The organism is Ruegeria sp. AE4 (genome assembly GCF_056542185.1).
The window spans coordinates 1-56,405 of the sequence record NZ_JBQFZK010000018.1 but is presented as its reverse complement, the minus strand read 5'-3'; the positions used below and the strand labels follow the sequence as shown (position 1 = coordinate 56,405).

Sequence of the window (56,405 nt, the reverse complement as noted above, 5' to 3'; positions counted from 1 at the left end):
CGGTTCATGACACGCTTTACCTGCCGATCGAATTCGAGATGGACCTCGAAGAACGCACGGCCAGCGTTACCGTTGGTGATGTTCTGAAATCCACCGGACAGCCGATTCAGGCCCCGCATGGCGGCGGCGCGCATCGGGTGCGCATCGATATCCCCGGCGGGATCGAGTTTTCCATTGCCGAGATTGGCAGCGCCTCGACCCGCTCTGATGCCGCGATAAAGCTGGACCTGAAGGACAGCTATGGCCAGTGGCACTTTCTGAAACATGGGCCCGGCGGGGTTGCCCACTGATCGGCCCCCCTGTCAGGCGGCGCGCGCAGGTGCGTTCAGGACGGGCGTCCAGCAGGGCAACGTCAGATCCGCCCTCAGCACCCGAACCTCGAAGGGTTTCAGCACCGGCAACGCGGTTGATCCATAGCCATCGGCACCGCAGGCCAGATCCGGGAACAGGGTGAACAGCTCGCGCCGTGTGGCAGGTGCCATCGCGCCCAGTGTCGTGTCACCGGGATAGAAGGATTCGGACCAGATGCCTTCGACGTTTACCAGTTCATGCCGGTCAAAGAGGATATGGACATACTCGACCCCTTGCGCGGGCAGCTCCTGAACGATTGTCCGCCCGTTGATCAACCCCTTGGCCGGGGCCAGCATCGCGGTCTCGCAATGCATCAGTTCCATCATCGCCGAGGTGACGGCGATCCTGTGCTGTGGCGAGACGACCAGATCACGGCTTGGGCTGTTCGGCCCGAAACTCCCCGCCATGATCCGGACAGGGCAAAGATGAGTGTCCTGTTGCAACTCCTGCGCTGACAAGCGACGCCTGCCGATCCAGCGCACCGGGCGGATATCGCCCTTGGCTGTAAGAACCGGGTCGCCGGGGTTCAGGGTTTCGACCCGGCGCAGCCCGGTGGGCGTCCGGATCAGGGACCCGGTGGTAAAACACACGAAAGACGGCAAAGTCTGATAGGTGCTTGGCGCTGCCGTCCCGCCAAAGCTGGTCCCCGTGATCGTATCGTTCAGCTGCGCCTGACCCGAGGTAACGATGATGTAGCGCGGGTTCGAGAACTGTACCAGAATGAAGGTGACAGGCGCCCCGTTCACCGTCCCCGAATAGCTTTCAAAGGTGCTGAAATTTTGGCTTGTCCCGGAAAAACCGGGCAGGGCCGACAGATCAAGCTGCGCGCTGTCAGGGTCAGGATCCTGCAACAGGGCGTCATTGTCGGTGATATCAACGGAATAAGCGGCAGTAATATCGACGCTTCTATTGCTATAGGGGTCTGCGCTGATTTCGAAAACGGTTATCGAGGCCACGGTCGAAAAGCATCCCTGAATGCAACAAGATCATCCTTATGGTTGAGTAAATACACGCATGAAGTGTTAACAATTGATTTACCAAGCCACGGGACACCCGGTGTTCTTGACCGCACGGACAAAAAAAGCCCCGGTCGAAACCGGGGCTTTTCGCATTCAATCAGAGGGTGGGCAGATTACTCTGCGCTTTCCTCTTTCTTTTCTTTCTTCTCGGGAACGATCTCTTCGCCGGTTTCCTGATCGACCACTTTCATCGACAGGCGAACCTTGCCGCGATCGTCAAAGCCCAGCAGCTTGACCTTCACTTCCTGACCTTCCTTCAGAACATCCGACGGATGGTTCAGGCGGCGGTTTTCGATCTGGGACACGTGGACCAGACCGTCGCGCTTGCCAAAGAAGTTCACAAAGGCACCGAAATCGACGATCTTGACCACCTTGCCGGTATAGACCTGACCTTCTTCCGGCTCGGCCACGATCGACCAGATCATGTCATAGGCCTTCTTGATCGATTCCCCATCGGGCGATGCGATCTTGATGACGCCATCGTCGTTGATGTCGACCTTGGCACCCGAAACCTCGACGATCTCGCGGATGACTTTGCCGCCCGAACCGATCACTTCACGGATCTTGTCGGTCGGGATGTTCATGGTCTCGATGCGCGGCGCGTGGACCGAGAACTCGTTGGTCTCGGACAGGGCTTTGCCCATCTCGCCCAGGATGTGCATCCGGCCGTCCTTGGCCTGTGCCAGGGCGGTTTCCATGATCTGAGGCGTGATGCCCGCGACCTTGATGTCCATCTGAAGCGAGGTGATGCCGTTTGCAGTACCCGCAACCTTGAAGTCCATATCGCCCAGGTGGTCTTCGTCACCCAGAATGTCGGTCAGAACTGCGTAAGACCCGTCATCTTCCAGGATCAGACCCATGGCCACACCGGCAACCGGAGCTTTCAGCGGAACACCCGCATCCATCATCGACAGCGAACCGCCGCAGACAGACGCCATCGAGCTGGAGCCGTTGGATTCAGTGATCTCGGACACCACGCGGATGGTATAGGGGAAGTCGGTCGGCGCAGGCAGAACCGCCTGCAGCGCGCGCCATGCCAGCTTACCGTGACCGATTTCGCGACGGCCGGGCGAACCCACACGGCCCACTTCACCAACCGAATAGGGGGGGAAGTTGTAATGCAGCAGGAAGTTCGATTTGAAGTTGCCGTGCAGCGCGTCGATGAACTGCTCATCGTCGCCGGTGCCCAGCGTGGTCACGGCCAGCGCCTGAGTTTCACCGCGGGTGAACAGGGCAGAGCCGTGTGTGCGCGGCAGCAGCGAGGTTTCGGCTTCGATGGCACGCACATCGGTGGTCGAACGACCGTCGATGCGCTTGCCGCCCTTGACGACGTCACCGCGCAGAATACCGGCTTCCAGCTTTTTCATCGCCGAGCCAAGATTGGCGTCTTCCAGCTGTTCCTCGCTCAGCGCTTCCTTGATCGCTTCACGGGCAGCGGCAACAGCGGCGGTGCGCTCCTGCTTGTCGGTGATCGCGAACGCGGCGCGCATCTGCTCTTCACCGGCAGCCGAAACGGCGGCATAAAGCTCCGAGTAATCGGGTGCGACGAATTCGAACGGCTCTTTCGCGGCGTCTTCGGCCAGCGAAATGATCAGGTCGATGACCGGCTGGATCTGCTCATGCGCAAAGGTCACGGCACCCAGCATTTCGGCCTCGGACAGCTCATAGGCTTCCGATTCCACCATCATCACGGCGTCTTTGGTACCGGCAACAACCAGATCCAGACGCTGTTCAGGGTTCAGGCGCAGGTCCTGCATGTCATCCACGGTCGGGTTCAGGACGTATTCGCCATCCACGAATCCAACGCGGGCACCGGCGATCGGGCCCATGAACGGCGCGCCGGAAATGGTCAGCGCAGCCGACGCGGCGATCATTGCAACGATGTCGGGATCATTGACCAGATCGTGGCTCAGCACGGTGCACATCACCAGAACTTCGTTTTTGAAACCGTCAACGAACAGCGGGCGGATCGGACGGTCGATCAGACGCGCGGTCAGCGTCTCTTTCTCGGTCGGGCGCGCCTCGCGCTTGAAGAAGCCACCCGGAACCTTACCGGCGGCATAATATTTCTCTTGGTAATGTACGGTCAGCGGGAAAAAGTCCTGACCGGGTTTTTGGCTCTTGGCAAAGGTCACGTTGGCCATGACGCTGGTTTCGCCCAGCGTGGCAATCACGGTGCCGTCGGCCTGACGGGCAACCTTGCCGGTTTCCAGTGTCAGCGTCTCCTCGCCCCACTGCATCGATTTCTTCGTTACATCAAACATATGCGTATCCTAGAACGGAGCACTCCCGCCCCTGCGGGTCTCCGGTTTTGCATGGCGGCCCCATTGCCGCCGACCCCATTTATCTTCCGTTCGAGTGCCGGGGTCAGGGCACAACGTCTCAGATACCGCGCGCATACATGAGAATGCGTTGGAAGGAAAGCGAAACCGAAAAAGCTGGCCGGATCAGGCTGAGGCAGGTCCTGACCTCTCGCAGCGCGTCGCAAGGCACAGGGGCCGCATGATGGCGCGCTGCGTGCCATTGCCCCCGTCCGGGAAATGGCCTGACAGAACCGGATCACTGCGCTAACCTCACTTTCATCGGGGGTGCGAATGAAAAGACGGCTTACGACAGTGCTGGCGGCTGACGTTGTCGGGTACTCAGCGCTTATGGATCAGGACCGGCAGGGTACACTTGCAGCGCTGAAATCGTTCCGTGACGACACGCTCACTGCCCTGCTGGAATCCCACAACGGCACATTGATCAAAAGCATGGGGGATGGCTGGATCGCTGAATTCCAGTCAACGTCCGACGCGTCGGATTTTGCGATTGCCCTGCAATCCTGCGACAAGCCCGAAGGGCTGCGGCTGCGCATCGGTATTCACACGGGTGAGGTCATCACGGAAGGCGAAGACATTTTCGGTGATGGCATCAATGTCGCTGCCCGGCTCGAAGCATTGGCCAAACCCGACCAGATCCTGATTTCGGACACGGCGCATCACAGTCTCGACCGGGGCGATGCAGCCCTGTTCGACGGCGGCGGGCAGGCCGAGCTGAAGAACATCACGCGCCGCGTTGGTGTCTGGTGCTGGCCAAAGGGCTCAACCTCCAATCTTGCAACACCCGCCGACACCCGCCCGGGGATCGCCGTCCTGCCCTTCGACAACATGTCCGGCGACCCCGAGCAAGAGTTCTTTGCCGACGGTATAACCGAAGACATCATCACGGAACTGTCGCGCTTTCGCTGGCTGATGGTCGTGGCCCGCAACTCGTCCTTCATCTTCAAGGGAAAAACGACAGATATCCGCCAGGTCGGCCTGACGCTCGGGGTTCGGTATGTGCTGGAAGGGTCCGTCCGCCGCGCGGGACAGCGTGTCCGGATCACCGGTCAGTTGATCGATGCGGAAAATGGCAGCCACCTGTGGGCCGATCGCTTTGACGGGGTGCTGGACGATATCTTCGAGCTTCAGGACAAGGTCACGCAAGAGGTCGTCTCCGCGATCGAGCCTTCGCTGCGCCACGCTGAAACGAACCGGTCCCGCGCCAAGCCGACCGAAAACCTCGAAGCCTATGAACTCTATCTTCAGGCGCAGTCGCATTTTCATCTGCTGACAGATGACGCCAATCGCGAAGCCATCCGGCTGACGACGCTGGCGCTGGACCGCGACCCGGATTACGCCGCAGCCGCAGGGCTGCTGGCCTGGCTGCATATTCAGCGCCTTGTGCAGGGGCTCGACCCCATCGGCGAAGGGCCCAGGGCCGCCATCAGCGCGGCAGAACGCGTTCTCATGAGCGACCGCGCCGACGGCATTGCCATGGCTTATGCAGCGCATTCAATCTCGATGCTGGCCCGCGACCTGCCGCGCGCGCGGGCGGCGTTCAAACAGGCTCTGGCCGAAAACCCCAATGCTGCAAGTGTTCACATGCTCGCCTCCATCAACCTGTGCATGTTGAACCGGTCGGACGAGGCATTGGAACACGCAACACATGCCATTGAACTCAGCCCGAAAGACCCGATGCGCCATGCGGCGCATATCGCCCGGGCAAGTGCGCTTTTTCACCTGCGCCGGTATGACGAGGCCGCCGCCGCCGCGCGTGACGCTCTGGCCGTTCGGTCCGGATTTGTCATGAGCCACCTGATGCTTATTGCCGCCTTGGGCCAGATGTCCGATGCCGCAGCGGCGCAGGCGGCGATAAGCGACCTACAAGCGCTGCGCCCTGATATCACCGCGTCCTCGGATCAGACCAGACTGCCGGTCTTTACCGTTCCGGCCTGTGCGGAATGCTGGCGCGAAGGGTGGAAAAAGGCCGGTCTTCCCGAATAACGGCTGATCTACAGATACGCGTTCAGCTGCTGTCACGAAACTCCGCGCGCGCGCCGGCTGGCGGCCTCCGGATGTTCAAGTGTGATGTTCACCACAGAGAGAATTCAAAACTCGTCTATTGTGCAGGCTTATTGTGTCAAAGTTAATGAAAGTAGGTTTACCCATGAAGCTCCATTCCGCCTCTGGCATTTCATTTAACCCTGATGTGTTCGACGAGTCATTCATCGAAATGCTCGACAAGCTCCCCGAGGACGCGGTCGAGGACATCGACCTTGATGCAGGCCCGAAGATGCCGCTGATGACAACCCCCGCCGCCGAACCAAGTGCGGCGGACGTGGCCGCGATCATGGAAAGCGCATGGGAAGAGCTTTATGCCTCAGACGAAGGGGCCGATATCCGGGCGCTACCGGCCGACCAGCAGGCGCAGATCAAGGCACGGTTCCTGTCCCCCGACCCGATACCCGAGGCCGAAGCCGCCACGGTTCCCGTCGATGCCGCGCCATTTTCGGTGCAGGAAACCGCGGACAGCCTGATCCTGATGCAGGGGGACACGCCGCTTTTGGGGGCACCGCTGGGCACCAGCAGGAAAAAGCGCAAGAAGGCCGCGCTGAACACCTTTATCGGGGCCGCCGCCAAGGCCTTTGCCGATATCATCACGATGGCCATGGCGGCACTGGGGGTTTATCAGGCGCTCGGAACCAAGACGGTCACGCGGGCCGGGGCCGGGATTGCCGTCAAATGCAGCGGACCGATCAGCCGCCACGCCGGTGCAATCGCCAAGGCCGGAACGGCGGGCAGCGATCTGGCCATGATGAAGGCCATGCTGGGCGTCGCCAAGGCGTCTGTCGGGTTCACCAAACTTGCGGGCATCGTTCTGACCGACATGAGCGGCCTGGAAAAAGCCGCCGCGATTGCCACCTGCGTCGGCGGCATGACTCTGGCCGTCGCCTCGGCAAGCGGGTCGTTCTGGGTGTCGATGCTGGCGATGGTAACCGCAGTTGCGATGTTCGTGATCGACACCGCCTTGGCGGTCGATACCTACAAAAAGTGGCAGGCGATCTGACCCGAAATCAAAGACGCCCGCCATTTGGGCGGGCGTACAAATCTTACAGACCGGGGTTCAGAACCGGTACAAAACGTAACAAATACGTTTAGCGGCGGATGCCCAGCTTTTTGATCAGGTCCTGGTAACGCGCCTCTTCCTTGCCCTTCAGGTAGTCCAGCAGCTTACGGCGCTGAGCAACCATTTTCAGCAGACCACGACGACCGTGGTTGTCTTTCTTGTGGGTCTTGAAGTGCTCGGTCAGGGTGTTGATGCGCGAGGTCAGGATAGCAACCTGTACTTCAGGCGAACCGGTGTCGCCTTCTTTGGTTGCGAATTCTTGCATGACGCGTGCTTTTTCAGCGGCAGTGATCGACATCGGGGTCTCCTTTAAAAGGTTAGAGTTGATGGCGCAGGCCGGGATGTCGTCCAGCACAGGCCCATGGAGAAAACCGCACCGATTCCGATGCGGATGGGCGCGTATAAGCGCAATTGACCCAAATGGCAAAGGGTTTCTGCGGGCTCAGACCATCTGCCCGTATTGCGCCAACTGGGCTTCGGTGATCAGCTGAATGTCGGCCGCTGTCATCCCTTCGGCACCATATACCTGCGCAACTTCTTGGCCATCTATGAAAACCCTTGTCAGGTTGGCGTTTTCGGCGTCGACCTCAACCTCGATTGCCGGGTCGGTCTCATCCTCCCACGTCACCAGCAGCTTGTCTTCGCCGGGTTGAAACCCCATCACGGTCACCTGATCGTCGCCTGGGTTCAACACGATATCATCGGCCCCGTCTCCGCCCGTTACCACGTCTTTGCCGCCTGCCAGAATGGTATCGTCACCCGCACCGCCGTTCAGGAAATCCCTTTCGGCGGCCCCCTCTTCGATCCCGAAAACAAAGTCGTCTCCATCCCCGCCAAAGACGGTATCCTCACCTTCGCCCCCGTTCAGAACATCATCCCCGAACCCGCCCTGCAACGCATCATCCCCTGCGCCGCCGTCCAGCCTGTCGTCGCCCTGACCGCCAAACAGTTCGTCCTCACCCGCACCGCCATCCAGTGTGTCGTCACCAAAGTGACCGTAAAGGGCGTCATCCCCGTCATCTCCGAACAAGAGGTCGTCATCCGCCTCACCGTGCAGGATGTCATTTCCCTGCCCGCCCGATATCTCATCCGCGCCGTCGCCCCCATGCAGAACGTCGTTGCCCTTGGCACCGTTTATCGTGTCGTCCCCGCCATAGCCGTTGATCTGATCGACACCGTCCTGCCCGGTAATCACGTCCGAACCATCGCCGCCAGCAATCACGAGGTCGCCTTCAAATTCCGAGATCACAGTTCCGGTGAAGGGCGCCTCGCTACTGTCCGGCGAGGGTTCGGTGTTAGCGTTTTCCGGGTCTTCGACACCCTCGCCGATGACCAGAAATTCACCGGTACCAACCTCGGCCGAAGGTTCACCTTCCGGGTTTTCATCCGGCGTGTCGTCCTCTTCGATCAGAAAATCGCTCATCGCGTAAGCAGCGCCGCCAATGGCGGCCAGTCCAAGCAATCCGGCCAGAAACATGGAACCCCTCCGAAAGCATGATGTTCCGAGGGTGGAATATCCCATGTCGGCCGTCACCGGGTCAAAGGTAAACCTTTGAAATGGTTAATCCTTTGTCACCAGAGTTCTGGCTGCTGAGTATAGGCGATATAAAGCGGATGTTTGGGGTGACCGTCCTTGGTCAGGCCCAGATGGAACAGCGATTGGCCGGTGCCGCGCAACAGGGTTTCCACCGCAGGGCCGCGCTCCAGATGCGCGCCATGCGTGCCCCAGGCCGCGATGACCTGATCGGCCCATTGCACGCCGTCCAGAATGGCCGCGTCATTCTCGGGCCCGACCGGATCGGCGGCAGCCCGCATCTTGCGCGGGTCGGTGTCGCGCCACGCAAAGATGTTCGTGACCTGAAACGCCCCGAACCCAAGCGCGCGTGCGCGCCGTTCACAGCGTTCCACTGTCGGATCGTTCTGCACCTCGGTCGCGGTTGAGGGGTTCAGCATCACAAACAGCGCCTTGCGCCCTGCCGGGTCCCAGATGCGGGTCAGGCTATAGCGGTATTTCTCGCAATCGGAATATATGGCGGTCGAGGGCGCGTCGCCCTTGGTATGGGAACGGGTGATCATGCTAGGTATATCCAAGTCTCATTGTGAGTCCGCAATATGTAGATTTTGTTCTTGTTTTGTGCCATCTTTGATTTTGTGATTCCATAGGAGATCGACATGCCAGCGAAAAAGCAATCGGGCAACAAAACTTCAACTTTGGCTTCCAAAGTGCTTTCGGGCAAAAAGAAGCCAACGCAAAAAGAGATAAAGTCTTTGGCAGCTTCTGTGCTTGCTCAAGACGAAACTAAAGGTAAGCGCAAATAGATTAGTCGACGAACACCCGGCTGGGGTGCAATTCACCGGATTTATAGATGCCCACGGCCACGGCCTTGCCGTCGAACGATGCCCAGGCCTCGTCGCCATATTCCACGTCCGAAGCCAGTACCATGCCCGGATTGCCATTGCGCAGACGGGTTGCCCCCTCGGCGGTGCATTTCAGCTCGGGCAGGTCGGACAGGCCGGTTTCCAGTGGGTGCAGATATTCGTCCAGCGCGGTTGTTTTCGCCATCTCGTCGATCTGCTCGATGCTTAACCCGTCCTCGGCCTCGAACGGGCCGGACCAGATGCGGCGCAGTTCCTTGACGTGGCCGTGGCACCCCAGCGCCTCGCCCAGATCGCGGGCGATAGACCGCACATAGCCGCCTTTGCCGCAGGTCATCTCCAGCACCACGTGATCTTCGTCGGGGCGGTCGACAAGGATCAGTTCCTCGACCCAGAGGGGGCGAGCGTTCAGCTCCACATCCTCCCCATCACGGGCCAGTTTATAGGCGCGTTGGCCGTCGATCTTCACCGCCGAGAATTTGGGCGGCACCTGCATGATATCGCCCAGAAACGGGGTCAGCGCCTGTTTGATATCGTCATCCGAGGGGCGCGCATCGCTTTGCGCGATCACTTCGCCCTCGGCATCGTCCGTGTTGGTGGCCTGCCCCAGTCGCACGGTAAAGGTATAGGCTTTTAAGGCATCGGTGATATAGGGAACGGTCTTGGTCGCCTCGCCCAAGGCAATTGCCAGAACGCCGGTCGCCTCGGGATCCAGCGTGCCCGCATGGCCCGCCTTTTTGGCATCCATCGCCCAACGCACCTTGTTGACCACGGCGGTCGAGGTCATGCCCGCAGGCTTGTCCACCACCAGCCAACCGGAAATGTCGCGGCCCTTGCGTTTGCGTCCCATCATGCACCTTGAATCTTGCTGAGGCGCGCGAGTTAGCGGATCACTCTGCCGCTGTCAATTTGCGGGCGTTTCTTCGACCACACCGACAATCGGCCCCAGCGAGAATCCCAAATCCGAGCGGTTGCTGGCACGCTCATACATCCGCGAGATATTGCCGTCGAAAAACAGCGCGTTTGGCGTGCCAAGCACATCGCGGAACAAACGTCCGAACTCGTGGAAGGTGACATAATCTTCCGAGATCGCAAACACCGCCCGTGTACCATCGGAACTGGTGCCGACCCCATTTCGAACATAAAGCGAGGTCGAATCAGGCAGGAAGCGCGGGTGCAGTTCTCCGTCGATCACCAGCATGGGACCGGATTGGGTGGCAAAGCGGCAGGTGGGCGCCTGATCCACGTATTCAAGCGTTTCAAACACATCTGCCCGGCCTTCGCGGATGCAGAACACGCCATTGGGCAGCAAACCGAAGTTGCCGGGGCCGGGGTTGGTGATCACACGCATCTGCTCCTGGCCGTCCTCGACATAATGGCCAACGGGTGAACGGTCGTCGTGGTACATGCCCGCGTTCATCGCAAAGGTCAGCCGTTCGCCTTCCGGGGCCAGCACTTCGTTGACCGCCGAAAAATGCCCCAATACCTGACCGTCTTCACCGTTCAGAAACAGCCGCAGATCTTCATTGGCGGCATCGACGTTGCAAACCGTATAACGTTTGTCCTCATGGGTCAGCTTTTCACAAGTGACCGCGCCTGCCTGCGCGGCCCAAAGAAGCGTCGCCAATGTGACAAACGTGCGGATCACTCGTCCAGATCGCGGCGCACCGCGTCCTGTTCGAACATGCGGCGGGTGTCGTCCAGACGGTCGAACGTGTCATCCAGCCGAAAGCGCAGATCGGGCGCGAATTTCAGGCCGACTTTCTTGCCGACCATGCGCCGCAGCTCACCCTTGTTGCGGGCCAGAAGTTCGATCACGTCCTCCTGCCCTCTGCCGCCAAGGGGCAGCACATAGGCGGTGGCGATCTTCAGATCGGGCGAGGTACGCACCTCACCCACGGTGATCGACATGCGATTCAGGTCGGGGTCGTGGACATCTCCGCGCGCCAGAACTTCGGACAGGGTGCGGCGGATCAGTTCGCCGACACGCAGCTGCCGTTGGGACGGGCCGGGGCCATCATGGAATTTGTTCTTTGCCATAATCCCCGATCTAAGCGCAAAGCGGGGCTTTGCCAAGCGGGCGCGAACCGGGTAGGAGGCTTTGAGCCGACTTAACGAAAAGGACCAGCGCAATGACCCATATTCCGGGGATCGTCATCACAGGGGCTTCGGGCCGTATGGGGCAGATGCTGATCAAGACCGTGACGGACAGCGATCAGGCGCGTCTGGTCGGCGTGGTCGAGCGCAAGGACCATGACTGGATCGGTCAGGATGTGGGCACGGTCATGGGCGGGCAGGCACTGGGCGTCACCGTCACCGACGATCCGCTGGAAGCCTTTGCGCAGGCGCAGGCAGTGATCGACTTCACCGCGCCCGAGGCGACACTGGACTTCGCCGCGCTGGCCGCGCAGGCGCGCTGTGTGCATGTGATCGGCACCACCGGCATGTCCGACGAACAGATCGCAGCACTGGAACCCGCGTCGCGCCATGCGGTGATCGTACGAGCCGGAAACATGAGCCTTGGCGTCAACCTTCTGGTGCAATTGACCAAAAAGGTCGCAGCTGCGCTGGATGAGGATTTCGATATCGAGATCATCGAAGGTCACCACCATCACAAGGTAGATGCACCTTCGGGCACCGCCTTGATGCTGGGAGAGGCCGCAGCCGAAGGGCGTGGCGTTGAGTTGTCGGACGTGTCCGACCGGGGTCGGGACGGCATCACCGGTGCGCGCAAGCGTGGAGATATCGGTTTTCACGCTATTCGCGGCGGCGACATCGTGGGGGAACATGATGTCCTGTTCGCCGCCCCTGGAGAACGCATCGTCCTGCGCCATCTGGCCACCGACCGCGCCATCTTTGCCCGCGGCGCGTTGAAAGCGGCGCTGTGGGGGCAGGGCAAATCCCCCGGTCAATATGACATGGTGGATGTGCTTGGGCTGTAAGCCATAGACGGGCCGCTCGACGGCGTTACACTCGGGCGTATGGGGAACCTGACATCACGTGTGATGACCGGATTGGTGCTGGTCCTGTTCTATCTGACCCTGCTGCCCTTCGTCGCGCAGGGGTTTGACATGATCGGCGTCGGGCTGTCTGAGAGCGCGGCACAGAAAAGCTACTTGTTTGCCTATGACCAGAGTGTCGCTAATGCGGCGATGATGTTGCATATCCTTGCCGGAACGGTGTTGGTGGCTCTTGTGCCGCTGCAGCTGCTGAAAGGGCTTCGGCTGAAATACAATCGGTTTCACCGCGGCTTGGGTGTGGCTCTGATTGCGTCGGCTTTGATCACCGGACTGGCAGGAATGACCTATATCCCCCTGCGGGGAACGATCGGTGGACCGATGATGTCTGCAGCGTTTTTCTTGTATGGGCTCTGCCTGTTCACTGCAGCTCTGATGGTGGCGCGCATGGCTATATTCGCGGATCGTGCTGGCCATTGGGCATGGGGTCTGCGTCTGTTCTGGCTGGCGCTGGGGTCGTGGCTCTACCGTGTGCATTATACGGTTTGGTATCTGTTGACCGGCGGGTTGGGGTCAGAGCCTGATTTCTCGGGCCCTTTCGATCAGGTTCAGAACTTCGCGTTCTTCGTACCATACCTGCTGGCTACGCAGATTTGGATCGCGCGTTGCCGATCTGCTCATCGGGGGGCTCTGATCACAAATCCCTGATCTTGTCGGCGCGCAGCGGGCAGGCGAGGTAGACGCCAAATTCCTGACCGATATCAGCGCTGACGCGGGCGTGCACCGCACCCTGCCGATCGAGGAACCGCTGGTTGTCTTCAACCGGGAATATCCCCTCGTGCCAGATACCGGGATGGATATACAGCCCGCGCGAACCGTCGCACCAGAACGCCACCACCTTTTCTGGTGTCAGGTTGTCGCCGGGCAACGCGGCAGGAATGATGAAGGGCTTGTTGTCGAGCGGCCAGAACATCTGCCCGCCATCCGGGTGGTAGTTCATGTGCCACAGCAGCACCTGATCGCGGGGCGCTGTTTGGCGGCTTGTCTGTGCCTGCTGCGGATCGGTGGACCAGCCGAGGACATAGTGGCCATTGACCGCTTCGTTCTCGCCATAAAGCACGTCGCCCTTCCACTCACCGCGAAAGGTGCCTTCGACCCAGCCGCCTTCGTCGCCGGTGCCTTCATCGATCGGCCGCCACCCCTGTTGTGGCCAGCGGGTGATCTCGATCTCGAACCCTTCGGGATCATCGACCAGACACCCATAGCCTTTGACCGAGGCGTCCGTCGCGCGGATCAGGGGAACCTCGTGCCAGGGCAGCGAGGGTTTGGTGCTGGCTTCAAAGATGTATTCCGGGGCGTTCATGCGGCCTCCATGTGCTTGTCGACCATACGCTGCACCATCGGCGCAAAATGTGCAAAGTCCGGGGTTTCCATATCCGCGCGTTTGCCGGCCTCATCCAGATAGCGGACCTGAATGATCTCTTTCAGGTTCGGGTTGGCTTCGAACGCGGCAACTTCTTCGGCGCTCATCGGACCACCTTGCAGTTCCAACGTGTGAACCGACGCCGCGGACAGGCGATTGAAATACTCGGGTTTGGTGGCACAAAGATACCGCTTGGCTGCCACGTGATAGCGGCAGCAATCGGTGATGACCGAGGGGAAGAACTGCTCCAGCACCTCGGCGCCCGCGTCCTCATGATGACGGTCTTCGGTGTCGTCGGGGTGGTAGGTGCCGAACTCGGATGTGAAATGGCCGATGTCGTGCAGCAAGGCGCCCACGATAATTTCCTCGGGCAACCCGTTCTGCTCGGCAATGGTTGCACCTTGCAGCATGTGCTGGGCCATGGTGACAGGCTCGCCCAGATATTCTTCACCGCCGCGGCGCGCAAAGATGTCGCCGATGAAGGCGACGATATTGTCCCGGTTCAGGGTCGAGAAATCAGGTTTCATTCCGCCGCCTCCGGTTGCGCCATCTCCATCGCCGCCAGTGTGGACAGCAACCCGTCCTTGTCGGCGTAACATCCCTGCAACCAGCGCGATCCGGCCCCGGAATAGCCAAGCCGCGCGTGCAGGACGCGGGTGTTGTCGACGATAAAGCTTTCCCCCGGTTCCAGTTTGAACGACACGCCCATCGCCGGATCGTCGATGATATCTCCCAGTTGGCGATAGGCGGCGTAATAAGCCTCCATCTTGTCAAACGGCACATCCACAAAGGGGGCGGAAGAGCGGTTGTTGAAGCGGATGCCGATCAACTCGCCATCCGGCGACAACTCGATCATCGGGCGGCGCGACCGCAGGCAGACCCCGTCCGAGCCCTTGTACTCGAACCGCGCCGGATATCCAGCCAGCAGGGCAAAGCCTTCGGGGTTTGCGTCACGCAGTTTTTCGATGGCGCGGAAGCCGTCAACAACGATGGACTCTCCACCTTCAGCCGAGTTTTCCAGACAATAGAGGATTTGCAAGGTCGGCACCGGGTCGCGATAGGGGTTGTCGGTATGCGCCTGAAGGCCAAGCCCGGTATAGGCAAGGTTGGTCGGGTTCACCTCGGTCCGCACCTCGAAATAGGGGCCATAATTGGTTTCGCGGACATAGCCGAACAGGTCAGCGACCTTCAGCAATGATTCAGGCTCGGTCGGGCCGCCGGTCAGCTTGGCAAAGCCGAACTCGGCCACAGCGGCCAGCCAATTGCGCTTGGCCGCCGGGCTGGCATGGACCTCGTTCCAATCGCCGCTGGGCGCGGCGATGCCACTTTCCCAGGTCGTGATGCCGGGGGCGATGCGACCCAGCGCAATGTCATGATCGCGGTCGTAGCTGTTTTCGGCCAACCAGTCCGCCGGGAAGGTGACGGTTTTGCCCTCAGGCTGGAACGTGACTTGCAGGTCGCCCGCGACCACCTCGGCTGAACTGACCGAGATGTCGGCAGGAATATCGCCGATGGTGATCAGGCGCTGACCGTTGCCCGGCGCTCGGGTATCAGCGTCCAGCGCGTTGTCGCGCAGCCAGATGGCGTGGAAACGGGCCTTGGCCCCGGTGTCAAACGCGACTGTAACAATCGAGGTGTCGTGGGTGGCGGTGCGCAGCATTGGGGGTCTCCTGTTCGGCGCGAGCTTTGGTTGAGCAGATACGCCGTTCGTGGCATTACGACAATTAATCCTTATTTCGGCTGAGGCTTGGAAAAACTAATGGCTAAGAATAAGACCGGATTACCGCCGCTGGATTGGTTGCGCGTGTTCGAAGCCGCTGGGCGGCTTGGCGGGTTCTCGGCGGCTGCGAAAGAGTTCGGGTTGACGCAGGCCGCCGTCAGCCAAAGGATCGGCAATCTTGAGGCGTGGCTGGGCCGGTCCCTGTTTGTGCGCGAGGCGCGCGGCGTGTCGCTGACGGTCGAAGGTGAAAGCTATCTGCCGTTGGTGCAGGACAGCCTGCTGGCGTTGGAACGCAACACTGAGGATCTGTTTGGAAAATCGCCACGCGAACTCAGGGTCGCCGGGTTGTCATCAAACATCCACGCCCTTGTTGTACCAGCCCTGCCTGTGTTCCGAAATCTGCGCCCCGAGGTGCGGGTGATGACCGACTCGGTTGCGCGCCGGTCGTCGCTGGATGAGGAACGCACCTGGCTGCAAATCCGCTATGGTCGCGGCGTGTGGGCCGGGCGCGACGCGGCATTGATCGCGCATGAGGTGCTGGTGCCGATGGCCGCGCCGGGCGTTGAATGGGGTGCCCCCCTGATCGATCTGCGCGGCGAGCGTCCGGGCTGGCGCGAGTGGAACCGGAAATACGGGCACGGGGACGTCGCGCCATCACATGTCAGTTTCGATTCGATGGAACACGCCGTTTCGGCGGCAAGGCGCGGAATGGGGATTGTGCTGGGCTCGGTTCCGCTGGCGTCCGGTGATCTAAAGGATGGCCGGTTGCGCAGGTTAGAGCTGCCAGAGCTGCAGACCAAGGACGGATATTGGCTGACATGGCCCGAAGATCGGGCGCAGTCCAGAAAACAGCGCGCCCTGATCGATGATTTTCTGAAGGCGCTGCGCGGCTGAGGGCCTAGAAATCGATGGCGATGCCTTTCTTTTCCCAATCACCGTAACGGGCGGGGTCCAGCCCATCGCGCCCGCCCAGTTCCTTGGGCATTTCCCTGGCTTCGGCCTGGGCTTTTTGGCGGCGTTCTTCCGCTTCGGCCAGCGCGCGTTGGGCGGCGGGGGGCAGGTCTTTGCGGTCGTCACTCATGACATCGGGTTCCTTTCCGTGCATAGCCTTGATATACGCCCGCGTCCGCCAATGGCAATGCGGGCACAGGTCACATGAAGGCGGTACTATGACAAACAGCGCGACAGCAGCACGGCGCAGCGCAATCTATCTGTTGGATCAGGTTCTGGGCGAAGGCCGCCTGTTGTCTGAATGCCTCGCTGCGGGCGCTTTGGATCGGTTGGGGCCAGAGGATCGCGCGCGTGCCCAGCGGCTGGCGTCGGAAACCCTGCGCGGGCTGGAGCGCGCCGACCGTCTGCTGGACAATCACCTGAACCGAACACCCGCCCTGACCGTACACAACGCGCTGCGGCTGGGCGCGGTCGAGCTGTGCAACGGGGAAGCTGCGCATGGGGTGGTGAACTCCATGGTTGAAATCATCAGCCGCTCGCGCAAGCACGGGCGTCTGAAAGGGCTGGTGAATGCCGTTTTGCGCAAGGTCGCGTCCGAGGGTCCCGAAGCATGGCCGAAAATGCGTGTCCCGCGCCTGCCGGAGTGGTTGCGAGACCCGCTGCTCGCGGCGTGGGGTGCCGAAGCGGTGGCCGGAATGGAACAGGCGCATTTCGCGGGCGCACCACTGGACCTTACACTGAAGCCGGGGGCGGAAAGCCCTTCGGGCGAAAAACTTCCCACCGGGTCTGTGCGTATTCTGGAAGCGGGTCAGGTCTCGGCCTTGCCGGGATACAAGGCTGGGGAGTGGTGGGTGCAGGACGCGGCAGCCGCGCTGCCGGTGCGTGTTCTGGCACCGAAGGCGGGCGAAAAGGTGTTGGACCTTTGCGCGGCACCGGGCGGTAAAACCATGCAACTGGCTGCGGCGGGCGCGGATGTGACGGCGCTGGATGTATCCGCGGCGCGCACAGAACGCGTGCGCGAAAACCTAGCGCGAACCGGATTGACGGCAGAAGTCATCGTGGGTGACGCGCTGGACCATCAGGGTCAGTACGACGCGATTTTGCTGGACGCGCCCTGCTCGGCCACGGGTACGATCCGCAGGCATCCTGACTTGCCCTTTGCCAAGGATGGCTCGGAATTTGGCGGATTGATCGAATTGCAGGCGCAGATGCTGGCCCACGCATGGACGCTGCTGAAACCTGGCGGGCGGCTGGTCTATTGCACCTGTTCGCTTTTGCCGGATGAGGGCGAGGTTCAGATCGAAGACGCGCTGGGCATGTATCCGGACATGCGTGTTGATCGCGAGGCACTGAAGCTCTCCGGCATCGAAGACAATTGGATCACCGAGGAAGGCGGCCTGCGTCTGCGGCCCGACTACTGGCCCGATCGAGGGGGTATGGACGGGTTCTATATCGCCTGCCTGAACAAATCCGCCTGAGTGCACGCTTTTCGATGACTTGACGATCGGCGCGGTCTATCGTTGGGTCTCAAGCGCCAGCAGAGCGCAAGGGGCAGAGTAACACGCGCATGTCAAATTCGGACACCATGGCCAGTCGGTGGATGCGGTTTCAAAACCGTTTCTACGCGCGTCTCAGCCAACGGCAAAAGGCAGCTACGGGGTTTGTTGCGCAGCCCCAGCCGCGCACCGTTGGTTCGTTTGCGCGCGGGCGGCAGCTGGTTGCGGGGAATCTCTTGTTCGCCGGCTATTTGGTCGAGGCAGACGATACAGCGTTGTGGGATGTCATTGCCCCCAGCGCCGGCTTTGACGAGGAACGCCATGGTTTTGCATGGCTGGATGATCTGGCCGCCGTCGGTGATATGCGTGCACGGGAAAAAGCGCAGCGCTGGGTCTGGGGCTGGATCGAGGCGCATGGCCGCGGGCAGGGCCCCGGCTGGGTGCCTGACCTGACCGGGCGGCGAGTGATGCGCTGGATCAACCATGCACTCTTTCTGCTGCGCGGGGCAGATGAAAAGCAAAGCAAGCTGTTCTTTCGGTCTTTGGCGCAGCAAACATGGTTCCTGTCCAAACGCTGGCAGGCCGCGACACCCGGGTTGCCGCGTTTCGAGGCGCTGGCCGGTCTTGTGCAAGCCGGATTGGCGCTGGAGGGGTTGGAGCAGATGGCCGATCCGGCCCTGCGGGCTTTGGCTGGCGAGTGTGACCGGCAGGTGGACGCACAGGGCGGTATTCCAACACGCAACCCGGAAGAGCTGCTTGAAGTGTTCATGCTGCTCAGCTGGACGTCGGCGGCGCTCAGCGACCTTGGACGCGGCACACCCGTTGCGCAGGCCAAGGCGATCAAGCGGATCGCACCGACCTTGCGCAGTCTGCGCCATGCGGATGGCGCGCTGGCGCGGTTTCACGGTGGCGGGCGCGGGGTCGAAGGGCGGTTGGAACAGGCGCTTGCGCAAAGTGGCGTCAAGCACAAGGCGGCGACCGAACTGCCAATGGGCTATGCCCGTCTGTCCGCAGCGCGCACCACGGTGATCGTGGATGCCAGCGCGCCGCCCTCCGGAGCGGCCTCATTCAACGCGCACGCATCCACGCTGGCGTTCGAGCTGACCTCGGGGCGGCGCCCTTTGATCGTGAATTGTGGATCGGGGGCCAGTTTTGGGCTGGATTGGCGCCGCGCCGGGCGTGCGACGCCTTCTCACTCAACCCTGTGTCTGGACGGGTTCTCGAGCGCGCGATTGGCCAACCCGTTGCCGGGCCGCGAAAGTCAGGCGCTGGTCGACGCGCCGCGGGACGTTCCGGTCGATTTTGAAGATGCGTTCGAAGGCATCCGTTTCATGGCCGGGCATGACGGATATGTAAAAGTCTTCGGGCTGACCCACGCGCGCACATTCGAATTGCGTTTTGACGGGCGTGAGCTGACGGTCGAGGATATTCTGCTGACCGCAACCGACAAGGCCAAGCGTCAGTTCGACAGGGCGATGGACGCCTCGGGCCTCAAAGGCATTGGCTATGACATCCGTTTTCATCTGCATCCTGACGTTGATGCCGCGCTGGATCTGGGCGGGGCGGCAGTGTCGATGGCGCTCAAAAGCGGCGAGATCTGGGTTTTCCGCCATGACGGCGTGGGAAAATTATCTGTCGAACCAAGTGTTTACCTTGAAAAAGGCCGTTTAAAGCCACGCGCGACAAAACAGATCGTTCTATCTGGCCGCGCAATGGAGTATGCGACGCGCATCCGGTGGACGCTGAGCAAGGCGCAGGATACAGCCTATGCCGTGCGCGATACGCACCGGGACGAGCCCAAGTTTGACTGACGCCAAAAGGACCTTTGGACCCATGACCGACCTTCACCCCGTGCGCCGCGCGTTGCTTTCCGTTTCCGACAAGACCGGGCTGATCGAGCTGGGCAAGGCGCTGTCCGAACGCGGGATCGAATTGCTGTCGACTGGCGGCACTGCCAAGGCGCTGCGCGATGCAGGGCTAGAGGTGCGCGATGTCAGCGAAATCACCGGGTTCCCCGAGATGATGGATGGCCGGGTCAAGACGCTGCACCCGATGGTGCATGGCGGGTTGCTGGCGCTGCGCGACAATGACACCCACGTCGCGGCGATGGAGGAACATGGCATCGGTGCCATCGACCTGCTGGTCGTGAACCTCTACCCGTTCGAGGCAACCGTCGCTAAGGGCGCGGGTTATGACGAATGTATCGAGAATATCGACATCGGCGGCCCGGCGATGATCCGCGCGGCCTCCAAAAACCATGCCTTCGTGAACGTGGTGGTGGATGTCGAGGATTATTCCTCCCTGCTGGATCAGCTGGAAGAAAACTACGGCAAGACATCCTATGGCTTCCGCCAGTGGCTGGCGCAAAAGGCCTATGCCCGAACAGCGGCCTATGACGCCGCCGTGTCGAACTGGATGGCCGATGCGCTGCAACTGGACGCCCCCAAGCGCCGCGCATTTGCCGGTGAGTTGAAGCAGACCCTGCGGTATGGCGAAAACAGCCACCAGCAGGCAGCGTTCTATACGGACGGCACCAACCGCCCCGGCGTCGCCACCGCCGTTCAACATCAGGGCAAGGAACTGAGCTATAACAACATCAACGACACGGACGCGGCCTTTGAGCTGGTGGCCGAGTTTGATCCGGCGAAAGGCGCGGCTTGCGCCATCATCAAACACGCCAATCCTTGCGGTGTAGCCACAGGTTCAACCCTTCTTGAGGCGTACAAGGCGGCATTTGACTGCGACCGCACCTCGGCTTTTGGTGGCATTGTTGCGCTGAACCAGCCGCTGGATGTAGAAACAGCGCAAGAGATTACGGGCATCTTCACCGAGGTTGTGATTGCCCCCGGTGCCTCGGACGAGGCCAAGGCGTTTTTTGCCGCCAAGAAAAACCTGCGCCTGCTGACAACCGAGGCGCTGCCGGATGTAACCGAAGGTGGCAAAACCGTCCGTCAGGTGGCTGGTGGGCTGTTGGTGCAGGACAAGGATAACGGGTTTATCGGCATGGACGACCTCAAGGTCGTGACCAAGAAAGCCCCGACCGACGCTCAGATGCGTGACCTGTTGTTCGCGTGGAAAGTGGCCAAACACGTCAAATCCAACGCCATCGTCTACGTCAAGGATGGCGCAACCGTGGGTGTTGGCGCGGGGCAGATGAGCCGAGTGGATTCGGCCCTGATCGCGGCCAAGAAAGCCGAACGTATGGCCGAAACGCTGGGCTTGCCGCAACCGCTGACCATCGGTTCCGCCGTGGCATCGGATGCGTTTTTCCCCTTCCCCGACGGGTTGATGGAAGCCGCCGAAGCGGGCGCGACCTGCGTCATTCAGCCGGGCGGGTCCATGCGCGACGATGAAGTGATCGCCGCAGCCGATGAGGCTGGTCTGGCGATGGTCTTCACCGGCATGCGTCATTTCCGTCACTGATGCGGTCACGCCTGCTTCTCTGGGCGGCCTTGGCCGCCTTCGCGATCGACCAGATCAGCAAATATCTGGTCGTTCACGTCCTGCGCGTGGCTGAACGGCCCGACGGTATCGATGTTCTGCCACCGCTGCTGGTGTTCAAATACGGCGAGAATCGGGGCATCAATTTCGGTCTGTTTCAGGGCGACTCTGAGGCTGCGCGCTGGTTTTTGATCGGTGTGTCCGTGGTGATCTGCATCGGTGTTCTTGTCTGGCTTGGTCGTTCGACGCGTTCGAAATTCATGTTGTTCTGTGGCGGCCTGCTGATCGGCGGAGCGCTTGGGAATGTGGTCGACCGGCTTCTTTATGGGTTTGTTCTGGATTTCCTGAACATGTCCTGCTGTGGCATCAACAACCCGTTTGTGTTCAACTTGGCGGATGTGTTCATATTCGCCGGAGCGCTGGGGCTGGTTTTGTTTGACGGCAAAAAGCCCTCGTGACGCGCGGAATGATATGCGATAAAAGCGCCTGAAACAGGCTGGAGACACCAATGCGGATGCCGCGCGCCATATTTGTTCTGACAGTTGCCGCTGCGGTTGCGGCATGTTCGAATCCCGGACTGCGGGATCTGGCGCCTCCGGGACAGGGTCCGGATGAGTTTTCGGTATTGCCGGTCAAGCCGCTGACCCAGCCTCAGGATTACGCGTTCCTGCCGGCACCGACGCCGGGTGGTGGAAATCTGACAGACCCGACCCCTCAGGCCGATGCGGTGATCGCGCTGGGCGGTAATGCCGCCGCCCTGAACCCCAATGCCGGTGTGCCGTCGTCGGATGCAGCGCTTGTGACGGCGTCCAGCCGTTATGGCGTGCCAGCCGATGCACGGCAAGTGGTCGAAGCCGAGGATGCCGCGTTCCGCAAACGCCGGGGCCGCTGGACCGGTCTGCGCCTGTTCCCCGTCGACCGCTATAATCAGGTCTACGAACGCCAGTCGATCGATCCGTATTCGGAAACCGATGCCGCCCGCCGGGCCGGGGTCGAAACCCCGACCTCGCCCCCGAATGAATAATTCTTAACTTTCCGTCATCGGGCTTGAACCCGGGCCGCACCACCGTAGTTTGAATACTATAAAACGAAACGGAGGATGCCCCATGGTTCGGGCCCTGGCCTTGTCGGCTGCCCTGATCGCCACCACCCCGGCTTTTGCCGGGGGCGGGAAAGAAGCGGTCACCACATTCACTTTGGACAACGGCATGAATGTCGTCGTGGTCGAAGACCATCGCGCGCCTGTCGTGCAGCACATGGTCTGGTACCGCGCCGGATCGGCGGATGAGCCGATCGGATCGTCGGGTGTCGCGCATTTTCTTGAACACCTGTTGTTCAAGGGCACAGATACTTTGGCGCCAGGTGAGTTCTCGGCTACCGTCGCGGCCAATGGCGGCAACGATAACGCGTTCACCTCGTATGATTACACTGCCTATTTCCAGCGCGTCGCCGCCGACCGGCTTGAGTTGATGATGCGCATGGAATCGGACCGTATGCGGAACATACGCCTGAGCGATGAGGATATCGTGACCGAGCGCGATGTGATCCTTGAGGAACGCAACCAGCGCACCGAAAACAACCCGCGCGCTCTGTTCGGCGAACAGATGAGCGCGGCACAATACCTCAATCACCGTTATGGCGTGCCGATCATCGGCTGGAAGCACGAGATGGAAGAACTGGAACTGGAAGACGCGTTGTCTTTCTACCAGACCCACTATGCGCCCAATAACGCTATTCTGGTTGTCACCGGAGACGTTGATCCCGCCAAGGTCCGCACTCTGGCCGATCAGTATTACGGTGTGATCCCGGCCAATGCGGATTTGCCGGAACGGGTCCGGTCGCAGGAGCCCCCGCAAACCGCCGAACGCCGTCTGACTTTCAAGGACCCTCGCGTGGCGCAGCCCTATGTCCAGCGCAGTTACCTGGCGCCAGAACGCGATCCGGGCGATCAGGAAAAGGCGGCAGCCCTGTTTCTGTTGGCGGAACTGCTGGGGGGCAGCACGACCTCTTACCTGAACGAAAAGCTGCAATTCGATCAGAAAATGGCTGTTTATACCGGGGCGTTCTATCGTGACGTCTCGCTGGATGACACAACATTCGATCTGCTGGTGGTTCCCGCCGAAGGGGTTTCCCTGCAAGAGGCCGAAGATGCCATGGACCAGGCCGTGGCCGATTTCATTGCCGAAGGTGTCGACGAGGACGATCTGAACCGCATCAAGATGCAGTTGCGGGCCGCGCAGACCTATGCGCGCGACAATGTGGACGGGATCGGCAACCGCTATGGGCGCGCGCTGACCAGCGGCCTGACAATACAGGACGTGCAGGCATGGCCTGATATTCTTCAGGCTGTGACCGGCGACGAAATCATCGCCGCCGCCCGCGATGTTCTGCAACCCGAGGCGTCGGTCACCGGCTGGCTGATGCGCGATGATGAGGTAACGCAATGAAACGGTTTCTCGCAACGCTGATTGCCTGTCTGGTTGCTCTGCCTGCCTTGGCCGAGATCGAGATTGAAGAAGTGACCTCACCCGGCGGGATCACCGCATGGCTGGTCGAGGATCACTCGATCCCTTTCACCGCGCTCGAGCTGCGCTTTCGTGGCGGTACGTCGCTGGACGACCCGGACAAGCGCGGCGCCGTCTATCTGATGAGCGGGCTGATCGAGGAAGGGTCCGGTGAAATGGACGCGCGGACCTATGCGCGCGAGCTTGAGGCGCTGGCCGCATCGTTCCGCTATAACGCCGGTGACGACACGGTTTCGATTTCCGCACGTTTTCTGACCGAAAACCGGGATGAGGTTGCCGACCTGCTGCGTGAGACGATTCACGAACCACGCTTTGATCAGGACGCGGTTGACCGTGTGCGCGCACAAATCCTGTCCGGGCTGCGATCAGATCAAACCGACCCGAACGAGATTGCAGGCCACAGCTTTGCCCAGATGGCCTATGGCGATCACCCTTATGGTTCCGAAGGCAAGGGCACGATCGAAAGCGTCTCGGCGCTGACACGGGATGATGTGGTAGCGGCGTATGAACGCGTTTTTGCCAAGGATCGACTTTATGTGGGGGCCGTCGGCGATATCACGGCCGAAGAACTGGGCGCATTGCTTGACACATTGCTCGCCGACCTGCCGGAAACGGGCAAGCCCATCCCGGGCAAGGCCAACGTGACCATCTCCGGCGGGATCAGTGTTGTCGAGTTTGACACCCCGCAATCCGTGGCGCTGTTTGGCCATGCCGGAATAGATCGGGACGATCCTGATTTCTTTGCCGCCTATATCCTGAACCACATCCTTGGCGGTGGCGGGTTCGAAAGCCGTCTGATGCAAGAGGTGCGTGAAAAGCGTGGCCTGACCTATGGGGTTGGAACCTATCTTGTGCCCAAGGATCTGGCCTCGGTTTACCTGGGGTCGGTGTCATCGGCCAATGACCGCATTGCCGAGGCGATAGAAGTAATTCGCAACGAATGGGCGCGCGCCGCCGCCGAAGGGGTGACCCAGAAGGAACTGGACGATGCCAAGACCTACCTGACCGGCGCTTATCCGTTGCGCTTTGACGGCAACGGGCAGATTGCCGGGATCATGGTGGGGATGCAGATGGAAGGATTGCCCATCGATTATATCGCCACCCGCAATGACAAGGTAAACGCGGTCACACTGGAAGACGTGAACCGCATTGCATCCGAACTGTTGGATCCGGACGGCCTGCATTTCACTGTTGTTGGAAAGCCGGTTGGGCTGGAAACTACCAACTGAACTGCAAGGGGTGAGTTGCGGCTCACCCCTTTTTCATACTCCGTAGCATATCGCCCATCATCTGCCCGAACTTGCCCGATCCGCGCTGATAAAGTGCCCCATCCACGGCCAGAACCGTGCCGCTGATATAACTGGCCAGATCCGAGCTGAGGAACAGGCAGGCATTGGCCACGTCCTGCGGCTGGCCCCAGCGGCCCAACGGCACGTCGCGGCGCAGTTCTTCGTGGGCGTTTTTGGTGGGCGCAAGGCGTTTCGCACCTTCAGTGCCTTCGATGAACCCCGGCACAACCGAATTCACCCTGATCCCTTCGACACCCCATTCCATCGACAGCGTGCGGGTGATCTGATCCACCCCCGCCTTGGCGGCGCAGACATGGGCTTGACCCTCATAAGGCAGGTAGGACTGCGGGGCCGAGATATTAATGATGCTGGCACCGGGGCGTTTGAGGAACGGATACGCCCCCTTCATCACGTGGATCGTGCCCATCAGGTCGATATCGATCACGGTCTTGAACGCGTTGACTGACATTTCGGACGCCAGCGCCGGGAAGTTGCCCGCCGCGCCCGAGATCAGCACATCGAAATCCCCAAAGGCGTCATGGAATTGCTTCAGTCCCGCCGCCACAGCGTCGGCATCACGCACATCAAACGCAGCCCCAATCGCATCCTGTGCGCCTGCGGCTTTCAGCGCGGCGATAGTGTCACCGACCTTTTCCCGCGACCGGCTGGCCACGGCCAGTTTGGCACCCGAGGCCGCAAAAGCCTCGGCAATGCCGCGATTGATACCGCTGGTTCCGCCAATCACGATGACGGTTTGTCCTGAAAAATCCATGTAACGCCCTTTATCTTTGATCTACTGGGTGAGCGCCATTCTCTTGACTGAGTTCGTTGCGCATCTCCTCAATCATCGGAAGCACAAGAGTTTCGCGATTTGCGAGTAAGAATACCAAGCACGCAAATGCGCCGACCAAAGAAAAAATCACCAAACGAGCGATAGAAGTCCGATTGGTTTTCTCAGTCGGTAGTACCAAAGTAAACGCTCCCTTGGCGGGAGCCCTACTCGCCGTAGGGCACCCAGATGTTTTTCACTTCTGTTGCAGCCTGAAGGAAGCGGCGGGAATGGTCCATGCTCCAGTCAAATGCCGTCGCGTTATTGACCCAGGTCCGCTTCAGGTTCCCGGCTGAAACGACCTCGATCTCTTTCGACAGGTCGGTGGACGAAAACGACCAGACCGCGTCGACATTCAGATGCGAGGCCAGCGGTTTCGCCAGTTCCGCATGGCTGCCCGTCAGGATGTTGACCACACCGGCAGGGACGTCCGAAGTCTCAAGGATCTGGTAGAAATCCGTCGCCGCCAGCGGGTAGGGCTCAGAAGCCACCAGAACCGTCCGGTTGCCCATCGCAATCGCAGGCGCCATGGCCGAGACCAGACCCAGCAGCGGTGCCTCATCCGCGCAAAGCGCACCGATCACGCCAACGGGTTCCTTCATGGCGATGGCCACGCCCCGGATCGGAACACCATGGACCTGGCCGTCATACTTATCGGCCCAGGCGGCGGCAGTGAACAGGCGTTGGATCGAAGCCTCGACTTCTTTCGCGCCGTCTTTCCTGCCGGTCATGGCGTCGATCCGCGCCGCGAATTCACCGGCACGGGCCGAGAGGTTTTCGCCGATGTAATAGAGGATCTGGGCCCGCAGATGGCCGGTGGTTCTGGACCAGCTTTTGGCACCTGCCGCAGCCTCGACCGCGTTGCGCACGTCCTTGCGGTTGGCAAGACCCACATGGCCCAGCAGGCCGGACTTGCCCCAGACCGGTTTCGAATAACCACCATCGGGCCGCGCCTGCTTGCCGCCGACATACATCTTGGCGGTGCGGTCAATCGGGTCGACCGGAGCCCCTTCGCCCATGGCTGTCTCGACCCTTGCCAGCGGCTTGGCCTTGCCCTTGATTCTGGTATAGGCGGTCAGCCCTTCCCAACCGCCTTCGCGGCCAAAGCCGCTTTCGCGGACCCCACCGAACCCGGCAGCGGCGTCAAACAGATTGGTGGCATTCACCCAGACGACGCCCGCAACCAGCTTGGGCGCGATATCCAGCGCAAGGTTCACATTCTCGGTCCAGACAGTCGCCGCCAGACCGTACCGGGTGTTGTTGGCCAGCTCGACGGCCTCTTCTGGTGTGCGGAAAGTCGAAGACACCAGCACCGGGCCGAAGATTTCCTCCTGCATCAACGGGTCCGAGGTTTCGAGCCCCGAGATCAGTGTCGGCGGGTAGTAGCAGCCGTTTGCGGGAAGATCGCAGGCAGCTTGATACACATGGCCCGCTGTGTTGCTTTCGACCATTCCTTTGATGGTCTGCAACTGAACCGGGTCCACAACCGCGCCCACGTCGATACATTTGTCCAGCGGATTGCCCACGCGCAGCGTGTCCATCCGGGCGCGCAGCTTGTCGTAGAAACGGTCGGCGATACCTTCCTGCACCAGCAGGCGCGAGCCCGCACAACAGACCTGACCCTGATTAAACCAGATCGCATCCACCAGCCCTTCGATGGCCGAGTCGATATCGGCGTCATCAAAGACGATGTACGCGGATTTGCCGCCCAACTCCAATGTCAGTTCCTTACCAGATCCGGCAGTGGCCTCACGGATGCGGCGGCCCACAACAGTCGAGCCGGTAAAGGCAATCTTGTCCACGTCCGAGGCCACGATCATCTCGCCCACAGCACCGTCTCCGGTGACGATGTTGACGACACCTTTCGGCAGACCGGCCTGTGTGCAGATATCGGCAAATAACAGCGCCGTCAGCGAGGTATATTCAGCCGGTTTCAGAACCACCGTATTTCCCATTGCCAGCGCAGGCGCGATCTTCCACGCCAACATCAGCAGGGGGAAGTTCCACGGAATGATCTGACCGCACACACCCAACGCTTCAGCGTCGGGCAGCTCGCTTTCCATCAGCTGCGCCATACCGGCGTGGTAATAGAAATGCCGCTGCGCCAGCGGAATATCGATGTCACGCGATTCCCGGATCGGTTTGCCGTTGTCGAGGCTTTCCAGCACCGCAAACAGACGCGAATGCTTTTGCAGCAGTCGCGCAATTGCATAGAGATACCGCGCACGGCCCGCGCCGCCCAGTTTCTCCCATTTCGGCTGAGCCTTGCGCGCGGCGGCAACAGCGGCGTCCACGTCGGCCTGCTTGGCCTGCGTCAGCTTGGCCAGAACCTCCCCGGTCGCCGGGTTGCGGCTGTCAAACCCTTTGCCCGGCTTGGTGAAAGCACCATCGATATAGTGTCCGAACTTGTCGCCCTGATCGACCAGCCAGGCCAGTGCCTCGGCGGCGCTTTCGGGGGCGGGGCCGTATTCCATGGTCTCAAAAATCTCTTTGACTGTCATGACTTCATCTTTTCCCAAATACTCACTGTCCAGACATACCCACGGGCTCAGCCCATCGAGTGTCTGTAACCAGCCGAGTAAGCCCCGGTGACATAGTGTTCCAACTGCCGCTCGATATCGCCCAGCAACGATGAGGCGCCAAAGCGGAACAGATCCGGTTCCAGCCAGCGATCACCCAGCTCGTCCTTGATCAGCGACAGATAAACCAGCGCGTCCTTGGCTTTCGAAATACCTCCCGCAGGCTTGTAGCCGACCCGATATCCGGTGCGGTCATAATAGTCGCGGATCGCGCGGATCATCACCAACGACACGGGCAGGGTGGCGTTGACGCTTTCCTTGCCGGTCGAGGTCTTGATGAAATCCGCCCCGGCCATCATGCACACCAGCGAGGCGCGCGCGACATTGCGCAGGCTACCCAATTCTCCGGTCGCAAGAATGGCTTTGACATGGGCATCGCCACAAGCCACGCGGAACGCCTTCATCTCATCATACAGGGCCTGCCAGTCCCCCGACAGCACGTGACGGCGCGAGATTACGATGTCGATTTCCTCGGCCCCGGCCTTCACGCTTTCCTCGATCTCGGCCACGCGCAGATGGAACGGGGACAGGCCTGCGGGAAAGCCGGTGGACACGGCAGCGACCGGAATGCCAGTGCCTTTCAGAGCGTCTACGGCGGTTTCGATCATGTCGTGATAGACACAAACCGCCCCGGTTGTGATCGGCGGCATGTCCAGCGCCTGAAGAACCGAAGGCGCAACCGGCTGACGGGCCTTTGCACACAGGCGGCGCACACGGCCCACCGTATCATCGCCCGACAGCGTGGTTAGGTCGATCATCGTGATGGCTTTCAGCAGCCACGCAGCCTGATATTCCTTCTTGACCGAACGGCGGCCCGGCAATGTGGCCGCACGGCGTTCAATCGCGGAAGTATTGGCCTGAACGGCGCGCACCCAGTCCAGATCCAGTTCCATTCCGGGGTTCCGGGGTTCGGTCACTTGCGGCAGATGCGCGGTGCGCACGGGGCTTTCTGAGCTCTGCGTATCCATGGTTACGTCCTTTGGGAGGTTTGCGACAAAATCGCACGGGTGGCCCGGGAATGGAAGGTGTTCCGGCGCAATGATCGAATATTTTTGACCATTTGGACAAATAATTGAGGTTTTCTTGCGAATAATTCTCATTAGCGTTGACTTAGTTGCGAATGGTTCTCATATTTGATCCAACACGCATCCAAATCGAGGTTGGAAATGATTCGTCGGCATTGCCTTGCACTATTGGCTCTGGCCCTTTCGGTGCCAGCTATGGCTTTTGCCGGGGCACCGCTGAAAGTGGTGGCCACGACGGGCATGATTGCAGATGCGGCGCGTCAGGTCGGCGGTGATCTGGTTGAGGTCAGAGGGCTTATGGGCCCCGGCGTTGATCCCCATGCCTATCGCCAGACGCGCAGCGATATCGTGGCGATGACTCGGGCAGATCTGGTTCTGTGGCACGGCCTGTATCTCGAAGCGCAAATGGAAGACTTCTTTCATGATCTCGAGCGGAAACGGACCGTCATTGCGGTTGCAGAGGGCGTAGATAAGTCCATGCTGCGTGCGCATGATGATTATGCCGACAAGTATGATCCGCATGTCTGGATGACACCCGCGCTGTGGCGCGAAGTTGTTGTGGAAGTGCAGCGTGCGCTGACCGAAGCCCGCCCCGAAGCAGCCGAGGTTTTTGCGGCCAATGCACAAGCCCATCTGGCCGACATAGACCGTCTGACGGCCTATGCCGAGAAAACCCTGTCTTCGGTACCGGACCACAACAAGGTTCTGGTCACCGCCCACGACGCCTTTGGCTATTTCGGCGAAAGTTTCGGGTTCGAGGTACTGGGCATTCAGGGCATCTCGACCCAATCCGAGGCGGGCCTGAACCGGATCGGAGAGTTGGTTGACCTGTTGGTTGATCGCCGGATCACGGCGGTCTTCGTCGAAAGCTCGGTTTCTGACCGGTCGATCCGCGCGCTGATCGAAGGGGCCACAGCCAAAGGGCACGAGGTGAAGGTCGGGGGCGAGTTGTTCTCGGACGCCATGGGCGAGGATGGCACCTACGAAGGCACTTACATCGGGATGCTTGATCACAATGTCACCGTCATCGCAGGCGCATTGGGCGGGGATGTTCCCGATCGCGGCATGGACGGCAAACTGTCAGCGGGGTTCTGAAAGATGCTGGGGCTGATCAGCAACGAAGGTGTGACGATCCAGGAACATAATCTGGATGACAGCCCTCTGGCTGTGCGGGGCCTGACGGTTTCCTACGGGCAGAAGCCAGCGGTCTTTTCGGTTGATATGACAGTAACGCCCGGCGCGATGACCGCCATTATCGGGCCGAACGGTGCTGGAAAGTCAACGCTGCTCAAGGCGGCGCTGGGCATCGTTACGCCATTGTCGGGGCAGGTGACCGTATTTGGTCAGCCGCTGAATTCGCAACGCGCACGTGTCGCCTATGTTCCCCAGCGTGCCAGCGTGGACTGGGATTTCCCGACACGGGTGATCGACGTGGTTCTGATGGGTCTGTCGCGTGAACTGGGCCTGTTGGGCCGCTTGCGCGCGCGCCACAAGGCCCGTGCGATGGATTGCCTGAACCGTGTGGGTATGCGCGATTTCGCGGATCGCCAGATTGGCCAGCTGTCCGGTGGCCAGCAACAGCGTGTGTTTCTGGCGCGTGCTCTGGCTCAGGATGCTGATCTGTACCTGCTGGACGAGCCGTTTGCCGGTGTCGACGCCGCCACCGAAAAAGCCATCATCGCGGTGCTGAAATCCCTGAAAGAGGCCGGTAAGACAGTCGTTGTGGTGCATCACGATTTGGCCACCGTGACCGACTATTTCGACCACGTTTTCCTGATCAATACCCGCAAGGTGGCCGAGGGGCCGGTGGCCGAGGCGTTCACGGCGGAATCGCTGCAATCGGCCTATGGTGGCAGGTTGGCAACGGCGCAGATCGATCAGATTTCACGCGCGCTGGGATAGTTCATGCTTTGGGATGCTCTGACCCTTCAGCTTGGCTATAACGCCACGCTGGTTGCCATCGGTGCAACATTGCTGGGCGTGTCGGCGGGCGTGACGGGGACATTCCTGTTTCTGCGCAAGCGCGCCCTTGTCAGCGACGCAATCAGCCATGCAACCCTGCCGGGCGTCTGTATCGCTTTCATGGTGCTGGTCGCGCTGGGCGGGGACGGGCGCAACCTGCCGGGCCTTTTGGTGGGGTCCGCTATTTCCGCCTGGGTTGGTCTGTTGTGCATGAATTGGCTGACACGGCGCACCCGCCTGGCCGAGGACGCCGCGATCGGTGCGGTTCTGTCCGTGTTCTTCGGCTTTGGGATCGTGCTGCTGACGGTCATCCAGACCATGGGGGTTGGCCGTCAGGCCGGGCTGGAAGGTTTCCTGTTGGGTTCAACCGCCGGAATGCTGTGGGCCGATGCGGTGATCATCGCACTTGGTGGCGCCTTGACGTTGGCGCTGGTGCTGATCATCCGCCGTCCGATGACCCTTGTCGCATTCGATCCCGAATACGCAGCGGCGCGCGGGTTGCCAGTGCATCGTATCGACCTGGCCATGATGGGGCTGGTCATGGCCGTGACCGTGGTCGGTCTGAAAATCGTCGGCCTGATCCTGATCGTGGCGTTGCTGATCATTCCGGCGGTGACCGCCCGGTTCTGGTCTGACCGCTCGGAACGCGTTGTTCTGCTGGCCGGGTTGGCAGGTGGACTAGCCGGATTTATCGGCGCTGCCATATCCGCATCTGCGCCCAATCTTCCAACCGGCCCGATCATCGTACTGGTCAGCTTTGCCTTTTTCCTCGCCTCCCTCTTCTTCGCCCCGATGCGTGGCGTTCTGGCGGCGGTGCTGCGGCATCTGCGGTTTCAGCGCCGGGTGCATATTCGTCAGGGACTTCTGGCGCTGGCACAAGGGCAGAAGATCTATGAACCCCTGACCCTGCGTTTGCTGCGGCGTGCCGGGCTGGTCCGGGCGGATGGCGTGGCGACGGACACCGGCAAGGCCCGCGCGGCCAAGGCCCTGCGGGATGAAAAGCGATGGGAAATCGTGCGCGCCGATCAGGCGCACGAGGCGACAGCTGCGCTCTATGACGGGTTGCGTGATATCGAGACCGTTCTGACACGCGACCAGATTGATGAGATCGACCGCCAGATTGGCGGACCGCAGGGGATACCGGCATGAGTGGTGAAGAATTCGTTCCGCTGTCTCTGACGCCGCTGCTGATCGGAACATTTGCGGCCATCGCCTGTGCCTTGCCCGGCAACTTTCTTGTGTTGCGAAAACAGGCGCTGATCGGCGATGCGATCAGCCATGTAGTGCTGCCGGGTATCGTTGTTGCGTTTCTGCTGACAGGTGCCATATCCACCTGGCCGATGATGTTGGGTGCGGCTGGGGCCGCGGTTCTGGCTGTTGTCCTGATCGAGGCCATTCGCCGACTGGGGCAGATCGAACCCGGGGCCGCCATGGGCGTGGTCTTTACCACCATGTTCGCAGCAGGCGTTCTGCTGCTTGAGCAGACGGATACGTCAACCGTGCATCTGGATGTGGAACATGCGCTTTACGGCAATCTCGAAAGCCTGATCTGGCTGGACGCGACCGGGTGGTCCTCGTTGCTGGACGCTCATGCCCTTGCCGGATTGCCCCCGGAACTGCCCCGTATTGCGCTGACACTGGTGGGTGTGATGCTGTTTACATGGCTGTTCTGGCGGCCGCTGAAAATATCCACCTTTGACGAAGGTTTCGCCCGCACGATCGGTATTCGCACGGGACTTCTGGGCATGGCGCTCGTCATCACTGCGGCTATCGCGGCGGTTGCCGCTTTTGACGCTGTGGGCTCGATCATCGTGATCGCGATGTTTATCTGCCCTCCGGCAGCTGCGCGGATGCTGACCAACCGGCTTGAGGCACAGATTGGCTGGAGTGTCGTGATCGCTATAACCTCCGCCGTGACGGGGTATGTGATAGCAGGCTACGGGCCCCTGTGGCTGGGTGCAGCGGATGCGGTCAGTGCGGCAGGGATGATCGCAACAATGTCCGGGCTGATCCTGGCGCTGGCGGCCATGTTTGGCCCATGCCGCACACGCGTTGGTGTTCAGACGTCAGCCTGAGACGGCATTTTCCTGCCGCAGATGCCTATGCGTCATCGGCCAAACTCTGCCCAGATGCCGTTAAGGTTAATCTTAAGCAGATTTTTGGGAAGTCTCGTGCTAGAGGGCTGCCCATTGATTAGCTGAACACACCACTCACTTTGGTACGCCCGGATGGTACGGAATGGGGATTCATTCACGGCCATCCGGGCGCCACTTTCCGATCAGAAGACATGCTCAAACCGGTGGCAGAATCGTGCGCGGTTGTGCTAGGTCTAGGGGTATGGCGCAAACAAACCCCAATATCAGCGAAAATCGCCCCGTGATCAGACAGCTTGACGATGCTGCCATCAACCGTATTGCGGCGGGTGAAGTGGTGGAACGCCCGGCCTCGGCGGTCAAGGAACTGGTCGAGAATGCACTTGATGCCGGGGCCGCGCGTGTAGCCGTCGAAATCGCCGACGGGGGAAAGACACTGATCCGCGTGACCGACGATGGCTGCGGTATCCCGGCCCAAGATTTGCCGCTTGCCCTGTCGCGCCATGCCACATCAAAGATCGACGGATCGGACCTGCTGAATATCCACACCTTCGGGTTTCGAGGCGAAGCTTTGCCCTCGTTGGGGGCTGTCGGACGCCTGACCATAACCAGTCGCGTGCCCGGTGCGGACGCGGCGCAGATCCATGTTGCGGGTGGCAAGATGGGTTCGGTCAAGCCTGCCGCCCTGCGCGCGGGCACGGTGGTCGAGCTGCGCGATCTGTTTTTCGCCACCCCCGCACGGCTGAAATTCATGCGCACCGACCGGGCCGAGGCGCAGGCGATCACGGACATGGTGAAACGGCTGGCGATGGCCGAACCATCCGTCACATTTACCCTGCGCGATGTCTCGGGCGGTGGCGAAGGCCGTGTTATCTTCCGCGCGGATCGCGAGAATGGCGACCTGTTTGATGCCCTGCACGCCCGTCTTGCCCGTGTGATAGGGCGCGAGTTTGCCGAGAATGCGCTGCGGATCGATGCCACGCGCGACGGTCTCAGGCTTTTTGGTTATGCGGCCCTGCCGACCTATTCCCGTGGCGCTGCGGTGGCGCAGTACCTTTTCGTCAACGGGCGTCCCGTGCGCGACAAGATGCTGACCGGCGCTTTGCGGGCGGCCTATTTCGATTTCCTCAGCCGGGACCGTCACCCGGCCGCGGCATTGTTCATCGACTGCGACCCGACATTGGTTGACGTGAACGTTCACCCTGCCAAGTCCGAGGTCCGGTTCCGCGATCCCGGCGTTGCGCGCGGGCTTATCGTGTCCAGCCTGCGCCACGCTTTGGCCGAGGTAGGGCATCGTGCGTCATCGACCGTGGCCAATGCGACCCTGGGTGCAATGAGACCGGAGCCTGCGCAGTCTGCACCAGCGCGGGTCTATCAGATGGATCGCCCGTCGCCCGCAGCGCGCCAGGCCGCGTACCGGGCGCAGGCTCCGGGTTTTGCGGAACTGGCGCATGATTACAGCGGCAGCATTGTCGATCCGACCCCGGTTGCACCCGTATCACAGGGTCAGGAGCCTGATGCGCAAAACCTTCCGCTGGGCGCTGCGCGCGGGCAGGTGCATGAAAACTACATCATCGCCCAGACTGCCGATGGAATGGTGATCGTTGATCAGCACGCCGCGCATGAACGGCTGGTCTATGAAAAGCTGAAAACACAGATGGCCGAGACAGGCGTCGCGGCGCAGGCACTTTTGATCCCTGAGATTGTTGAGTTGTCCGAAGGCGACTGCGCCCGTCTGATGGCGGTCTGTGATGATCTGTCCCGTTTGGGGCTGACCATCGAACCCTTTGGCGGAGGCGCAATTGCCGTGCGCGAAACCCCGGCCATTCTGGGCGAGGTCGATGCGCGCGCGATGATCCTGGATATCCTCGACGAACTGGCCGATCAGGGCGAAACACAGATGGTGCAGGCAAGGATCGAGGCGATCCTCAGCCGGGTTGCCTGCCACGGCTCGGTCCGGTCCGGCCGCCGGATGCGGGCCGAGGAAATGAACGCCCTGCTGCGCGAGATGGAGGCGACGCCGCATTCCGGCCAGTGCAATCACGGGCGACCCACATATGTGGAACTGAAGCTAAGCGATATCGAACGCCTGTTCGGGCGCAGTTGATTTGGTGTCAAACAGGCCTTAAGAAGACAGAAACAAAACGAGAACATACTGAACCCCATGATCCAGATTGCAGGTATTGAAATAGCGCTGAATGATCCCGTGATTCTGGTTGCGGGCGGAACAGTCGCGCTGATCCTGCTGCTGCTGTTCCTGTCGTTGCGCGCAGCCAATCGCTCGGCCCGGATGGCGGAACCGCTGGCGCGGCAGATGGCGCTTCTGGGTCAGCATGTGCAGCAGCTGGGGCAGGGGCAGGAACAGTTGCGCGGCGGCTTGCAGCATGTCTCGGACACGCAGGCCAACGCGCAGGTGCAGGTGATCCAGACGGTCGAGGCACGCTTGTCCTCGGTTCAGCAGCAGATGAATGACCGGCTAGCGGATAACGCGATGAAATCGGCTCGCGCGCTGGCCGAGATGCAGGAACGGATGAAGGAAACCCTGCACGGTTCGTCAAAACAGACGGCGACATCACTGACGCAGCTGCAGGAACGTCTGGCCGCCATCGACAAGGCGCAGGACAATATCACGAAACTGTCGGGCGATGTTCTCAGCCTTCAGGATATCCTGTCGAACAAGCAGCGGCGCGGGATGTTTGGTGAGATTCAGCTGAACGATATCGTGTCCAAGGCGCTGCCCGCGGACAGCTATTCGCTGCAAGCCACCTTGTCGAACGGCAGGCGCGCGGATTGCCTGGTGCATCTGCCGAATCCGCCCGGCCCGATCGTGATTGACGCGAAATTCCCGCTTGAGGATTTCGAGGCACTTGCCGCCGCGCAGAGCAAGGCAGATGTTGAAAGATGCCTGAGGGCTTTTGGCGCTGCCGTGAAAGTGCATATCAAGGCGATTTCCGAGAAATACATCCTCGACGGGGAAACCGCTGACGGTGCCCTGATGTTCGTCCCGTCCGAAGCGATCTATGCCGAGCTGCACGCCCGCCTGCCCGATGTGGTGCGCGAAGGGTTTGCTGCCCGGGTCTGGATCGTCTCGCCCACCACCTGTATGGCCACGCTGAACACGATGCGGGCGATCCTGAAAGATGCGCGCATGCGTGAACAGGCCGGTGCGATCCGCAAAGAACTGGGATTGCTGCACAAGGATGTGGACCGTCTGGGCGACCGCGTTTCAAACCTCGACCGTCACTTCGGTCAGGCGGCCAAGGATATCTCGGAAATCAAGATTAGTGCCGAAAAGGCCGGCCGCCGGGCGCAGCGGCTGGATAATTTCGACTTCGAAGAAATCGCGCCCGATACTGAAACAGAGGTTGTGCCGCTGGCACGTCACGAAGGCTGAACATCCTGTTGAAGAACTGAACCGGCACCGGGCCGGTTTTGATGGGCCAGCGCCTGCAAGGGTTCAGATACGCAGAAAGGGCTGGAACAGGCGCGGCATCAGCTTGTTGAACTTCAGCGGCGCATCCGTAACCGCTAGGCATATGCAGTCTTCCGAGATATCCGCGACAGGTGTGTGTTCCAGATCCTCGTCGGCGATTTCAACATCGCCACGGGCAAAATGGTCAACCTCGTCCGAGAAAGCCCCTTGCAGAACCATTGTCAGCTCCATGCCGTTGTGGCCGTGATCCGGCACGGCAGCACCGGCCGGAATGAAAAGCAAGCGGGCGGTGGCGTCTTTGGTGGTCGGCAGGATCGCCTGTTTGACGCCCATACCTATCGACCTCCAGCGGATGTCCTTGACTGTTCCGCCCACGTAATCCTGCAACGGGGCCGGCAGAACTGCACATCCCGGGCGAACGGGCTTGGGCGCCGGAGCACCTTGGGAGATCAAAGCCATCGTGGCCGCCAGTGAAGTTTCACTCATGCTGACACCCTCACTCTGCTCGTCCAGAACATGCCCGCCAACGGCGTCATAGCTTTCTGCGCGCGCGCGGCAGTGGTCGCACAGGGACAGATGCGTGGCGACCATCAGATCGAAGGCTTCGGGCAGACCGCCTGCGGCATAGGCCATCAGCAGGTCATCTGTCAGGTGATGTTTGATCAACTTGCTCATCTTACTCATCTCAGTTCATCGCGTGGCGCAAGCGGTCCAGCGCCAGCCGTATGCGTGATTTGATCGTTCCCAGCGGCAACCCGGTTTGTGACGCAATTTCCCGGTGACTCAGGTCGCCGAAATATGCCTTCTCAATCAGGTCCCGCTGTGCATCCGGCAACGCTTTCAAGGCGGTGCGCAGTTGCGCAGTTTCCTGTTGCAGCGCGATGACGTCATCCTGATCAGGCTCAGCCTCGGGCCCCCAACCCAGATCTTCGGGTTCAGGGCGGCGTTGCTTGCGCAGCACGTCAATGCGCTTGTTCCGAGCGATGGTGAACACCCATGTGGCCACGGTGGCACGCGTCGGGTCGAACAGGTGGGCCTTGTGCCACAAGGTCGCCATCACTTCTTGCGCGCATTCTTCTGCCATGGTGGCATCAGCCCCTGACTTCATCAGGAACGCCTTGATACGCGGCGCGAAGTGCTGGAACAGCTCGGCAAATGCCGCCTGATCCTGCGCATCCCGGATGCGTCTGACGTGGTCCACCCATTCGGCCCTGGTCTCGCGCTTGCTGTTGATTTCGTTCACCCGCCTACCCTTGATGCGTTTGTGGACGCGCCAAGGTTGAGGGGCGGGTGTTTCAACCGCTGGTTCGTCCAAGGTCGCTGTGTTGGTCTCGGTAAACATAACCATATTACGGCGCATGTCCCAAGCCGGATCACTTTATCGGAACATTTTGATCCGCTCCCGGCCAAGTCTCGTAATATGAACACCAGCGGCAAAAAAGAAATCACGACTGCTCTGGCGGTTGTGCAAGGACCAGAAGATATCGGATGGTAAAAACGATAGATCATGTTGCAGGCCACACCTATCACGGCCGCAAGGGGGCAATCGACAACGCCTTCCGGTATTCTGTCGATTACATCCTGTTTGATCCCGAAGCCCGGTTGACCACGCCTTTTCTGTTTTCAATGGACCGGACAAATGTCACCAACTGGCGAACCCGCGATCACGGAGGAGAGCCAGGTCAAGGCCATGGTGCCGCCTGGCTGCGCGCGCGATTTGCCGAGATGGACATTCCGCAACCCGCGCAGGTCATGCTGCTGACCCAGCCAAGGGTGCTGGGCCACGTTTTTAATCCCGTCAGTTTTTGGTTTTGCTTTGACCGCGATGATCAGCTTTACGCCGTGGTGGCCGAGGTGACGAACACCTTTGGAACGCGCCACAGTTATCTGTGCCATAAGCCGGATTTTTCAACCATCGAACCAACCGACCGATTGGCGGCCGAAAAGGTGATGCATGTCTCGCCCTTCCAGAAGATTGAAGGCAGCTATACGTTCCGCTTCGACTACAGCCCGGATCGGGTTGGTGTGTGGATCGACTACACGCGCGCGGGTGGCGGGTTGATCGCGACACTGACCGGACCGCGCCAGCCATTGACCAGCCGGGTGATCCTTTGGTCTTTTCTGCGTCGCCCATTCGGTTCGCGGCGCACTTTTGCGCTGATCTTATGGCAGGCCTTCAGGTTGTGGCTGAAAAAAGCTGCCTTCCGTCCGTTTCGCAAGGAACCTGTGCCTGATCATCCAGTATCGCGTGTGGGGCAGTGACCAGCCTGTTTGTTCAAGATCAAAGACGCAGGCGCCTGCCAGTGGTTGTGATGGCGTAACAACCGCGAACACGAGGAGTCGAAGAGATGTTGGAAATCTCGGCAAGAAAAGTCGCCCAGGTCGCCATGATGGGCCGCGAGCTGAACCGGGCCGAGGGCGAATTGCGGGCGTTCATCGACCGCATGAGCGAAGACGAGCAGGCCGAACTGGTCGCCATCATGTGGATCGGGCGCGAGAGCTTTTTTGCGGAAGATCTGGCCGAGGCCATCGCCACCGCCAAGTCTGAGGCATCGACCCCTTGTGCAGACTACCTGATCGGAACACCGCACATGTCTGACCACCTTGAGAATGGTCTGGACGCACTGGGGATATCTGCGGAAGACGTGGAAAACGATCTGATGTAGACCGCGCGACATCATCGCTGCCCGGTGCCTGCGTCTGGCGGCGCCGGATATTGCCCGCCAAGGCAGACTAACAGCGACGGGGGTGTCAAGCTTTCGAGCGAGGTTGGTGAAAGTCTGTATTCGGTTTCTCTTTGCCTTCGAAGCCGCTGCGAATAGGTTTCTATGTGATCTTCTTGAAAAGCCGCCACTTTCCCAAAGGTGCGGCTTTGTAAGCCGTGTATTTCTACTGAGGTAGACAGTTTTCTGTCGCGGCCTTGAGGAAATCATTGCTGAACGGGGATTGCGCGTGGACCATGCTACATAGAACATGTGGGTCAAGCGGTTTTCACCGGTGATCGTACCGCGCGCAATCGATGAAGCGTCCTACACTGAATTCTTGGCGCATGGACGCCATATAGGTCCGTGTGCATGTCCATGGAAAGTGGATGTATCTCTACCGCGCTTTAGACAAAGCGGGAAATACTCTTCATCTCATGCACCAAAACGAAAGTTCTGCCTAACGTTCTCAAGAATTTGCGGAACAACCGCCACGGTTGTGGCTGGACTGTGGATCCGTTTCAGTTGCTGGATGTCAGCCTGATCGAAAATGCTGCGCCAGAAAATCAATCAACGCGCGCACCCGGGTCGTCAGGTGACGATTGGGTGGATAGAGCGCATAGAGGCCGAAGTTTTCCGTTTCATAGTCCTGAAACAGGTGCTCTAGGGTACCCTCTTCCAGACTGCGGGCAATCACATAGTGCGGGCAACGCGCAATACCCAGCCCGGCGATCGCCATGTTGGCAATCGCCGCCGGGGCATTGGCATGAAACATTCCCGCCACCTTGACCACAATATCCCTTGTCCCGGCTCGAAACCTCCATGCTGTTGCGTCGGCCGGATTTTCGTCAATCAGGCAGTTATGTGTGGCCAGTGCCATCGGATCACCCGGACGCCCCCTTTCCGCTAGATAATCAGGCGACGCGCAGACGATCAGCGGCATATCGGACAGCTTCCGCGCAATCAGGGTCGAATCCCGCAACACCCCGATCCGTATGGCAAGATCGAACCCCTCTTCAACAAGCGCCACGCGCGAGTCCGACAGTTTAAGGTCGATATCGACCTTCGGATGCGCCCGCAGAAACGAAGCCAAAGCCTGAGTCAGGTTGATGCTGCCGAACCCGGTTGGTGCGGTTATTCGGATTGGCCCGGCCAGTGCCGATTGCCGCTCCTGAACAAGGTCTTCCAGCTCGTCGATTTGTTCCACGATCGGGCGGCAGCGTTCAAGGTACGCGATGCCGACGTCCGTCAACGAAACGCTTCTGGTTGTCCGGTTGAACAGCTGCGTCGATAGCTTGGCCTCCAACTGGGCAACATACTTGCTGACCAGTTTGGTAGACAGGCCCAGCCGCCGCCCCGCGGCAGTGAACGATCCCTCATGAGCAACCGCCATAAATGCCCGCATCGTGTCAATTGTATCCAACGCAGCGCTCCTTCGTCAGGTTGGTGTTTGGTCAATTATACCCAATTTGTTCATAGTTACTGAATAAAACGCAGGATTATAACTAAGAAAGGTTTTGCCATGTTCTAGCCAGTGACCGCTGACGAACATCGCCAGCTCGCTCCCAAGAAACTCCTCCGAAAGGAAACAGACATGCCAAACGCAATCCGTATCCACCGTCATCCCTTGTCCGGGCATTCACACCGGGTGGAACTATTCGCCAAGCTTGGCGGCATCAATCACGAGCTGATCGATGTCGACCTGCTGTCTGGCGAACACAAGAAAGAGCCGTTTCTTTCCCTGAACCCTGCCGGGCAGGTGCCGGTGATTGAGGACGGTGAAATCGCGATCGCCGACTCCAACTCTATCCTCGTGTACCTTGCGCGGAAATACGCGCCTGATTGGCTGCCGACTGATCCGGTGCGCGAGGCGGAAGTTCAGAAGTTCTTGTCGCTGGCCGCCGGCGACATCGCCCACGGCCCTGCGGCAGCACGATTGATCACCGTTTTTGGCGCTCAACTGGATGCAGAACGTGCCAAGGCCATCGCCAAATCCGCCTTTGACCGGCTTGAGGCGCATTTGAACGGACGCGACTGGCTGGTCGGAACCAGCCCATCCATCGCTGATGTCGCGATCTACAGCTATACGGCCCATGCGCCTGAGGGAAACGTTTCACTGGATGATTATCCCAATATCCGCGCCCTGCTGGCCCGGGTTGAGGCGTTGCCCGGCTTTGTGGCCATGCAAAGCACCAAGGTCGGCCTCGCCGCCTGACACCAGAGCGCGCCCGGCCGTCAGGACCGGGCGCATGCGTCCAAACTTTGCCGCCCCAGGAGAGACCCCATGATTTCCATCGAACCCAGCGACAGCAGCACTTCCCCTTTTCATCGGGGTGAACACATGGCGCAGGCGCGGCTGGGTGTCCGCGACATTGAACACTGGGCACGGAAAGTTGTCCGCGACCACATGCCCGAACAGCATCGGGATTTTCATACCGCCCTGCCGTTTCTTGTGATGGCCGCGCGCGATGCGCAAGGTCGGCCCTGGGTTACGTTATTGGAAGGGCCAGACGGGTTCGTCTCTGCACCAGATAACAAAACGCTTTCCATTACTGCCTTGCCAGCCCAAGGCGATGCATTGCACGGTGCCCTTCACCCCAAAAGCGATGTTGGCATCCTTGGTATTGAACTGGCCACGCGTCGGCGCAACCGTATCAATGGCCGCGCCGGACGCGTCACTCCGACCGGTTTTGATTTTCACGTTGACCAGACCTTTGGCAACTGCCCGCAGTATATCCGTGAACGCGCGTGGCACCGGGTTGATGACTCGAGGCCCGGACCGACAACACTCGGCCAATACTTGACGCCGGATCAGGTCCGGTGGATCGAAACAGCCGATACTTTCTTTATCGCCAGCGGCTATCGCGAAGAGGGCGAAAGCCCGACTTACGGGATGGATGTGTCCCATCGTGGTGGCGACCGTGGTTTCGTGCAGGTTCTGGACAACCGGCGGCTGCGGTTTCCCGACTATGCCGGCAATAACCACTTCAACACTATCGGCAACCTGTTGCTCGACCCAAGGGCGGGATTTCTGTTCGTCGATTTCGAAAGCGGCAGCTTGCTGCAACTGACCGGCGTCGCCTCGATCGACTGGGCCAGCGATGAGATCACAAATTTCCCGGGGGCGCGGCGGCTGGTGACACTGGAGATTGACGAGGTCGTGGAAATCCGCGCGGCAGTCAGCCTCAGATGGACTTCGGATGCAGATTCTGTCCGATCGCTCCGCCTGATCGAAAAGATCCGTGAAAGCGTCGATGTCGCCTCGTTTGTTTTCGAAGCTCGCGACGGTGGCCACTTGGCTGGGTTCGAGCCCGGGCAATACCTGCCAATCGAGCTTGAAATTCCAGGGATCGCCGAACCGGTGCGCCGGACCTATTCGCTCAGTAACGGACCGAACAATCATCGCTATCGGATTACGGTCAAGCGTGAGCCAAAAGGGATCGCATCGCAGTTTCTGCACGATCATCTGGAACTGGGCGCAATCATCAACAGCCGTCGGCCAGCGGGTGATTTCACAATGACTTGCGACCGGTGCCCATTGGTTCTGGTCAGCGCAGGTGTTGGTATCACACCGATGTTGAGCATTCTGAATAAGGTCGCAGACGAGCGCGGCAACCGCCCTGTCTGGTTCATCCACGGTGCTCGGGACGGTCAGCACCATCCAATGGCCGGTGAAGTTCACGATCTGGCCTCTAGGCGGCCGGGGATCACGACGCATGTGGCCTATAGCCAACCAACGCCAGAGGATGAGTTCGGAATGGACTATGACTCGCATGGCCGTGTCGATGGGGCGCTTCTGGCGCAACTGATCAACGATGCCAGCGCGCATTACTTTCTGTGCGGCCCTGTCAGTTTCATGGCCGAGATCCAGGCCGATCTGGAACGCCGCGGCATCTCTCCGGAACATATTCACACCGAAAGTTTTGGCCCCACTGGGTGATTTGACGTGATCCTGCGTGGGCAAATGAAGCTCAAACCACCAGAGCAAGGACATACGTGCCTTTTGTTCGTTTCGTTTGCATTGTGTTGTTGGGATAGCGTTCACCGGCCGGAATGATTTCGCCATTCCAGCTTTCAATCGAAACTCACCGGCTTGTATTTGAGTAGTTCGAGTTTTTAGGCGTCAGACACCAACTCCTCAGTTCCTCTCGCTGTTATTCCTAAGTCGTTCCTACGATTGCATATACGTCTTAGGAAAAGTGCGACGCCCTCGGCCGCCTGCCGACACAGAAACCTCCCCAAGCTGCAGTAAGAGTGGCAGGTCGAAGTTCGACGCTTCAGTATTCCAGTGCTGCCTCACGTTTCAGGCGGCTTGCGGCAAAATCGACAAATGCGCGAATCTTTGCGGACACCATCCGCCCTTCGTGGTGCACGATGTGAACCGGTGCAGGAGCCGGTTCAAAATCAGATAACACTGCCTTTAGCCGTCCGTCCGCCAGATATGGTGCGACTTGATAGGACAAAAGCCGGGCCAGACCCTGACCGCGAAGTGCCATTTCGATTACAGCATCGTTGGTATTCATGCTGATCCGTGGATGAACACGCACAAGCTTCGGGTTGCCCAGGTGGTCAAACTGCCACTGGCCTGACGGCGACAGGGCTAGGGAATTGATCAGGACATGTCTGTTCAGGTCATCCGGGCTTTCGGGTTCGCCTGCTTGTTCAAGGTATTCGGGTGCTGCAAAAACAACCTGTCTGACAGAACCGCAACGCATCGCCATAAGGCTGGAATCCGCAAGCGGACCTATCCTGACGCCAACATCCACACCTTCGTCTATTAAATTCACGATCCGGTCCACGTACAGCGTTCGCGCCTCGATTTTGGGATAGTGCCCCAGAAAATCAGCAAGAATTGGTGTGATGAACAATCTGCCAAACAACACAGACGAAGTGAGGTTGAGCAATCCTTTAGGTTCCGCATAGGTCCCGACCGCAGCGTTTTCTGCCTGTTCCAGATCAACGAGAATGCGCTTGGCATCTTCCAGAAATCTGCGCCCGCTTTCGGTCAACATGACAGATCGTGTCGTTCTTACGAATAAACGGACGCCCAACTCGCCCTCCAGTACCGAAATGGTGCGCGTCACAGCCGGTGGCGACATGTTCAGGTTGCGCGCAGCAGCAGCAAAGCCACCCAGGTCGGCCACCTTCGAAAAGACCAGAAGCGCGCGAAACTTGTCCATGTAATTATTCCAAAATAGTGAATAATAAATTCAAGCTTAATATCATTCTGCCAACAATTGAAACACACTATGTCTCAGGCGAAGACACAATCACTCCGCTAAGGCAAAAGCGCCCGCAGGAAATGGGAGAAATGCCATGAATGTAAGCCAAGCCATCGGCCAAAACGTGACTGTTCAGATCGTGCACGGTTTTGTGGACAACGGGCTAGGGGGCAACCCTGCTGGGGTTGTTCTGGATGCCGACGGGTTAACCGAGGCGCAGATGCTGAAGGTCGCGTCACAGGTTGGCCTGTCCGAAACCGCTTTTGTCTCGCAATCCGCGACCGAAGGTTTCAAACTGGACTTCTTCACCCCGAACCGCAGGATCGCGCATTGCGGCCATGCGACCATTGCCGCTTTTTCCCATCTGGAAGCACTTGGCCGTATTCCTGATCCTGTAACCTCAAAAGAAACTGTGGACGGCCCGCGCCGGATTCTGATCAAGGATGGTGCCGCGTTTATGGAACAGTTGGCCCCTAGATATGAAACGCCAGAAGATTGGACCTCTCAGGGTGTCAGTTTGCAGGACGTTTTGGGCTCTTTGGGGTTGTCCCCGAGCAATCTGGATCACGAAATGCCGCCCGTTCTGGTCAATACCGGCAACAGTTTTGTCGTGATCGGAGTAGCTGACAGGGAAACTCTGGCTTCGATCAAACCCGATTTCGAGCAGATCAAAACGATCAGCGACCGTCTGGACCTGATAGGATATTATGTGTTCACAACGGCCCAATGCTCGGACGGGCGCGACGCTACTGCACGCATGTTCGCCCCCCGATATGCCATTGATGAAGAGGCCGCGACGGGAATGGCCGCAGGGCCGCTGGCCTGTGTCCTGCACGACCTGGGTCACCGCCGTCAGCACGGGTTTCTGATTGAACAGGGCATGTTCATGGAAACCCCTTCGCCCAGTTTGATTCAGGTTGAACTGGAAGTTCGTGACGGCGCAATCGCCAGTCTAATGGCAGGCGGGCAAGGCAAAGTCATGCGGTCCTTTCAATTGTCGGTGTGACTAAAACAGCGTTTGGGGCGGCGTGTAACATTGCGCGCAGCTTTGTCGAGCAAGTTGAAGAGCGGTTTCACGCAAATCTTGCCGCGACCCTTCAAAACAACGAACTCTCTCCGAGCGCGGATATCGCAGCTTTTGCTGGGGCGCTCGTTCAGATTGTGACGTTCACGTTGAATAGTCGGGCAACCCAATCAGATCACATGATCAGAGCGCCAGGTATCCAGAATCTCCAAGGTCTTGTCTGAAAACTCGACATCGTTGATGTGGCTGTCAATTTCCACAAGTGTTACGTTTTCCGGACAGTTTTTTCTCAGCTCTTCGATGAATCCTGCAAGTCCCTCTACATCTTCCAAAATCGCCCCGGCCCTGTCCCATTCGTTACCGCCTCTGAGCGGCACAAGCAGAACAGTCGGGCCGGTTGCTTCAGAAAGTTTTGCGCACATGGTGCGTGCCATCTCGCGCCTTTGCTCGGCGCTCATGCTGACCGCAGTAATTAGTCGGTTGTGGTTATGAAGGTCATGATCCGCCAACGCTGGAGGAACGGGATGCCAGCCTACCAAATCGACTAGATCATAACACCCAATCGAAACAATCTGCGGCACACCGGCCTTGCCCGCATTGGTCATGCGATCTTCGCCGGCGCTGATGGCTGATCCCAACATGTGGTTGCCGACTTCTTGCGGTGCAAAGTCCAAAACGGCGGCGAATTCACCTTTTGAAGCAAGGCTTTCAAATGCGCGCCCTCCCATGCCCGTAGCATGGAAAACGGCCAGTTCAAACCCGCGCGCCTCAAGGGCGGGCTTCAGGTGCACCATATAGCGCAAGACTGTTTTGCCGAAGGATGTCATCCCGATTAGAGGGCGGTCTTTCTTCATCGGACGGGCAGCGCGTGCGGCCCCCAGAACCGCGCCAGCAGCTTGCCGGAGAGAGGCTTCGCAGACCGAGTTAAGCCCGTAAAGACCACCAGCCCAAAGGATCATCTGAACGTCTGCCGGCAGCCGCTCGGGCGGGATCATCGGCGAGAAAGAGACAGTTGAGACGATGTATTTAGGCACACCAATGGGCAAGGCACAGCACAGATCAAGGGCCAGATCGGTCCCCATTGAACCGCCCAAAACCAAAACGCCATCGAACACGCCCTCATGGTGCAGCCGTGCAACCAGCAGGGCTGCACCTTTGGCCATGATCTGCATCGCAAGGTTTTCGTCACCGCCATCAATGGCTTCCTGTATTGTGTGGCCACCCTCCTCTGCCACCTGATGCTTGGAGTAATCAGTGGGGTGACTGGGGTCGCCAAGCACACTGATGTCCATGGTTTTCACCAATCCACCCTGTTCACGGATCACGTCAGAGATGAAGTTCAGTTCATCATCTTTGGTGTCATAGGTCCCAACGACAAGAATAGTTCGATTGGTCATAGGCCGCCTTTCAGGTTCAAAGTTTGATCCAAGCTGTTTTCAGCTCGAAATACTTGTCAAAGGCGTGCAGCGATTTGTCATGACCGTTGCCAGACTGCTTGACGCCACCCAATGGAACCGTTGTGTCGGCCCCTCCATAGGTGTTTACATGGACAACCCCTGCCTGAATGGCCCGGATCATGCGGTGGGCGCGCGACAAGTTCGACGTCCATACTGCGGATGCCAGACCGTAATCGGTTCCATTGGCAATTTTGATTGCCTCTTCTTCGGTGTCAAAGGGAATGACCGCAAGAACCGGGCCAAACACTTCATCCGTTGCCAGCCGATCGGTGGGGTGAACCCCCGTTACAACCGTCGGGGCCATGTGTCTAACGTCAGCGCATATGGGACCATTTAGGCCAATTTGATAAGAGAGAGTTTCTGGGTCATCGTAACCACCAAGGAGTGGACGATGAGAAAGACAACGAGGAGCCCTGGCGAGAAGATCGTCAAAGATATCAAGCGGGCAACACGCAAGCAGTATTCCAGCGAAGAGAAGATCAGGATCGTGCTTGATGGGCTGCGTGGCGAGGACAGTATCGCGGAGCTGTGCCGTCGCGAGGGTATATCCCAGGGCCTGTATTACAAATGGTCCAAGGACTTCATGGAGGCCGGGAAGAAGCGCTTGGCTGGCGATACAGCCCGGGCTGCGAACACGGACGAGGTCAAAGAGTTGCGCCGTGAGGTAAAAGACCTCAAGGAAGTGGTCGCTGAACAGACGCTTGAGCTGCGTCTTCTCAAAAAAAGCATGCTCGGGGATGGGGACGACCACGAATGAGGTATGCCGCATCAGAGAAGTTGGAGATCATTAGGCTGGTGGAAGAAAGTCATCTGTCGGCGCGTCGGACACTGGCCAAACTGAGCATTCCCCGCACCACATTTTACCGCTGGTATGACCGGTACCTGCAACGTGGCGAAGCTGGTCTCGCGGATCAATCTCCCAAGCCAAAGCACGTCTGGAACCGCGTTCCCACCGACGTGAAGCGTAAGGTTGTGGATCTTGCGCTAAAGGAGACAGAGCTGTCGCCACGCGAGTTGGCGGTGACCTTCACCGATCAGGAACGCTATTTTGTGTCGGAATCCACGGTCTATCGCACGCTCAAGGCGCATGACCTGATCACCAGCCCGGCGTTCATCGTGCTCAAGGCAGCAGATGAGTTCCAGCATAAGACGACGGCCATCAACCAACTCTGGCAGACGGACTTCACTTACATCAAGGTGCTGGGATGAGGCTGGTTTTATCTCAGCAAGGTTCTGGATGATTACAGCCGCTATATCGTCTCTTGGAAGCTTTGCACGAACATGCGGGCGCAGGATGTGACGGATACTCTGGATCTGGCGTTGCAGGCTTCGGGTTGCGATCAAGTTCATGTCGTTCACAAGCCACGTCTGCTCAGCGACAACGGCTCAAGTTAAGTGTCCGGTGACTTGGCTGAATGGTTGCAGGACAAAGGGATGAAGCACTCTCGCGGTGCGCCGTATCATCCGCAGACTCAAGGCAAGATCGAACGCTGGCACCAGACCCTCAAGAACCGCATCTTGCAGGAAAACTACTTCCTACCCGGTGATCTTGAAGCCCAGATCACGGCCTTCGTCGATCACTACAATCATCAGCGCTTCCACGAGAGTATCAACAACGTCACGCCCGCCGACGTCTACTTCGGCCGAGACAAAGCCATTCTCTAAAAAAGCGAAAGGATCAAACAAAACACATTCGAAGCCCGGCGCTTGCATCATCGCAAACAGGCCGCATAATCAAACCAACCAGATGAGCCAAACCCTCCTCTAGTTTAGGCAGCCTTTGGTCCCAAAAACCCTGACGACGGACAGAGCGACTGCTGGGACAGCCTTGAGAAGAAGTTCGACGGGACTCCGGGTAAGAAATGATGGGTCTTAAGTTATATACCTATTGGAGATCGACCACATCCTATCGGGTGCGTATTGCATTAAACCTGAAGGGTGTGCCGTTCGAAAGCTGCCCGGTCAATCTGGTGAAAGGCGAGCAAAGAAGCGCAGCCTATCAAGCGATGAACCCCGGCAAGGGCGTCCCTGTGTTAGAGCTTGAGGATGGCACCAAGTTGACCCAATCTCTGGCTATCCTTGATTATCTTGACCGCGCCTATCCCGACCCGGCGCTTCTGCCGGACGACCCGATTGCGCGGGCCAAGGTGATGGCGGCGGCGCATGTGATTGCGCTGGACATCCATCCGGTGAACAACCTGCGCGTTGTTCAACATTTGGACGGGATGGGGCACAGCAAAGCGGAAAGTGTGGACTGGATGGTCCACTGGATGAACGAAGGTCTGACCGCGTTTCAGGCTATGCTGCCCCAAGGCACCCGCTTTGCCTTTGGCGACATGCCATCGCTTGCGGATATCTGCCTTGTATCGCAGCTTTACAACGGGCATCGCTGGGGTGTGGACATGACGCCCTTTGCGCGTCTGACCGAAATCGAAGAAACCTGTCTGGCCCTGTCCGCCTTCGCCGATGCGCGACCCGAGGTACAGCCGGATGCCGAGTGAGGATCACATGAGCCAACTGAAAAAGTCATGGGTGGACAGCGCGAACTCTGCCGAGACCCCCTTTCCCCTGAACAACCTGCCTTATGGTGTGTTTTCGACCTCAGACAGCGCACCGCGCTGTGGCGTGGCCATCGGGGATATGATCCTTGATATGCACGCTGCCGAAGAAGCTGGCCTGATCGAGATTGGTGATGAACCCGTTTTCGACGTGCCCTTCTGGAATGAATTGATGGAGCAGGGATCGGACGCATGGGCCGCCCTGCGCGCCCGTCTGGAACAGCTGCTGGGCGAGGCTTCGACCGAACGTGACACTGTTGAGCCTCTGTTGGTCGCCCAAGCCGATGCCGAGCTGCACATGCCGTTCCTTGTGTCCGAATACACCGACTTTTATGCCGGTCGTCAGCACGCCGCGAACATGGGCGCGATCCTGCGCGGCTCGCCCGAACTGCCGGCCAACTGGCTGCACATTCCGATCGGTTATAATGGTCGCGCGTCCTCGGTTGTGATCTCGGGTACGCCGATTCACCGCCCGAACGGTCAGCGCAAAGCGCCCGACGCCGAGATGCCCAGCTTTGGCCCCTCGATGCGTCTGGATATCGAGCTGGAAATGGGCGCCATTGTTGGCAAACCGTCCGAGTTAGGCCAGCCGATCACCGTGGATGAAGCCGACGACATGATCTTCGGCTATGTGCTGCTGAACGACTGGTCCGCGCGTGACATCCAAGGCTGGGAATACCAGCCGCTTGGACCGTTTCAGGGCAAGGCGTTTGGCACCTCGATCAGCCCCTGGATCGTGACCGCCGCCGCGTTGGAAACGTTCCGTGTGCCAACGCCCGAACGCGAGAGAAAGCTTCTGCCCTACCTCGACGGCTCAAAGGACGGCCTTTACGACATTGAGCTTCAGGTGCTGATGCAGCCTGATGGAGCCGAGAAGGCGAGCGTCGTTGGCGAAACCAACTACTCCCGCATGTATTACTCGGCCGCCGAACAGCTCTGCCACCACGCCATCGACGGCTGTGCGATGAATGTGGGCGACCTTCTGGGGTCTGGCACGATCTCAGGCCCAACCAAGACGGAATACGGTTCTCTGATGGAGATGAGCTGGGCTGGTCGCGAGCCCTTCACGCTCGATACCGGCGAAACCCGGACTTTCATCGAAGACGGAGACACCCTGACCCTGCGCGGTGCGGCCAAGGGCGAAGGCTTCCAGATCGGCTTTGGCGATTGCGTCGGGCAAATCCTGCCCGCCGTTAACTGGCCCAGGTAAGTGGCGAGCAGGGCAACATCGGTAGTTCCGCACCCGCTGTTTGAAAACCTGTGATCCCACTCGATCATGTTGTTCAAAAAGCCATTCCAGAAACTCTGGAATGGCTTTTTGGGTGCGATCAGGCCGTATGATCCACGATCTGTAAGTGCTGGGCCAGTCGGTCGATCTCGGCCATCCAGCCTTGTACCAGTTTTGGGTCGCTTGGGGCTGCGTGAACACCTGCCGGGATGGCGCGGTTCATAACGGCCTCGACGGCAAGTGAAACCGGGATCGAAACCAGACGCGCCATTGCTGTGCCGCGCTCGTCGCCCCAGGCGTCCATGACATAGGTCTTGTGCCAGACTTCGACGCCGTCTTTCTCGGCTTTCAATCCAACACACAGCACCACGCGGTCGGGCTCACCTTCGTCATAGGCGTTTTCGCCCCAGAACTGGTCGGACATCTCTTTCAGACGCGCATCCCCTTCCGGGCCCGACAGGGTTTCGATTTCACGGAACACGTCCGACCACGCATCCGCCCAACCGTTCAGGCGCAGGGTGCCGCGAACGAATTTCCTGACGGGCCAGTGATCCTCGAACTGGTACTGCGCCTTGAACGGGATCGAGTCGCGGTTGGGATAGACCTCGAAACTTTCCGGCGTTGGCAGCGGCGCGATATAGCTGCTGATCGCATCCCACGGGCGGGCAACGCCCAGCGGGGCATAGTCGCGGATCGACTTCGATGGCGACCGAAGCGCCTTGAGCACACCCAACGGCGACCAGCTGAACTTGTAGCGGAACGGGTTCGGGATCTTGGGAATGCCACCGCAATACGAAATAAAGCTCAGGTGGTTTTGCGGATCGAACACATCCGAGGCGCGATAGTCATCGACCAGCGCATGCGCCATCAGGTGGTCGATGCCCGGGTCCAGACCAACTTCGTTGACCAGCGCCACACCGGCCTCGCGCGCCTTGTCGTCCAGTGCGCGCATTTCGGGCGCGATGTAAGACGACGACACGAAATTGGCCTGCTTGGCAATCGCCAGTTCCGCCAGTGGTACGTGCCAGTCGCCCGGCAGCATGGACACGATCACGTCGCCCTTCTCAAGCACATCACCCAGTGCGTCGATGTCGAAGGCGCGGATATCGTCGGTCAGGTCCCCAACCTCGGCCTTGGCTTTTTCGATCGTCCGGTTCCAGACGGTGACCTTGCGACCACCCTCGATCAGACGGCGCAGGCCGGGGATGGCCGACAGGCCGGTGCCACACCAGTGAATCGTCATCGCTCAGATCCCTTCGATATGTGTTTTGTAAATCGCTTCTGCCCGACCCCAGACGCCGCTGTCCAGATCGGTCAGGGTCAGAAGCGACGGCAGAAGCTGTGCCGCATAATCTTCCGAACTTTCGACCGGCAGCATCGACGGCAGGTTATCGATGGCCATCACGTCCATCACCGGATCGGTTGCCACGCGCAAAGCAGGCGCGTCCCATGTGGTTGCACGGTCATAGACCGGCACCGGGTTGTAATCACTGTCCGGGTCGCAGGCGACATCGCCGATGGCGGTCAGGTTGCGCGGGGCAGTCAACGCCTCACGCGGAACAAAGACCGGGGTTCCGGGGCGCGCGAAAATGCAGTTCAGGAACAGGTCGTGGTCCAGAATTTCGGGAAACGGCCCGCCGCTGACGGTTTCCGCCATGTCCCATTTGGTGACGTCGACGCCCATCGCGTCGCACAGGTCTGCGGCCCCCGTACCCACGCGGCCCAAAGCGCCGATGACGATGGCGCGGGGGCGTGGGGCTCCGGTGGCGTCCAACTCGGCCAGCAATTCTGCGTTCAGAACGTCTTTGCCTGCATACACCCCTACCGGCGGGCATTCCTCGCCCCGTTGTTGCGCCGCCCATGTCTTGAGCGTTACCGCAGCGCCTGCATACCCAGCCCAATAGCCAAAGGCGGCAACCCGGCGGCCATCCTCACCCACCAGGTATTCCAGATCATAAAGCGTACCGCCCCCGGCCTTGAACCGCTCCAGCAGCGCGCGACCCGAATGCTGGCCCTTATAGGCATGGCCGAACATGATGTGGCGATGGGGCAGGGGGGTGCCATCTTCGGGCAGTTCCTTGAGGCCAAAGATGATCGCATCCAGCGGGGCTTCGGGCCACGAATTCTCAGCCGCGATTGCACAGCCAGCGTCCTTGTAGCCATCAATCGGAATGGCGCGGACATGGCTTTCTTCGACTGTCACGCGGAGACCTGCGGCGATCAGTGCCGCGGCCCCTTCGGGTGTCAGCCCCACCCGTTCCTCGTTCGGGCGCTGTTCCGCCCTGACCCAGAGATGTGTCATCTTACTTCCTTTTGTCAGAGCATCCCGGCAGCGCGCACCGCCTGAACCGAAGGCCGTGCCTCCATCGCCTCGCGGAAGGCGATGATCCTGGGGAAGGCCGAGACATCGACGCCGTCGCCTTCCAGCCAGCTGCAAACCACATAAAGATAGGCATCGGCCAGAGAGAACGCGTCCCCCAGAACAAACGGCCCGCGCAACCCGTTTGACGAGATATAGTCGCAAGATGCAGTCATCGTTTGCGCGACCTTGTCCGTCATGTCTTTCCAGCTGGACTTCTTGTCGGCCCAGCGATGCCCGCGCAGCTTGTGGGCGTGGTTCACATGCATGGTCGAGGCCAGATAGAACATTACCTCACGCATGCGGGCGGCCATGACCGGATCAGCTGGTACCAACCCGGCCTCGGGTGCCTTGACCGCAATATATTCCAGCAACGCGCCGGTCTCGGTCAGGATGCCGCCATCGACCACCAGCGCCGGAACGCGCCCCTTGGGATTGATCTGCTTGTAGGCCGGTTTTGTCTGTTCCCCATCGGCAAAGTCCAGCTTGATTGCTTCATAGTCCAGCCCGGCCTCTTCCAGAGCAATCGCAACAGCGACCGAGATGGTTCGGGGTGCATAATAAAGCTGCATCAGGGATCTCCGATCTGGTTAGAGGTGGGTTTGCGCGAACTGCCGGTCGGGTGCTTCCAGATGCGGCACCGCATTGAACAGGACCGGGCTCAGCTGTGCGCCAATCGGGTGCAGACGATGCATCGACGTGTTCATGATGGCAAGGGCCACCCGCGCCATCGACGGGATGTCCAACCCCATCGCCTGCCGCACCACCATCGAGATCAACCCGCCCGAGGTCACGACAATGGCCGGTCCGCCCTCGGTCCCGATCTCGTGCAATGCATCGCGGACGCGGGCTTCAAACGCGTCGAAGGATTCCGGCGCGTTCTCGATCTTTCCGCTGGCCCAGGCCGCGAAGGTTTTGGGCAGGTGTTCGACAAATCCCTCGCGATCGGTCGGGATTTCGACGCCGTGCTGTTCTTCGAACAACTGTGCAAGGGTGAAATACTCGATCTCGTTCAGCCGTGCGTCGCTGACAGGATCGGTCAATCCCATGCTGGTCACCGTCTCGGTGTGGCGGGTCAGGGTGCCACAATAGACGCGTGTATAGTGGCTGCGGGTGTCACGCAGATGCGCGCCCAGCCAGCGGGCCTGTTGATGGCCCAGATCGCTCAGCTTGTCATAGCTTGCTTCGTCGCGCGCCGTCGTGTTTGCCTGCCCGTGGCGCACCAATGTGATATGTGACATGTCGCTCCCTCTTGCGCCGAAGTCTTAGGGCAGGTTCCCTGCCGGGACCAGAGGGGTTTCTTGATCTCACCGGAAAAACATTCGCAGCTGTCCGGTTTCTGGCTATGGTCGCCCTGACCAACCACGCCCGGAGGGATTCATGGCCGTCGACCACACGCGTTTTCTGGAGGATCTGCACAAGCTGCGTGAATTCGGTGCCTCAGGTGTGGGCAAAGGGGTCATCCGCCCGGCCTATTCCCAAGCGGATATCGCGGCGCGCCAATGGCTGGCGGACCGTATGGCCGATGCGGGTCTGACACCGCTTTTCGACCCGGTCGGCAACCTCTTCGGGCTGGCGCCTGGCCGCTCTCTGCTCATGGGGTCGCATTCCGACAGCCAGCCCGAAGGCGGCTGGCTGGACGGTGCGCTCGGCGTGATTGCCGCGCTGGAAATCGCGCGGTCCAGCGACCAGCCGATCTCGGTCGTCAGTTTTCAGGACGAAGAAGGCCGGTTCGGTGTGACCACGGGCTCGGCGGTCTGGTCCGGCGGTCTGCCTCTGGACAAGGCCGATGTGTTGACCGACGGTTCTGGCGTCAGCTTTGGCGAGGCCCGATCTTCCATGGCGGATCTGTCGCAGGGTTTTGTCGATCCCGCGCGGTTCAGCGGCTTTGTCGAGATGCATATCGAACAGGGCCCCTCTCTGGACGCAGCGAACGAGCAGATCGGCGTCGTGACCGATATCGTCGGCATCCGGGACATATCGGTCACTTTCGAAGGGCAGCAGAATCACGCGGGCACCACACCGATGCATTTGCGCCGGGATGCGTTTCAGGCGTTGTCACTGTTCAACACGCGCCTCAACGAACGGGTTCGCAACGTGGTGACACCACAAACCGTCTGGACCATCGGGCGGGTCGATCTTCACCCCAATGCGTCGTCCATCGTGCCGGGTCGGGCGCGGTTCTCGATGCAGTGGCGCGATGGCGATCCGGATCGGCTGTCGCGGATGGAGGAGATCATCCGTACCACAGCGCAGGAAATAGCCAGCGAACAGGACATGGTGCTGACCTACGGCCCTTTGCTCGGGTTGGAACCCGTCACGATGGATCAAACGCTGCGCGCGGCGCTGGAACATGGGGCCGAACAGGTGGCCCCCGGCAAATGGCGCAGGATGCCGTCGGGCGCGTTGCACGATGCCACAAACGTGTCGCGCCTGATGCCCGTTGCGATGCTGTTCGTGCCCTCAATCAACGGTGTCAGCCACGATTTTGCCGAAGATACCGCCGAAAGCGATCTTGTCGCCGGGCTGAGGGTGCTGGATCTCGCAGTGCAGTCACTTGGCGGACAGGCGCGATAAGGTGCAGGCAAAATACCGTTTTTTCAGGCCATTGCAGTCGGCTTGCCTGGTGTTATCGTCGCGTTCAAAGCTTTGATCGGCAAACCCTTGCAGAGGCCAAATGACAAATGTTGCCTAACGGAAAAAAGTTTCCTATAGGAACGCAATGGATGCATACGCCCGTATACAGACTTGCCCCACAGGCGGCGCGCCGGTTCGCAAGTTGACCGGAATCGTTGCAATATTGACTACTTGAGGCAGACTGACGGGAATGCGTTCCAAACCGAAAGATACGAAAAGGTATCCAAGATGACCGAGATTAGACGCACGCCGCTTTTTGGGCTTCACGTTGAGTTGGGCGGCAAGATGGTTGATTTTGCCGGGTGGGAGATGCCGGTTC

Annotated in this window: 53 protein-coding genes and 2 pseudogenes (1 of these 55 running past the window's edge); 30 read left to right on the top strand and 25 right to left on the bottom strand. The window is 59.7% G+C overall.

Features of this window, described 5'->3' with window-relative positions; genetic code table 11:
* Window positions 1-290 carry the final stretch of a DUF1326 domain-containing protein gene (locus tag ACR0EK_RS17390; protein WP_480967981.1) on the top strand. 346 nt of this gene lie to the left of the window's left edge, so only the last 290 of its 636 coding nucleotides appear in the window; its start codon lies off the left edge, out of view; it ends in the stop codon at window positions 288-290.
* A gap of 12 nt (window positions 291-302) precedes the next feature.
* Here the strand turns inward: ACR0EK_RS17390 and ACR0EK_RS17385 are convergent, their stop codons facing one another.
* Entirely contained in the window at window positions 303-1,307 is a 1,005-nt protein-coding gene (locus tag ACR0EK_RS17385) for a Hint domain-containing protein (protein ID WP_480967980.1), read from the bottom strand.
* Between the two features lie 176 nt (window positions 1,308-1,483).
* Window positions 1,484-3,634, bottom strand: a complete 2,151-nt coding sequence (gene pnp / locus ACR0EK_RS17380; protein ID WP_480482820.1) for a polyribonucleotide nucleotidyltransferase — start codon at window positions 3,632-3,634, stop codon at window positions 1,484-1,486.
* A gap of 330 nt (window positions 3,635-3,964) precedes the next feature.
* Here pnp and ACR0EK_RS17375 point away from each other — a divergent pair, with 330 nt between their 5' ends.
* On the top strand, window positions 3,965-5,677 hold the full coding sequence (locus tag ACR0EK_RS17375) for an adenylate/guanylate cyclase domain-containing protein (protein ID WP_480967979.1): 1,713 nt from the start codon (window positions 3,965-3,967) through the stop codon (window positions 5,675-5,677).
* Window positions 5,678-5,840: 163 nt separating this feature from the next.
* A complete protein-coding gene (locus ACR0EK_RS17370) occupies window positions 5,841-6,740 on the top strand; it encodes a hypothetical protein (protein ID WP_480967978.1) in 900 nt (299 codons plus the stop codon).
* 88 nt (window positions 6,741-6,828) lie between these two features.
* On the opposite strand, the gene rpsO is transcribed toward ACR0EK_RS17370, so the two are convergent.
* From rpsO to ACR0EK_RS17355, 3 genes are all read right to left on the bottom strand, one after another.
* Window positions 6,829-7,098: a 30S ribosomal protein S15 gene (rpsO, locus tag ACR0EK_RS17365; protein ID WP_170329634.1), complete on the bottom strand. Its 270-nt coding sequence runs from the start codon at window positions 7,096-7,098 to the stop codon at window positions 6,829-6,831.
* A 144-nt stretch (window positions 7,099-7,242) separates the two neighbouring features.
* Window positions 7,243-8,277, bottom strand: a complete 1,035-nt coding sequence (locus ACR0EK_RS17360; RefSeq protein WP_480967977.1) for a calcium-binding protein — start codon at window positions 8,275-8,277, stop codon at window positions 7,243-7,245.
* A gap of 95 nt (window positions 8,278-8,372) precedes the next feature.
* Window positions 8,373-8,876: a DUF1643 domain-containing protein gene (locus tag ACR0EK_RS17355; protein ID WP_480482826.1), complete on the bottom strand. Its 504-nt coding sequence runs from the start codon at window positions 8,874-8,876 to the stop codon at window positions 8,373-8,375.
* Window positions 8,877-8,972: 96 nt separating this feature from the next.
* On the opposite strand from ACR0EK_RS17355, the gene ACR0EK_RS17350 reads away from it, so the two are divergent.
* On the top strand, window positions 8,973-9,119 hold the full coding sequence (locus ACR0EK_RS17350; protein ID WP_480482829.1) for a hypothetical protein: 147 nt from the start codon (window positions 8,973-8,975) through the stop codon (window positions 9,117-9,119).
* 1 nt (window position 9,120) lies between these two features.
* On the opposite strand, the gene truB is transcribed toward ACR0EK_RS17350, so the two are convergent.
* From truB to rbfA, 3 genes are read right to left on the bottom strand one after another with little or no spacing between them, the layout of a single operon-like run.
* Window positions 9,121-10,026, bottom strand: a complete 906-nt coding sequence (gene truB / locus ACR0EK_RS17345) for a tRNA pseudouridine(55) synthase TruB (protein ID WP_480482903.1) — start codon at window positions 10,024-10,026, stop codon at window positions 9,121-9,123.
* 54 nt (window positions 10,027-10,080) lie between these two features.
* Window positions 10,081-10,824, bottom strand: a complete 744-nt coding sequence (locus ACR0EK_RS17340; protein ID WP_480482831.1) for a phosphodiester glycosidase family protein — start codon at window positions 10,822-10,824, stop codon at window positions 10,081-10,083.
* Complete coding sequence (rbfA, locus tag ACR0EK_RS17335) at window positions 10,821-11,216, bottom strand: 30S ribosome-binding factor RbfA (RefSeq protein WP_209505090.1); 396 nt, start codon at window positions 11,214-11,216, stop codon at window positions 10,821-10,823. Before rbfA ends, ACR0EK_RS17340 begins: the two co-directional genes overlap by 4 nt.
* A gap of 92 nt (window positions 11,217-11,308) precedes the next feature.
* Between rbfA and dapB the strand changes: the two genes are divergently transcribed.
* Together dapB and ACR0EK_RS17325 are read left to right on the top strand one after the other, a co-directional pair.
* Window positions 11,309-12,118, top strand: a complete 810-nt coding sequence (dapB, locus tag ACR0EK_RS17330; protein ID WP_480554405.1) for a 4-hydroxy-tetrahydrodipicolinate reductase — start codon at window positions 11,309-11,311, stop codon at window positions 12,116-12,118.
* Window positions 12,119-12,157: 39 nt separating this feature from the next.
* Window positions 12,158-12,841, top strand: a complete 684-nt coding sequence (locus tag ACR0EK_RS17325; protein ID WP_480482835.1) for a DUF2306 domain-containing protein — start codon at window positions 12,158-12,160, stop codon at window positions 12,839-12,841.
* On the opposite strand, the gene ACR0EK_RS17320 is transcribed toward ACR0EK_RS17325, so the two are convergent.
* Genes ACR0EK_RS17320 through tmpA form a run of 3 tightly spaced genes read right to left on the bottom strand, consistent with a single transcriptional unit; the run spans window position 12,828 to window position 15,216 of the window.
* A complete protein-coding gene (locus tag ACR0EK_RS17320; RefSeq protein WP_267363508.1) occupies window positions 12,828-13,496 on the bottom strand; it encodes an ureidoglycolate lyase in 669 nt (222 codons plus the stop codon). The two genes, ACR0EK_RS17325 and ACR0EK_RS17320, sit on opposite strands and share 14 nt — an antisense overlap.
* Window positions 13,493-14,083, bottom strand: coding sequence for a (R)-1-hydroxy-2-trimethylaminoethylphosphonate oxygenase (tmpB, locus tag ACR0EK_RS17315; protein ID WP_480560513.1), 591 nt, complete (start codon window positions 14,081-14,083; stop codon window positions 13,493-13,495). Before tmpB ends, ACR0EK_RS17320 begins: the two co-directional genes overlap by 4 nt.
* Complete coding sequence (gene tmpA, locus ACR0EK_RS17310) at window positions 14,080-15,216, bottom strand: 2-trimethylaminoethylphosphonate dioxygenase (protein WP_480774268.1); 1,137 nt, start codon at window positions 15,214-15,216, stop codon at window positions 14,080-14,082. Before tmpA ends, tmpB begins: the two co-directional genes overlap by 4 nt.
* A gap of 99 nt (window positions 15,217-15,315) precedes the next feature.
* On the opposite strand from tmpA, the gene ACR0EK_RS17305 reads away from it, so the two are divergent.
* Window positions 15,316-16,170, top strand: coding sequence for a LysR family transcriptional regulator (locus tag ACR0EK_RS17305; protein ID WP_480622587.1), 855 nt, complete (start codon window positions 15,316-15,318; stop codon window positions 16,168-16,170).
* A 4-nt stretch (window positions 16,171-16,174) separates the two neighbouring features.
* On the opposite strand, the gene ACR0EK_RS17300 is transcribed toward ACR0EK_RS17305, so the two are convergent.
* Window positions 16,175-16,357, bottom strand: coding sequence for a DUF1674 domain-containing protein (locus ACR0EK_RS17300; RefSeq protein WP_209505084.1), 183 nt, complete (start codon window positions 16,355-16,357; stop codon window positions 16,175-16,177).
* Window positions 16,358-16,445: 88 nt separating this feature from the next.
* Between ACR0EK_RS17300 and ACR0EK_RS17295 the strand changes: the two genes are divergently transcribed.
* The 7 genes from ACR0EK_RS17295 (at window position 16,446) to ACR0EK_RS17265 (ending at window position 24,918) form a co-directional block, all read left to right on the top strand.
* Window positions 16,446-17,705 carry an RsmB/NOP family class I SAM-dependent RNA methyltransferase gene (locus ACR0EK_RS17295; protein ID WP_480900769.1) on the top strand — a complete coding sequence of 420 codons (1,260 nt, stop codon included), beginning with the start codon at window positions 16,446-16,448 and terminating at the stop codon, window positions 17,703-17,705.
* A gap of 89 nt (window positions 17,706-17,794) precedes the next feature.
* On the top strand, window positions 17,795-19,534 hold the full coding sequence (locus tag ACR0EK_RS17290; RefSeq protein WP_267363502.1) for a heparinase II/III family protein: 1,740 nt from the start codon (window positions 17,795-17,797) through the stop codon (window positions 19,532-19,534).
* Window positions 19,535-19,556: 22 nt separating this feature from the next.
* Window positions 19,557-21,146: a bifunctional phosphoribosylaminoimidazolecarboxamide formyltransferase/IMP cyclohydrolase gene (gene purH, locus ACR0EK_RS17285; protein WP_480900767.1), complete on the top strand. Its 1,590-nt coding sequence runs from the start codon at window positions 19,557-19,559 to the stop codon at window positions 21,144-21,146.
* The gene (gene lspA / locus ACR0EK_RS17280) at window positions 21,146-21,622 is read left to right on the top strand and encodes a signal peptidase II (protein WP_267363500.1); all 477 of its coding nucleotides are present in this window, start codon (window positions 21,146-21,148) and stop codon (window positions 21,620-21,622) included. The genes purH and lspA overlap by 1 nt, the downstream gene beginning before the upstream one ends.
* A gap of 50 nt (window positions 21,623-21,672) precedes the next feature.
* Window positions 21,673-22,188, top strand: a complete 516-nt coding sequence (locus ACR0EK_RS17275; RefSeq protein ID WP_480482853.1) for a DUF3035 domain-containing protein — start codon at window positions 21,673-21,675, stop codon at window positions 22,186-22,188.
* Window positions 22,189-22,270: 82 nt separating this feature from the next.
* Window positions 22,271-23,611 (top strand): M16 family metallopeptidase, encoded by a 1,341-nt coding sequence (locus ACR0EK_RS17270; protein WP_480900765.1) that lies wholly within the window; start codon window positions 22,271-22,273, stop codon window positions 23,609-23,611.
* Window positions 23,608-24,918 carry a M16 family metallopeptidase gene (locus ACR0EK_RS17265; RefSeq protein ID WP_480900763.1) on the top strand — a complete coding sequence of 437 codons (1,311 nt, stop codon included), beginning with the start codon at window positions 23,608-23,610 and terminating at the stop codon, window positions 24,916-24,918. Before ACR0EK_RS17270 ends, ACR0EK_RS17265 begins: the two co-directional genes overlap by 4 nt.
* Before the next feature lie 22 nt (window positions 24,919-24,940).
* Here the strand turns inward: ACR0EK_RS17265 and ACR0EK_RS17260 are convergent, their stop codons facing one another.
* The 3 genes from ACR0EK_RS17260 to deoC form a co-directional block, all read right to left on the bottom strand.
* A complete protein-coding gene (locus ACR0EK_RS17260) occupies window positions 24,941-25,750 on the bottom strand; it encodes an SDR family oxidoreductase (RefSeq protein WP_480900761.1) in 810 nt (269 codons plus the stop codon).
* Between the two features lie 224 nt (window positions 25,751-25,974).
* Window positions 25,975-28,308, bottom strand: coding sequence for an aldehyde dehydrogenase family protein (locus tag ACR0EK_RS17255; RefSeq protein WP_480900759.1), 2,334 nt, complete (start codon window positions 28,306-28,308; stop codon window positions 25,975-25,977).
* 47 nt (window positions 28,309-28,355) lie between these two features.
* A complete protein-coding gene (gene deoC / locus ACR0EK_RS17250; RefSeq protein WP_480474226.1) occupies window positions 28,356-29,354 on the bottom strand; it encodes a deoxyribose-phosphate aldolase in 999 nt (332 codons plus the stop codon).
* A 198-nt stretch (window positions 29,355-29,552) separates the two neighbouring features.
* Here deoC and ACR0EK_RS17245 point away from each other — a divergent pair, with 198 nt between their 5' ends.
* The 6 genes from ACR0EK_RS17245 to ACR0EK_RS17220 all read left to right on the top strand — a co-directional run bounded on the left by ACR0EK_RS17245 (window position 29,553) and on the right by ACR0EK_RS17220 (window position 36,860).
* Window positions 29,553-30,506, top strand: coding sequence for a metal ABC transporter solute-binding protein, Zn/Mn family (locus ACR0EK_RS17245; protein WP_480911778.1), 954 nt, complete (start codon window positions 29,553-29,555; stop codon window positions 30,504-30,506).
* 3 nt (window positions 30,507-30,509) lie between these two features.
* Window positions 30,510-31,313: a metal ABC transporter ATP-binding protein gene (locus ACR0EK_RS17240; protein WP_480967976.1), complete on the top strand. Its 804-nt coding sequence runs from the start codon at window positions 30,510-30,512 to the stop codon at window positions 31,311-31,313.
* A gap of 3 nt (window positions 31,314-31,316) precedes the next feature.
* Window positions 31,317-32,522, top strand: a complete 1,206-nt coding sequence (locus ACR0EK_RS17235) for a metal ABC transporter permease (protein WP_480833345.1) — start codon at window positions 31,317-31,319, stop codon at window positions 32,520-32,522.
* Window positions 32,519-33,448, top strand: coding sequence for a metal ABC transporter permease (locus ACR0EK_RS17230; RefSeq protein WP_480833346.1), 930 nt, complete (start codon window positions 32,519-32,521; stop codon window positions 33,446-33,448). Before ACR0EK_RS17235 ends, ACR0EK_RS17230 begins: the two co-directional genes overlap by 4 nt.
* 262 nt (window positions 33,449-33,710) lie before the next feature.
* Window positions 33,711-35,573 carry a DNA mismatch repair endonuclease MutL gene (gene mutL / locus ACR0EK_RS17225; protein ID WP_480967975.1) on the top strand — a complete coding sequence of 621 codons (1,863 nt, stop codon included), beginning with the start codon at window positions 33,711-33,713 and terminating at the stop codon, window positions 35,571-35,573.
* Window positions 35,574-35,630: 57 nt separating this feature from the next.
* Window positions 35,631-36,860, top strand: a complete 1,230-nt coding sequence (locus ACR0EK_RS17220) for a DNA recombination protein RmuC (RefSeq protein ID WP_480900752.1) — start codon at window positions 35,631-35,633, stop codon at window positions 36,858-36,860.
* A gap of 63 nt (window positions 36,861-36,923) precedes the next feature.
* Here the strand turns inward: ACR0EK_RS17220 and ACR0EK_RS17215 are convergent, their stop codons facing one another.
* Window positions 36,924-37,574, bottom strand: coding sequence for a ChrR family anti-sigma-E factor (locus ACR0EK_RS17215; RefSeq protein ID WP_480482874.1), 651 nt, complete (start codon window positions 37,572-37,574; stop codon window positions 36,924-36,926).
* A gap of 10 nt (window positions 37,575-37,584) precedes the next feature.
* A complete protein-coding gene (locus tag ACR0EK_RS17210; protein WP_480900799.1) occupies window positions 37,585-38,241 on the bottom strand; it encodes a sigma-70 family RNA polymerase sigma factor in 657 nt (218 codons plus the stop codon).
* 146 nt (window positions 38,242-38,387) lie between these two features.
* Here ACR0EK_RS17210 and ACR0EK_RS17205 point away from each other — a divergent pair, with 146 nt between their 5' ends.
* The 3 genes from ACR0EK_RS17205 (at window position 38,388) to ACR0EK_RS17195 (ending at window position 40,065) form a co-directional block, all read left to right on the top strand.
* On the top strand, window positions 38,388-39,161 hold the full coding sequence (locus ACR0EK_RS17205; RefSeq protein ID WP_480900750.1) for a DUF1365 domain-containing protein: 774 nt from the start codon (window positions 38,388-38,390) through the stop codon (window positions 39,159-39,161).
* An 86-nt stretch (window positions 39,162-39,247) separates the two neighbouring features.
* Entirely contained in the window at window positions 39,248-39,565 is a 318-nt protein-coding gene (locus tag ACR0EK_RS17200; RefSeq protein WP_209505065.1) for a DUF3775 domain-containing protein, read from the top strand.
* Between the two features lie 404 nt (window positions 39,566-39,969).
* Window positions 39,970-40,065 (top strand): hypothetical protein, encoded by a 96-nt coding sequence (locus ACR0EK_RS17195; protein ID WP_480900748.1) that lies wholly within the window; start codon window positions 39,970-39,972, stop codon window positions 40,063-40,065.
* A 71-nt stretch (window positions 40,066-40,136) separates the two neighbouring features.
* On the opposite strand, the gene ACR0EK_RS17190 is transcribed toward ACR0EK_RS17195, so the two are convergent.
* A complete protein-coding gene (locus ACR0EK_RS17190) occupies window positions 40,137-41,024 on the bottom strand; it encodes a LysR family transcriptional regulator (RefSeq protein ID WP_480900746.1) in 888 nt (295 codons plus the stop codon).
* A gap of 171 nt (window positions 41,025-41,195) precedes the next feature.
* On the opposite strand from ACR0EK_RS17190, the gene ACR0EK_RS17185 reads away from it, so the two are divergent.
* On the top strand, window positions 41,196-41,816 hold the full coding sequence (locus ACR0EK_RS17185) for a glutathione S-transferase family protein (protein WP_480774255.1): 621 nt from the start codon (window positions 41,196-41,198) through the stop codon (window positions 41,814-41,816).
* Between the two features lie 69 nt (window positions 41,817-41,885).
* Window positions 41,886-43,541: an FAD-binding oxidoreductase gene (locus tag ACR0EK_RS17180; protein ID WP_480900743.1), complete on the top strand. Its 1,656-nt coding sequence runs from the start codon at window positions 41,886-41,888 to the stop codon at window positions 43,539-43,541.
* A gap of 337 nt (window positions 43,542-43,878) precedes the next feature.
* Here the strand turns inward: ACR0EK_RS17180 and ACR0EK_RS17175 are convergent, their stop codons facing one another.
* Complete coding sequence (locus ACR0EK_RS17175) at window positions 43,879-44,781, bottom strand: LysR family transcriptional regulator (RefSeq protein ID WP_480871430.1); 903 nt, start codon at window positions 44,779-44,781, stop codon at window positions 43,879-43,881.
* 136 nt (window positions 44,782-44,917) lie between these two features.
* Here ACR0EK_RS17175 and ACR0EK_RS17170 point away from each other — a divergent pair, with 136 nt between their 5' ends.
* Complete coding sequence (locus ACR0EK_RS17170; protein ID WP_480482885.1) at window positions 44,918-45,829, top strand: PhzF family phenazine biosynthesis protein; 912 nt, start codon at window positions 44,918-44,920, stop codon at window positions 45,827-45,829.
* A gap of 188 nt (window positions 45,830-46,017) precedes the next feature.
* On the opposite strand, the gene ACR0EK_RS17165 is transcribed toward ACR0EK_RS17170, so the two are convergent.
* Both ACR0EK_RS17165 and ACR0EK_RS17160 read right to left on the bottom strand, forming a co-directional pair.
* A complete protein-coding gene (locus ACR0EK_RS17165) occupies window positions 46,018-47,244 on the bottom strand; it encodes a Tm-1-like ATP-binding domain-containing protein (RefSeq protein ID WP_480560476.1) in 1,227 nt (408 codons plus the stop codon).
* A 16-nt stretch (window positions 47,245-47,260) separates the two neighbouring features.
* A pseudogene (locus ACR0EK_RS17160) lies at window positions 47,261-47,611 on the bottom strand (aldehyde dehydrogenase family protein); the annotation flags it as partial.
* An 84-nt stretch (window positions 47,612-47,695) separates the two neighbouring features.
* Between ACR0EK_RS17160 and ACR0EK_RS17155 the strand changes: the two are divergent.
* From ACR0EK_RS17155 to fahA, 3 genes and pseudogenes are all read left to right on the top strand, one after another.
* Window positions 47,696-49,038, top strand: a pseudogene (locus ACR0EK_RS17155) (IS3 family transposase).
* Between the two features lie 131 nt (window positions 49,039-49,169).
* Complete coding sequence (gene maiA / locus ACR0EK_RS17150) at window positions 49,170-49,805, top strand: maleylacetoacetate isomerase (protein WP_480774251.1); 636 nt, start codon at window positions 49,170-49,172, stop codon at window positions 49,803-49,805.
* A 7-nt stretch (window positions 49,806-49,812) separates the two neighbouring features.
* A complete protein-coding gene (gene fahA / locus ACR0EK_RS17145; protein ID WP_480967974.1) occupies window positions 49,813-51,072 on the top strand; it encodes a fumarylacetoacetase in 1,260 nt (419 codons plus the stop codon).
* Window positions 51,073-51,190: 118 nt separating this feature from the next.
* On the opposite strand, the gene ACR0EK_RS17140 is transcribed toward fahA, so the two are convergent.
* Genes ACR0EK_RS17140 through ACR0EK_RS17125 form a run of 4 tightly spaced genes read right to left on the bottom strand, consistent with a single transcriptional unit; the run spans window position 51,191 to window position 54,690 of the window.
* Window positions 51,191-52,333: a saccharopine dehydrogenase family protein gene (locus ACR0EK_RS17140; protein WP_480967973.1), complete on the bottom strand. Its 1,143-nt coding sequence runs from the start codon at window positions 52,331-52,333 to the stop codon at window positions 51,191-51,193.
* 3 nt (window positions 52,334-52,336) lie between these two features.
* Entirely contained in the window at window positions 52,337-53,392 is a 1,056-nt protein-coding gene (locus ACR0EK_RS17135; RefSeq protein ID WP_480967972.1) for a saccharopine dehydrogenase, read from the bottom strand.
* 14 nt (window positions 53,393-53,406) lie between these two features.
* Window positions 53,407-54,021 (bottom strand): glutathione S-transferase family protein, encoded by a 615-nt coding sequence (locus ACR0EK_RS17130; RefSeq protein ID WP_480624885.1) that lies wholly within the window; start codon window positions 54,019-54,021, stop codon window positions 53,407-53,409.
* A gap of 18 nt (window positions 54,022-54,039) precedes the next feature.
* A complete protein-coding gene (locus tag ACR0EK_RS17125; protein ID WP_480915120.1) occupies window positions 54,040-54,690 on the bottom strand; it encodes a histidine phosphatase family protein in 651 nt (216 codons plus the stop codon).
* Between the two features lie 139 nt (window positions 54,691-54,829).
* On the opposite strand from ACR0EK_RS17125, the gene ACR0EK_RS17120 reads away from it, so the two are divergent.
* Window positions 54,830-56,026, top strand: a complete 1,197-nt coding sequence (locus ACR0EK_RS17120; RefSeq protein WP_480967971.1) for a Zn-dependent hydrolase — start codon at window positions 54,830-54,832, stop codon at window positions 56,024-56,026.
* The last annotated feature ends 379 nt before the right edge of the window (window positions 56,027-56,405 follow it).

Coding starts and splice junctions, on each gene's coding strand:
- pnp (WP_480482820.1), bottom strand. CDS start 3,634: ATGTTTGATGTAACGAAGAAATCGATGCAGTGGGGCGAGGAGACGCTG.
- ACR0EK_RS17375 (WP_480967979.1), top strand. CDS start 3,965: ATGAAAAGACGGCTTACGACAGTGCTGGCGGCTGACGTTGTCGGGTAC.
- ACR0EK_RS17370 (WP_480967978.1), top strand. CDS start 5,841: ATGAAGCTCCATTCCGCCTCTGGCATTTCATTTAACCCTGATGTGTTC.
- rpsO (WP_170329634.1), bottom strand. CDS start 7,098: ATGTCGATCACTGCCGCTGAAAAAGCACGCGTCATGCAAGAATTCGCA.
- ACR0EK_RS17360 (WP_480967977.1), bottom strand. CDS start 8,277: ATGTTTCTGGCCGGATTGCTTGGACTGGCCGCCATTGGCGGCGCTGCT.
- ACR0EK_RS17355 (WP_480482826.1), bottom strand. CDS start 8,876: ATGATCACCCGTTCCCATACCAAGGGCGACGCGCCCTCGACCGCCATA.
- ACR0EK_RS17350 (WP_480482829.1), top strand. CDS start 8,973: ATGCCAGCGAAAAAGCAATCGGGCAACAAAACTTCAACTTTGGCTTCC.
- truB (WP_480482903.1), bottom strand. CDS start 10,026: ATGGGACGCAAACGCAAGGGCCGCGACATTTCCGGTTGGCTGGTGGTG.
- rbfA (WP_209505090.1), bottom strand. CDS start 11,216: ATGGCAAAGAACAAATTCCATGATGGCCCCGGCCCGTCCCAACGGCAG.
- dapB (WP_480554405.1), top strand. CDS start 11,309: ATGACCCATATTCCGGGGATCGTCATCACAGGGGCTTCGGGCCGTATG.
- ACR0EK_RS17325 (WP_480482835.1), top strand. CDS start 12,158: ATGGGGAACCTGACATCACGTGTGATGACCGGATTGGTGCTGGTCCTG.
- ACR0EK_RS17320 (WP_267363508.1), bottom strand. CDS start 13,496: ATGAACGCCCCGGAATACATCTTTGAAGCCAGCACCAAACCCTCGCTG.
- tmpB (WP_480560513.1), bottom strand. CDS start 14,083: ATGAAACCTGATTTCTCGACCCTGAACCGGGACAATATCGTCGCCTTC.
- tmpA (WP_480774268.1), bottom strand. CDS start 15,216: ATGCTGCGCACCGCCACCCACGACACCTCGATTGTTACAGTCGCGTTT.
- ACR0EK_RS17305 (WP_480622587.1), top strand. CDS start 15,316: ATGGCTAAGAATAAGACCGGATTACCGCCGCTGGATTGGTTGCGCGTG.
- ACR0EK_RS17300 (WP_209505084.1), bottom strand. CDS start 16,357: ATGAGTGACGACCGCAAAGACCTGCCCCCCGCCGCCCAACGCGCGCTG.
- ACR0EK_RS17295 (WP_480900769.1), top strand. CDS start 16,446: ATGACAAACAGCGCGACAGCAGCACGGCGCAGCGCAATCTATCTGTTG.
- ACR0EK_RS17290 (WP_267363502.1), top strand. CDS start 17,795: ATGTCAAATTCGGACACCATGGCCAGTCGGTGGATGCGGTTTCAAAAC.
- purH (WP_480900767.1), top strand. CDS start 19,557: ATGACCGACCTTCACCCCGTGCGCCGCGCGTTGCTTTCCGTTTCCGAC.
- lspA (WP_267363500.1), top strand. CDS start 21,146: ATGCGGTCACGCCTGCTTCTCTGGGCGGCCTTGGCCGCCTTCGCGATC.
- ACR0EK_RS17275 (WP_480482853.1), top strand. CDS start 21,673: ATGCGGATGCCGCGCGCCATATTTGTTCTGACAGTTGCCGCTGCGGTT.
- ACR0EK_RS17270 (WP_480900765.1), top strand. CDS start 22,271: ATGGTTCGGGCCCTGGCCTTGTCGGCTGCCCTGATCGCCACCACCCCG.
- ACR0EK_RS17265 (WP_480900763.1), top strand. CDS start 23,608: ATGAAACGGTTTCTCGCAACGCTGATTGCCTGTCTGGTTGCTCTGCCT.
- ACR0EK_RS17260 (WP_480900761.1), bottom strand. CDS start 25,750: ATGGATTTTTCAGGACAAACCGTCATCGTGATTGGCGGAACCAGCGGT.
- ACR0EK_RS17255 (WP_480900759.1), bottom strand. CDS start 28,308: ATGACAGTCAAAGAGATTTTTGAGACCATGGAATACGGCCCCGCCCCC.
- deoC (WP_480474226.1), bottom strand. CDS start 29,354: ATGGATACGCAGAGCTCAGAAAGCCCCGTGCGCACCGCGCATCTGCCG.
- ACR0EK_RS17245 (WP_480911778.1), top strand. CDS start 29,553: ATGATTCGTCGGCATTGCCTTGCACTATTGGCTCTGGCCCTTTCGGTG.
- ACR0EK_RS17240 (WP_480967976.1), top strand. CDS start 30,510: ATGCTGGGGCTGATCAGCAACGAAGGTGTGACGATCCAGGAACATAAT.
- ACR0EK_RS17235 (WP_480833345.1), top strand. CDS start 31,317: ATGCTTTGGGATGCTCTGACCCTTCAGCTTGGCTATAACGCCACGCTG.
- ACR0EK_RS17230 (WP_480833346.1), top strand. CDS start 32,519: ATGAGTGGTGAAGAATTCGTTCCGCTGTCTCTGACGCCGCTGCTGATC.
- mutL (WP_480967975.1), top strand. CDS start 33,711: ATGGCGCAAACAAACCCCAATATCAGCGAAAATCGCCCCGTGATCAGA.
- ACR0EK_RS17220 (WP_480900752.1), top strand. CDS start 35,631: ATGATCCAGATTGCAGGTATTGAAATAGCGCTGAATGATCCCGTGATT.
- ACR0EK_RS17215 (WP_480482874.1), bottom strand. CDS start 37,574: ATGAGCAAGTTGATCAAACATCACCTGACAGATGACCTGCTGATGGCC.
- ACR0EK_RS17210 (WP_480900799.1), bottom strand. CDS start 38,241: ATGTTTACCGAGACCAACACAGCGACCTTGGACGAACCAGCGGTTGAA.
- ACR0EK_RS17205 (WP_480900750.1), top strand. CDS start 38,388: ATGGTAAAAACGATAGATCATGTTGCAGGCCACACCTATCACGGCCGC.
- ACR0EK_RS17200 (WP_209505065.1), top strand. CDS start 39,248: ATGTTGGAAATCTCGGCAAGAAAAGTCGCCCAGGTCGCCATGATGGGC.
- ACR0EK_RS17185 (WP_480774255.1), top strand. CDS start 41,196: ATGCCAAACGCAATCCGTATCCACCGTCATCCCTTGTCCGGGCATTCA.
- ACR0EK_RS17180 (WP_480900743.1), top strand. CDS start 41,886: ATGATTTCCATCGAACCCAGCGACAGCAGCACTTCCCCTTTTCATCGG.
- ACR0EK_RS17175 (WP_480871430.1), bottom strand. CDS start 44,781: ATGGACAAGTTTCGCGCGCTTCTGGTCTTTTCGAAGGTGGCCGACCTG.
- ACR0EK_RS17170 (WP_480482885.1), top strand. CDS start 44,918: ATGAATGTAAGCCAAGCCATCGGCCAAAACGTGACTGTTCAGATCGTG.
- ACR0EK_RS17165 (WP_480560476.1), bottom strand. CDS start 47,244: ATGACCAATCGAACTATTCTTGTCGTTGGGACCTATGACACCAAAGAT.
- maiA (WP_480774251.1), top strand. CDS start 49,170: ATGGGTCTTAAGTTATATACCTATTGGAGATCGACCACATCCTATCGG.
- fahA (WP_480967974.1), top strand. CDS start 49,813: ATGAGCCAACTGAAAAAGTCATGGGTGGACAGCGCGAACTCTGCCGAG.
- ACR0EK_RS17140 (WP_480967973.1), bottom strand. CDS start 52,333: ATGACGATTCACTGGTGTGGCACCGGCCTGTCGGCCATCCCCGGCCTG.
- ACR0EK_RS17135 (WP_480967972.1), bottom strand. CDS start 53,392: ATGACACATCTCTGGGTCAGGGCGGAACAGCGCCCGAACGAGGAACGG.
- ACR0EK_RS17130 (WP_480624885.1), bottom strand. CDS start 54,021: ATGCAGCTTTATTATGCACCCCGAACCATCTCGGTCGCTGTTGCGATT.
- ACR0EK_RS17125 (WP_480915120.1), bottom strand. CDS start 54,690: ATGTCACATATCACATTGGTGCGCCACGGGCAGGCAAACACGACGGCG.
- ACR0EK_RS17120 (WP_480967971.1), top strand. CDS start 54,830: ATGGCCGTCGACCACACGCGTTTTCTGGAGGATCTGCACAAGCTGCGT.